Origin of the sequence: Stenotrophomonas indicatrix, assembly GCA_041545745.1 — a bacterium.
Taxonomy (GTDB): Bacteria; Pseudomonadota; Gammaproteobacteria; order Xanthomonadales; family Xanthomonadaceae; genus Stenotrophomonas; species Stenotrophomonas indicatrix_A.
This window is the reverse complement of record CP168152.1, coordinates 1-57,671: the sequence shown is the minus strand read 5'-3', so window position 1 is coordinate 57,671 and position 57,671 is coordinate 1. Positions and strand designations below refer to the sequence as shown.

The window sequence follows — 57,671 nt, the reverse complement described above, 5'->3', positions numbered from 1 at the left end:
TGCCGATATGCCCGGCATCCAGCCGCAGGCAGCCGCCCTTCTGAACGACCGCATCGAACATGCAGCGCCAGACGAACTCCGCCGCCGCGATGAACGGCGTGGCTTCCAGCTGCGCTGCGGCCAGCGAGCGCTGGAAATGCCAAGCCTGCAGGTTCGGCGCTGACGATGCGCACCAGCGGTTGATGGCTTCCAGGGCGATCATCAGCACCTGGTCCGGCCGGCGCGTGCCGATGGCTGGCAAGCCGAGGCGGGCAGCCGCTTCGCGCAGGGTCAGCGTGCTCTGCCGGTAGGTCGGTACGAAGCCGCCGGTCAGGCCGTTGGCGGCAGCGTGGCGGGCGATCGCGTTGGCGAACTCGATCTGGGTCAGCAGGCGCGTGCCGGCGTCAGCCGGCAGCCGCGCGCGGAATGCCTCGACCTGGCCACGCGTGGGCGCCACGTAGGTGTAGCGGCCCGGGCGTGCCTGCAACAGTGCCAGCACCAGATGGCCCTTGCCGGTGCCGGCATAGGCCTGCAGGTCGATCAGCTCATCGGGATTGGCCGCGATCGCGCGCAGCACGCGTGCCTGTTCGGAGGTGAACAGGCCGTTGTGCTGCGTCGCGTGCGTCGTCTGTTCGTCATCGCCGGCGTCTTCGTCATCGCCTTCGGCGAGCGATGTCGCCGGGAAATGGATGGTGTGCTCTTCCAGGGTGATCCTGCAGGCCGCCTGGAAGTCTGCGCCGGGATATGCGTGCGGCGACACGGCCAGCACCGCCTCCATCACTTCGTCCGGTGCCAGCAGCACGTCCTGCGCGGCCAGCACGCCCAGCCAGGCCTCCAGCGCACGCGCGTCCTGTCCAGCAGCGGCCGCCAGCTGCGCCTGCGCAGCATGGCCATCATCCGCAGCGAACAACGCACAGGCATCGTGCAGCACGCGCTGCAGCTGGGCGGCCGGTTGCTTCTGCCGGCGACACAGCATGGCCACCAGCAGGCCGGCCTGCTCCAGCGGGGTGTCCGGCGCCGTGCCGTCGGTCAGGTGCCGCAGCAGGCTCTGCTCGCGCAGCGGAAGGAACACCAGGGAAGACGTCGAGGATGGGGTATCAGACATGCCGGAGCCAGAAGGAATCACTGCGCTGCCTGCATGTTGACGGCCGCCGCGGGGCACGATGCTCGGCCAGTGCACGCGCGCCGTCAAACATCACGGCGCCCCGCTCATTCAAGCTGCGACAACGGCAATGCCTGGAAACCCTTCACCGTGCGCAGCACGAAGCTGGAATTGGCGTCGGCCACGCCACCGGCGTTGAGCAGCCTGTCCAGCAGGAAACGCGAGAAGTGCTCCAGATCGCGCACATAGACATGCAGCAGGTAGTCCATGTCGCCGGTCAGGGCGTGGCAGGCCACCACTTCATCCCAGGCCTGCACGCTGTCGACGAAGTGCCCGATCGCGGCCTGGTCATGCTTTTCCAGCTGCACGCGCACGAAGGCCTGCAGCCCCAAGCCGAGCCGGCGCGGCTCCAGGCGCGCGCCATAGCCGACGATCACCCCTTCGCTTTCCAGCCGCTGCAAGCGACGCAGGCAGGCCGACGGCGACAGGTTCACCCGTGTCGCCAGCTCGGCGTTGGTGGCGCGACCATCACGCTGGATTTCGGCCAGCAGACGTATATCCGTGCGATCGAACTGGACTTCTCCGGCCATTGTTGCCCCGCAACATGGTGAGTACGCAATGATATTGCGCCAAGGCGGCTGATCCGCGCAACTTTTGCAACCCTGTTGCGCGCCCCCTGCCCTAGCATCAACGGTATCCCGTCAAGGAGTCTTCCATGGACCTCGCCCAGCCCCGCCGCGTCGAACACCAGCAGACCGACAAGGGCTACGTGCCGGTGTACACCACCGCGCTCGTCGAGCAGCCGTGGGACACCTATACCGCCGACGATCACGCTACCTGGAGCACGCTGTACCAGCGCCAGCGCGAGCTGCTGGTCGGCCGCGCCTGCCAGGAATTCCTGGATGCACAGGACGAAATGGGCATGAGCGCGCACATGATCCCGCGCTTCGACCAGCTCAACGAAGTGCTCGGTGCGGCCACCGGCTGGACACTGGTGGGCGTGGAAGGCCTGCTGCCGGAGCTGGATTTCTTCGATCACCTGGCCAACCGCCGTTTCCCGGTCACCTGGTGGATCCGCCGCCCCGACCAGATCGACTACATCGCCGAACCGGATCTGTTCCACGACCTGTTCGGCCACGTGCCGCTGCTGATGAACCCGGTGTTCGCCAACTACATGGAGGCGTACGGCCGTGGTGGCGTCAAAGCGCACGCGATCGGCCCCGAGGCGCTGCAGAACCTGACCCGCCTGTACTGGTACACGGTGGAGTTCGGCCTGATCGACACGCCCGAAGGCATGCGCATCTACGGTGCCGGCATCGTCTCGTCGAAGGGCGAATCGCTGTACTCGCTGGAGTCGGCGGCACCGAACCGCATCGGTTTCGACCTGCAGCGGATCATGCGCACGCGCTACCGCATCGACACTTTCCAGAAGACCTACTTCGTCATCGACAGCTTCGAACAGCTGATGCAGGCGACATCGCCGGACTTCACCCCGATCTACGCCGCACTGGCCGGCCAGGCGCACCTGCCGGCGGGCGATGTGCAGGGCGAGGACCGCGTGTTCCAGGCCGGTACGGGCGAAGGCTGGGCTGATGGTGGGGATGTGTGAGTAGGCAGCAGAGGTCCGGCTGAACTTCAAAAGCATCTGCAGCTTTTGAAGTTTAAGGGGCCTGGTTCAGGCCTCCGGTATCCTGCGGGCCATGACCGATGTGTTTACCGACCTGCGGGTTACCGACGTTGCCTTCAACGAAGACTTCGTCCTGTTGACCCTGGCCGATGGCCGCCACACCCGACAGCCATTGCGCTGGGCGCCTGCGTTGTTTGAAGCCACGGCCGAACAACGTGCGCAGTGGGTCACCACCGCCGACGGACTGGGCGTGAACTGGCCGGCGCTGCTGCCGGCGCAGGAGCGCGGCGTGGTCGATGTTCCGAACCAGGTGTGGGATGACCGCTATGAAGCCGCCCTCGCCCGCCTGCAATCGCATGCCTGGTCGCTCGATGCGCTGTCTGACGAAGACCAGCAGCTGGTCGCGCTGTGGCGCATGGAAGCAGACATCAACAACGGCGGCTTCATGCAGTTCCTGTGCAACTGGGGCGACCCCACCTGCCAGCTGGCGCTGCGCGCATTGCAGGCGATGGGCGCAAGACAGACGCACGCGATCCTGGCGGGCATGCGCGGGCTGCTGGATCGTCTGGAAGACGCCCCGGCGATCAGGGAACTGACCGACCTGTACGGCGCGATGAGCGAAGACGAGCAGCAGGCGCTGGAGGCGTTCGAAGACGAGTACTACGCCCGTCCGGAAGATCTTGCCCGGCTGGGTCTGCTGCATTTCGGCGCGGAACCGCTGCAGCCCTGACCTGTAGATTAGATCCGAGCCACGCTCGGCTGGCGTACCCGGCATTCAACGTGGGTAGACCAGCAGCACCACCAGATCCTCTTCGCCCACCTGTTGCAGCGCATGCGCGCTGCCCTTGCGCGTCAGCAGCGCATGACCGGCCCGCACATCATGCTGCTTTCCATCCAGCACATAGCTGCCCTGCCCGCTCACGATGTAATAGATCTCGTCCTTGTGCTGCGGATGCAGGCCGATGCCCGCGCCCTTGTGCAGCACACGCTTGCGCAGCACGAATGGCAGGCCCTGCGCATCGGCGAAGAACGGATACGCCGTGGTCGGCCCGGCGCCGCCGTGCGGGCCCGCTTGCGCGCGCGCCAGCGTGTCTTCGTGCACCACCTGCGAGCGTCGCGCAGGATCGCCGCCCTGCCCTGCATCCATCACATCGCAGTCGATGTCGCGTACCAGCGCCGGTTGCAGCGTCGGTAACACCTGCACCGCCTCGCGCAGCACCAGGCACGCCACCGCAGTGGCACCGGCCGCGCTGAAGTGCGTGCCATCGGCCTTGTTCTGCTCGGGCACGAACAGGAAGTACGGGCGTGCGCCCTGCTCGCCCAGCGCGCGGATCCATCGTGTGCTGCGGTCGTTGAGGTCGATCAGCGCAACGTGCTCGCGCGCGGCCAGCTGCTGCATGGCCAGCGTGTAACGCGCGTGCGTATCCAGCAGCGAACCGAAGTCGTACAGCAGCCGCGCCACCGGCGTGACCAGCACCGGTGTGGCGCCCTTGTCACGCGCCACCTGCACGTAACGCATCAGCAGCTGTGGATAGTCGCTTTCCGGATCGGTGTAGCGCGTGGGATCTTCAAACTTCGCGTCGTTGTGGCCGAACTGGATCAGCAGCACATCGCCACGGCCTAGTTCGGCGGCAATCGCATCCAGGCGCCCTTCGTCGATGAAGCTGCGCGTGCTGCGCCCGCCCTTTGCATGGTTGCGCACTTCGATGCGTGCCGGATCCAGGTAGCTCTGCAGCGCCTGGCCCCAGCCGGCCTGCGGCGCACGCTCGGGCCCGTATTCGGCCGCAGTGGAATCACCGGCGATGAACAGCCGTACCGGTGCCGCATGCGCGGCGGTGCACGACAGCAGCAACAGCAGCAACAGCTTCCGCATGGCCGGGCCCCGGTAGTGCCGGCCGCTGGCCGGCAACTTCATGAACAGTGGAAACATCGCCTGGATGCCGGCCAGCGGCCGGCACTACCCAAGACCGCGCTTTACCGCGCCAGCCAACCGCCATCGACCGGCAGCACTGCGCCGTTGATGTAGTCCGACGCCGACGAAGCCAGGAACACCGCCGCTCCCGCCAGATCTTCCGGGTTGCCCCAGCGGCCGGCCGGAATGCGCTCCAGAATCGCCTTGTTGCGGTCTGCATCGGCGCGCAGCGCGGCGGTGTTGTCGGTGGCCATGTAGCCCGGCGCGATCGCGTTGATGTTCACGCCCTTGCCGGCCCATTCGTTGGCCAGCAAGCGGGTGATGCCGGCGATACCGCTCTTGCTGGCGGTGTACGACGGCACGCGGACGCCGCCCTGGAACGACAGCATCGAGGCGATGTTGATGATCTTGCCGCTGCCCTGTTCGATGAAGTGGCGGCCGGCGGCCTGCGAGATGAAGAAGGCGGACTTGATGTTGACGTTCATCACGTCGTCCCAGTCCTGCTCGCTGAAGTCCACCGCATCGGCACGACGGATCAGGCCGGCGTTGTTGACCAGGATGTCCAGCCTGCCGAGGCCCTCGATGGTTTCGCGCACCACGCGCTCGACCGGCTCGATGCTGATCAGGTTGGCTTCGATGGCCAGGCAGCGGCGGCCCAGCGCGGAGATCTTCTCGATGGTTTCAGTGGGCGGGGCGATGCCGGCCACCGCGACATCGGCGCCGGCGGCAGCCAGTGCCACCGCGATACCCTGGCCCAGGCCGGTATTGCCACCGGTTACCAGAGCGACTTTTCCTTCCAGGCTGAAGGGATTGGTCATTGCGTATGCGTTCCTTGGTAGAGGCGTGCGTGATGCAGGCAAGCGACCACCGCACAGCGTGCGCGGTGGCCTGTCAGTGCTTACTTGAGCTGGCAGATGTCCAGCACGTGCATGTCGGTGTAATCCAGGTTCTCGCCACCCATCGCCCAGATGAAGGCGTAGTTGCTGGTACCGGCACCCATGTGGATCGACCACGGCGGCGATACCACCGCTTCGTTGTTCTGGATGACGATGTGGCGCTGTGCGTCCGGCTCGCCCATGAAGTGGTAGACGCGGTCGCTGTCGCCCAGGTCGAAGTAGAAGTAGACCTCGCTGCGGCGGTCGTGCAGGTGCGGCGGCATGGTGTTCCACACGCTGCCCGGCTTGAGCACGGTCAGGCCCAGCAGCAGCTGCGAGGACTGGCAGGTGGCCGGCACGATGTACTGGTAGATGGTGCGCTCGTTGCTGGTTTCCAGCGCGCCGCGATCGAGTGCAACCGCGTCCTTGATCGACAGCTGCTTGGTTTCAAAGCGCGCATGGGCCGGGGTCGAGGCCAGGTAGAACTGCGCCGGGTTGGCGGCATCCTGCGAAGCGAAGACGACGTCCTTGCTGCCCATCGCCACGTACAGGCCATCCTTCGGCCCCAGCGTGTACACGGTGCCATCGACGGTGACCGTACCGGTGCCGCTGCCGACGTTGATGATGCCCAGCTCGCGGCGCTCCAGGAACGGATGGCCGGCGGCCGAGGCCGGTTCGGTCTGCGCGGGCAGGGCCAGCGGGCCGTTGACCGGCGCGGCGCCACCCAGCACGAAGCGTTCGTAGTGGGTGTACTTCAGGGTCACCGCATCGGCGTTGAACAGGCCATCGAGCAGGTACAGCTCGCGCAGCTGATCGTTGCTGGCGCCCTTGATGGCATCGGGATGGGTGGCGTAATGGGTCTTGCAGTACATGGCTTCTCCAGAGCAGGGGGCGGGCCGATGGTTTGGCCCCGGCACGGTTCACGGTCGATTCTAGCTAGACAGGAAACCGGTGTCATTTTGCGCTGCACGATGGCGGTTGGACGGCATCGGCAGGGTGCGATCGATGGGGGAGGGGCGGGTGGAGTGTCACGACCAACGGTCGTGACCTACAGGACTGATTCCTTCTGGACGCGTCGCAAGCAAGCTGGCGACCTACAGGACTGATTCCTTTGGAATCAGTCCTCCGGCGGTTGGCAGGAATCGCGCACGATCAGGTGCGGACGCACGCTGGCGATCTGCAGCGCGGGCTGGCCTTCGGGCTGGATCAGCATGGCCGCAGCGGTGCGGCCGGTATCGCGGGTATGCCGGCGCACCGAGGTCAACGACGGCCACAGGCGCGAGGCCAGCGGGCTGTCGTCGTAGCCGATGATCGACAACTGGCGCGGTATGTTGATGCCGGCACGCAGCGCGACCTTGTAGACACCGGCCGCCATTTCGTCGTTGCCGGTGAAGATCGCGGTCGGCCGACGCTTGCCCAGCAGCAGTTTCTCGGCGGCGGCCACACCGGATTCGAAGGTGTAGCCGGCCTCGATGATGCGGTCCTTCGGCAGCTCGATGCCACGCTGCGACAGCGCCTCGATGAAGCCGGCGGTGCGTTCGTGCGCCGAGCGGTAGGCACTCGGGCCGGTCACCAGGGCGATATCGCGGTGGCCAAGCGAGAGCAGGTAGTCAGCGGCTTCAGCGGCACCATCGCGGTCGTGGGTGACCACCATCTGCGAGGTTTCATCCAGCGGCAGCGCAGCCACGCGGGTGAAGCGGCAGCCGATCTCGTCCAGCATGTCCGCCAGTGCCTGGTCTTCGGACGCACGCGGCACCAGGATCACCCCATGCAGCTTCTGCTGCTGGGCGAAGCGGCGCACGCCGTCGATGTAGCCCGGGCTGCGGCTGTCGCAGGGGTGCACCACCAGTTCGAAGCTGGAGCCACGCAGCGCATCCAGCGCGCCGTACTGCATGTCCACGATGTACTGCGCGGTGGGGTTGTCGTAGACCATGCCGATCAGGAACGAGCGGCGGAAGGCCAGGCCACGGGCCAGCGGGTCGGGGCTGTAACCGACCTCGCGCATCAACGCTTCCACCTTGTCGCGCGTGTCCTTGCGCACCAGCGGCGAGTTGTTGATGATCCTTGAAACCGTTTTCTTGGATACACCCGACAGTCGCGCGATGTCATTGATCGTGGCTGCCTTGCCCTTTGCCAATGCCGGCGTAGCGGCATCGTTCTTGTTGCGCACTGACATGTAGTGAACCCGATAAGCCTGGGGATTCCAGCGCGCGCTCAGTCCAGCGCGCGATAGCGGAAGCTGCGGAAGGTTACCGCACCGTTGCCGGCCGCATACAGCGCCGGTTTCAGTGCCAGGAACTTGCCGGCCACATTGTGATGGTAACCGGACACTTCCATCTGAACCGGATACTTCTGCCAGGTCTGGCCATCGGCACTGGAATGGATGGTGACGATGTGGCGGTTGTTGGTCACCCGCAGCCAGAGCCGGCCGCCCTTGGCACTGGCCGCCAGCCGGGTGGGGCGCTCCTCGCCGTAGCGGTGCATGACGAACTGCTCGCCGTTACTGCCCACGCCCACGTACAGGCGGTCGCTGTAGAACAGCAGCGCACCGCCGACCGCGCCGGGGGCGATCTCCATCTGCACCTCGAACTGGTAGGCCGGGTCGCCGGCGATGGTGGTCAGCGGCGAGGCATCGCGCGGCGTGCTGCCCTTGCCCTGCAGCACCAGCCCGTCGCCGCTGAAACGCAGGCGCCGGTATTCATCCACCGCCGGGTTGAAGAACGCCCACTGCGGGCCCAGCGTACGGCCGTTGAAATCATCGGACAGGGCCATCCCGTGCGGCGTCAGCGCGCTGCCCGATGGCTTGCGCAGCGGCTGCCCAAGATCACCGCCCTTGGCCACGAACCAGCCATCGGTGGTCCATTCGATCGGCTCCAGCAGCGCCTGCCGGCCCAGCGTCCAGAAGCCGTTTTCGTAGCCGTGGTACATCATCCACCAACGGCCGTCGGTGCCTTCGATCACCGTGGCGTGGCCGCGCGACCACCACGGTTCGGCGGCGGACTGCGTGCGCATGATCGGGTTGTTCGGCGCGTTCACCCACGGGCCGTGGATCGAGCGCGAGCGTGCGGTGATCACCATGTGCCCGGTCGGCGGGCCGGCGGTGCCGCCCACTGCGGTGGTCATGTAGTACCAACCATCGCGGAAGTGGATCTTCGGCCCTTCCTGGGCGTAGGCCTCTACGTCCCAGCTTTCCGGGTAGCGCCAGCCGTCGTACACATGCTTCGGCGTACCCGCCACGCTCAGGCCGTCATCGGCCAGCTGCACATAATCGCCACCACTGAGGAACAGGTAGCGCTTTCCGTCTTCACCCACCGCGTGGCCGGGATCGATGTAGCCGCCCAGGCCGATGTCGATCGGCGCGCTCCAGGGACCCTTGATGTCATCGGCCCAGACCACGAAGTTGCTGCGGCGCTCACCGGTGCGCGCCGGGAAGTAGATGAAGTAGCGGCCCTGGTGCTTGACGATGTCCGGCGCCCAGATCGCGCCCACGTTCTGCGTGATCGCATGGCCGAGCGGCTGCCAGTTCACCAGGTCGCGCGAGTGCCAGATCGGCAGGCCGGGGTAGGCATCGAACGAGGACAGGGTGAGGTAGTAGTCGTCGCCGTCCTTCAGCACCGACGGATCGGGCCTGTCACCGGCCAGCACCGGGTTGAGGAAGGTGCCATTGCCGAGGTCAGCCTGGCGCTGGTGCTCGATGCCGCGCTTCCACTGCGCAGGCACGGGATCGGCAGCCAGTGCGGGCAGCGCAGCCAGCATCAGGCCAAGCAGGGCAGTTGCAGCAGCGCGGCGCAGCATCGGTGTCATGGGATTGCCTCCGGTCATCAGGCGCGCAGCGTGGCGGGCAGCCACAGCGACAGCGCTGGGAAGAAGGTGACGATCAGCAGTACGCCCAGCGCGGCGAACCAGAATGGCCAGATCGTGCGCATGCTCTGCCCGACGCTGATCTTGCCGATGGCAGTGCCGATGAACAGCACCGAGCCCACGGGTGGCGTGACCAGTCCGAGGCCGCCGGCCAGCACCAGCACCAGGCCGAAGTGGATCGGGTCGATGCCATAGGCCCTGGCCACCGGCAGGAAGATCGGCGTGCAGATCAGGATCAACGGTGCGAGGTCCATGAAGGTGCCCAGCAGCAACAGCATCACCACGATCATCAGCAGCACCATGCACTGGCTGTGCGCGAACGACTGCAGGAAGTCCACCGCCACCGCAGGCACCTGCAGGTAGGCCAGCAGCCAGCCGAACACCGCTGCGGTTGCGATCACGAACAGGATCACGCCGGTGCTGCGTGCGGCATGGACGACGGTGTCGAAGAACTCGCGCCAGCGCAGTTGCCGGTACAGCACGGTGGTGACCAGCAGGGCGTAGACCACGGCGATGGCCGCGCTCTCCACTGCAGTGAAGATGCCGGCGCGGATACCGACAAAGATCAGCGCCACCAGACCGAGGCCGGGCAGGGCGGAGACGATGCGCAGCAGTACCGCGCGCCAGCCCGGGAACACTTCCACGCCATACCCCCGGCGACGCGCGACCACATAGCCGGTGATCATCAGCGCCAGCGTCATCAGCAGCGCCGGCACGATGCCTGCGGCGAACAGGTCGGCGATCGACAGGCCACCACCGGCAGCGGCCGAGAACAGGATCAGGTTGTGCGATGGCGGCACCAGCAGCGCCACCAGCGCGGCCGTGATGCTGACGTTCACCGCGAAATCGCGGTCGTAGCCACGCTTGACCATCTGCGGAATCATCGTGCCGCCCACTGCCGACACATCGGCGATGGCCGAGCCGGATACACCACCGAAGAACAGCGAGGACAGGATCGATACCTGGCCCAGGCCGCCGCGCAAGCGCCCGACCAGCGATGACGCCAGGGCGATCAGGCGTTCGGAGATGCCGCCGCGCATCATGATCTCGCCAGCGAAGATGAACAGTGGAATGGCGATCAACGAGGCCGAACCAGTACCGGCGGAGATCTGCTGCACCAGCACGATGCTGGGGATGTCCAGATAGAGCAGGGTGGCCAGCGCAGCGGCGGCCAACGCGTAGGCCACCGGCACGCCCAGCAGCAGCAGCGCAGCGAAAACAGAGAACAGGATGGTGATGCCCATGGATCAACGATCTCCTTCAGCGTCGGCGGCGTCGGCATCGGATGCCGTGGCCTGCAGCGCTTTCCATGCACGGTTCAGCGCGAACAGCAGCATCAGCGCGCCGCCCACGGCCAGAGGCAGGTAGTTGATGCTCTGCGGCAGGTTGGCGCCAGCGGTCTTGATGTCCATGCCATCGAGCAGCAGGTCGGCCGACCAGAACGCGATGAAGCCGCCCAACAGCGCCACCACCAGCTGGGTGAATACATCCACCGCCCGGCGCAGGCCGACACCCATGTAGGCGTGCAGCAGGAAGAAGCCGAAGTGGCGGTTGGTGTGCACGCCGCAGGCCGCGCCCAGGCTCATCGCCGTGGCCAGCAGCAGCAGGGTCACCGGCTCGGTCCAGCTGGGTGAATCGTTGATCACATAGCGGGCGAAGACCTGCCAGCCCTGCACCACCACCAGCCCCAGCAGCGCAGCCACGGCGAAGTAGATGGCGAAGTCGGCGATGCGGTCCAGCAGGCGCTGGCCGGGGCCGGTGGCGGGAATCGTCGTCTCGGTCATGGCAGTGTCCTCAGGCAGCGGCGCGGATGCGTGCGACCAGTGCGGCCAGCTCGGATTGCTGCAGGTACTGCTGCAGCAGCGGCTGGGCGGCGGCGTGGAATGCGGGCAGGTCCACCTCGTTGGCTTTCACGCCAGAGGCCAGCACCGCGCGACGCGCAGCATCTTCGGACGCATCCCATTGCGCGCGCATCACCTTCACCGAGGCGCGCGCGGTCTCCAGCAACAGCTGGCGATCAGCCGGCTGCAGGCGCTCGAAGCTGGCGCGCGACATCAGCAGCACGTCCGGCGCATACGAGTGATCGCTCTGCGACCAGTACTGCGCGGCCTCGAAGTGCCGGCTGGAATGGAAGCTGCGCATGTTGTTCTCGGCGCCATCGATCATGTGCGTTTCCATGCCGGAGAACGTATCGCCCAACGACATCGGCGTGGGGTTGGCGCCGAGCAGGCGCATCAGCTGGATGAAGATGTCCGAGGACGCCACACGCAGTTTCAGCCCGTGCAGATCACCGGGCTGCACGATCGGATGCTTGGTGTTGTAGAAGCAGCGCGCGCCGGAATCATAGATGGCCAGGCCGACCAGGTCGCGGCTCTCGAAACCACGCAGCACCGCATCGGCGATGCCGCCATCCAGTGCGGCGCGCTGGTGCGCGACCGACTCGAACACATACGGCAGGCACAGTGCCTGGGTCAGCGGGAAGGCGTTGTTCAATGCACCGGCATACACGCGGGTGATGTCGATGGCACCGAAACGGGCCATGTCGATCGCTTCCGATTCGCGACCGAGCTGGCCGGAATGGTATTGCCGCAGGCGCAGGCGACCGTTGCTTTCGCGCTGCAGGGTTTCGCCGATCCACTTCACCGCGGTCACGGTGGGGTAGTCGGCCACGTGCACGTCGGTAGCCGTCAGCAGCTGGCCACCATCGATGGCATTGGCGGGCCCGCGGCCACAGGCCGCGAGCATCGGGGTGGCCAGCGCAGCAGCGCCGCCGGCCAGGAAATGTCGTCGTGTGATCATCTGCGCCCTCCCGCGCGTGTTCACCGGGTCGTGCGGCGGTCACCCAGCCGGCACGGCCCTGCAGGCAATTTCGCCGAAGCCGGCAAACCGCACCAGCGCCGTCTGCCCCACGGTGATGTCATGGATGCCGGTGGCGTTGCCGGTGGCGATCAGGTCGCCCCGCTGCAATGGCCGGCCGCGCAGTGCCGAACGGGACAACGCGAACGCATATGCCGCGCGCAGGCCGCCGGGCAGGCGGGTCGCACCGCCGGTGCCGACTACCTCGCCCTCGATCAGGGTTTCGGCACGCAGGTCGGTTTCGTCGCGGGCGGTCCAATCGGCAATCTCCGGCCCCAGCACCAGGCCGTTGTTGTTGCCGAAGTCGGACACCACCACGCGCGGGCCGAGTTCGTTGATCGTCGCCAGCGGGCTGCTGGCCACTTCCACACCGATGTAAAGGCGCGCCGGCAGCGCTTCAGCCTGCTCGGGGGTCCAGTGCAGCTGTCCGGTCGGAGCGTCCTCCAACAACTCCAGCACGTACTCCGCCTCGACCGCGCCAAAGCCGCCGACGAACACCGGAATATCCACTGTTCCACCGGTAGCATTTTTCAGCTGACGCGAGAAAACCGGGCCCAGCAGGCGATCGTCCCCGGACGCATCGCGGCGCTCGGCGGCGATGTAGCCGACCTTCCAGCCCACCACTTGGTCACCCCAGCTGGCAATAGCCAGATCCTGCACCTGGTAGGCAGCCACCAGGTCAGGCGGGACAAGGCCCGGGAAGCCGGGCAGGGCCTGGCCGCTGCGGCGTGCGGTGGTGAAAGCGTGGGCGATCGCGGCCGCATCGTCCGGCGCCGGCGTCTGCCCATGTATGCCGTGTTCGTTGCTCAAGAACGGTCTCCCTCTGGCGTTGTTGCACTGCCCATCGACAGCGTCTGCAGGAGGTGTATATGGTAAACCGGTGTCATCGCGCAAGCCGCAGCGCATCACGAGCGCTTGCCGGTGACCTCGGCCACTCTGTCATCTCCCCGCTGGAGCCCTGCCCACCATGCGTTTTCCCCGTGTGCTGTTGTTGCTGTCAGGTCTGCTGCTGACCGTCCCCGCATCTGCGGCCGATGTGCCGTTGCGCGCAGACGAACGCCTGGGCCAGGAACTTGCTGGCGAGCAGCTGGCACTGTGGCCGGCCGGGCAGGTCCCCGGTGAAACGGGCACTGCGCGGCCGGTCCGCGTGGTCGAGCGCAGCGATGATCCGGCCCACCCCGATCGCTTCATCGACCAGGTCGATGCGCCCTATCTGCTGGTACACACGCCGGCCCGTGCCAACGGCCGCGCGCTGCTGGTGATTCCCGGTGGCGGCTACCAGCGCGTGGTGATCGACAAGGAGGACAGCGCGCTGGTGCCGGAGTGGGTGGACCGTGCCGGCTACACCCTGTTCGTGCTGCGCTACCGCCTGCCGCAGGCCGGTCGCGACCGCCAGGCGGCGCTGGCCGACGCGCAGCGCGCACTGCGCGTGGTGCGCGACCAGGCCGCACGGCGCAGGCTGGATGCCGACAGCGTGTCGGTGATGGGTTTCTCCGCCGGTGGCCACCTGGCCGCACGGCTGGCCATCAGCTTCGATGCGCCGATCTACCCGCCGCGCGATGCCATCGACCGCCTCAGCGCGCGTCCGGCACGCGCGGTGCTGGTGTATCCGGTGATCGATATGGGTCCGCATGCTCACAGCGGCTCACGCAGGCGTCTGCTGGGCGAGCAGGCCGATGCGGCGCTGGCTGCGCAGTATTCGATGCAGCAGCACGTACGCGCGGACATGCCGCCGACACTGCTGATCCACGCCAACGACGACCGCGTGGTCAGCGTGCGCAACAGCGAGGTGATGGCGCACGCGCTGGCCAAGGCGGGTGTCGAACACGAGCTGCATCTGTTCGCCCATGGTGGCCATGGCTTCGGCATGCGCATACCGCCCGATTCGACACTGGCCGTATGGCCGCTGCTGGCACAACGCTGGCTGCAGGCGACGGAGGCCGCGCCTTGAACGCAGGGACGACCGACCTGCAGCGCCGCCGTTTCCTGCTCGACAGTACACGCTGGGCGCTGGCCACCGGTACCCTCGCAGCGCTTCCTGCTTCCGCGATGCCTGGACCACGCGATGACACGCAGATCGTGGCGCGCGTCCGTGGCGGCCGCGTGCGCGGCCAGCGCGAGCAGGGGGTTCACGTGTTCCGCGGCCTGCGATATGGCGCCGACACTGCGGTCTACCGATTCCAGCCGCCGCGCCGCGAGACAGGCTGGCGTGGTATCGCCGACGCCCTGGAATACGCCGCCTCTGCGCCCCAGACCGGGGCGGATGGTCCGGGCAGCGAAGATTGCCTGTTCCTCAACGTATGGACGCCGGCACTGGGCGACAACGGCAAGCGACCGATCCTGGTGTACCTGCATGGCGGCGGCTTCAACAACGGTTCTGGCAGCGACCCGCTGTACGACGGCAGCGCGCTGTGCCGACGCGGCGACGTGGTGGTGGTCACCGTCAATCATCGTCTGAACACCTTCGGCTACCTGTACCTGGGTGCGCTGGGCGATCCGCGTTATGCGGCCTCCGGCAACGTCGGCCAGCTCGACCTGGTGCAGGCGCTGCAGTGGGTGCACGAGCACGCCGCAGTGTTCGGTGGCGATGCCGGCAACATCACCGTGTTCGGGCAATCCGGTGGCGGTGCCAAGATCGCCACGCTGATGGCGATGCCCGCAGCGGAGGGCCTGTTCCAGCGCGCGTGGACGATGAGCGGGCAGCAGGTCACCGCGGCCGGTCCGCGTGCGGCGGCGCAACGGGCTTCGATTGCGATGGATGCGGTGGGCGCGCCCGACCTGCGGGCGCTGCTGCGCTTGCCCGCGGCCGACCTGCTGGCCGCCACCCGCGCACGCGATCCTTCGCGGGTGGAAAGCAGCGCGCTGTACTTCGGCCCGGTGCTGGATGACGTGGTGCTGCCGGTGCATCCGTTCTGGCCACAGGCACCGGCGCAGTCCGCGTCGATTCCGATGGTGATCGGCAACACCCGCGATGAGACGCGCGCCTTCCTTGGCAACGATCCCGCCAACTTCACGCTGACCTGGGAGAGTCTGCCGGCGCAGCTGCAGAAGCAGCAGTTCGTCGATCTTCTGCCCTCGGTGGTGATCGCAGAGTATCGACGCCTGTACCCGCACTACACGCCGTCGGAAGTGTTCTTTGCCGCCACCACGGCCGGCCGTTCCTGGCGCGGCGCGGTGGAAGAGCTGGAAGCACGCGCCCGGCAGACAACCGGTGCCGCACGGACCTGGGCCTACCAGCTCGATTGGCCGTCACCGGTGGAAGAGGGACGTCTGCGCGCGTTCCACACGCTGGATATTCCGCTGGTGTTCGACAACGCCGGCCTGCCCGGTGCCCGCACCGGCGGTGGTGAAGATGCCATTGCACTGGCGGTGACGATGAGCGATGCCCTGATTGCGTTTGCGCGCAACGGCGATCCGAATCACGCAGGAATGCCGCAATGGGCCCCGTATTCATTGCCGCACCGGCAGACGATGCTGTTCGATCGGCACAGCCGCATGGTTGACGATCCACGCGCGGGAGAGCGTGCGCTCTATGCAAAAGTGCCGTTCGTGCAACGTGGCACGCAGTGATGACACCGCGGTGCAAACATTCTGTTAACCCGCCTCGGCTAGAGTCGGTTCATGGAAGCGATGTTCACGCCACCGCCGTTCACCGGCCGCGAGCGCTTGATTGCAGGAATTGATGCCGCCGTCTGCCTGGTCGATCCGCAGGCAATCACCGGTGCGCTGCAACGGGTGCTGCGCGAGGCCATCGTCGATCCACTGATCGACCTGCCACCCTGCGTACGTTGTCCCGTGGATGGCCATTACGCGCGCCGCGAACTGCATCGAAGCCCCACGCTGGGCTACAGCGTGATTGCGATGTGCTGGGGCCCGGGGCAGGGCACGCCGCTGCACGACCACGATGCGATGTGGTGCGTGGAAGGGGTCTGGCAGGGCGAGCTGATCGTGACCCCGTACGCGCTGCTCGAACAGCGTGGCGAGCGTCACCGCTTCGCCGCGCAGGACACGCTGTACGGGCTCCGCGGCAGCGCCGGCAGCCTGATCCCGCCGCACGAATACCACACGCTGCGCAACGCCAGCGATCAGGACATAGCGGTGTCGGTACACGTCTACCAGGGCGTGATGGAGCGCAGCGCGGTGTTCGATCCGCTGGATGACGGCTGGTACCAGCGCCGGGTGAAGGTGATGGAGACCGAGGCGTCCTGATCGCAACCAAGCGTCACCGCGGCACGTCCGCCACATTGTTGAGCCGCGTCACTTCCTCACCGCCATCGGCCAGTGCAACACGCACGCGCAGGCCACTGCGATCACCGGCCGGCAACGGCAACGACACCACTGCGGTCTTCGGCAACAGGTCAGTCGGTGCAGCCATCGCCGGCACGTCGGTGCGTACGATCTCGCGGCCCCGCGCATCTTCCAGCACCGCCACGCCCACGCCGCTGGCCACATGCCCAAGGCCGTGCACGGTCACGTGCACCTGGCGCCCGTCCACACGTACATCACCACGGCCCACGCCCAGATCCGGGCGTGTTTCCACCGGCGTCCCCGCAGACACACGCTCGAATTCGAATACCTCGGTGCGGCCTGGCTGGAACTGCATCGGTATCGACGCACTCGTCTCCAGCTGCACCGTTCGCTCGCGCGGCGTACCGTCGATGCGGCCATCGTCATCGCCATCCGCGCCACTGCGCACCCGCCAGGTTCCGCTGGCCACGTTCCAACCCGTCATGTCGGCGGCAATCACGCGCGCGCCGAGGTTGTGGCTGGTGACCGTGAAGCGCTCGCGCGAGGGCGCATGCACCAGCAGTGCGACCTGTTCCGCCGCGCCTTCACGATCGAAGCGCCAGCTGACGGTGTGCCCGGGCCAGCTCTGGTTGCGCTTCAGGGCGATGCCACCCAGCCGTGCACGCTGCAGGAACTCGCTCGGCGCTTCCACCCGGTCGGACCACCAGTGGCCCTCGGTGTTCATGTACGCACGTTGCACCTTGGCCTGCAGGCCATCGGCATGCAGTGCGTCGATGTACTTGCGTTCCCCGCTGGCCTGCCAGGCCATCAGGCTGGCGAAGCCGGTCTTCCCGGCATCGGCATCGGCGGTCAGCAGCGGGTACCAGTCCTGCTGCCGGCCGAGCGCCTCCACGTAGTTCTCGCCGAGGTTGGCCAGCGCGCCGGGGCCGCCGCGCTGCACGCGATAGTCCAGTGCCTGCAGGTACTTCGCATCACCGGTCCAGCGCCATGCCGCCCAGAAGGTGTGCATCGTGTCGCCGCTGCCGGAGCCGTTGTTGAGTTCGCCGCCACGGGTCTCACCCGTCGCCCAGTTGATCTCGTTGGGCAGGGTGAAGCGGCCCTTGTCGTCGCTGCCGGCATGGGCCAGATAGCCATCGGCCAAGCCGATCACCAGCCGGCGCCCGGTCGGGTCGGCGTTGTACTGGCCCAGCAGGAACGCCGGATGCAGCACCGGGAACGAATACGGCTTCTGCCACTGCCAGTTCGGTTCGCGGTAAATCTTGTTGCCACCGAACCAGTTGCTGGAGAACAGCAGATGACCCTGCGGGTTGCGCAGGATGATGCGCTCGTCGAACGCCTTCACCGTTTCCATCAATCGTTCCAGGGTCAGTGGATCGCCCCAGTTGAGGTAGAGCATCGCGCTGTTGGTGTTGATGCCTTCCTCGTAGGAATGCAGCTCATCGGTCTCGATGGTGCTGAGGCCATTGCTGAACATGCCATTGCGGTACACCGCGTCGGACAAGGCAGTCAGTGAGGCATTCAGTCGGTCCGGCTGCACGCCCATCAGGGCCAGCCCCGGCCATTGCTGGGTCAGGTCGGAATCATCGGAGATGCCGCCACCGAAATCGCCGTAGGCCACCTGGCGCTGATCGATCCACCAGTCGACGAACTGCCGCACCTGGGCCAGGTCCTGCACCTGGTGGAAGGCCCATGCAGGTACCCCCTTGGGCACCTCCGGCGCGGTGTACGGCGGGCGGCCCTGGCTGTTGTAGCTGATGTAGTTCCAGTACAACCGGCCCAGCTCGTGATCCGGGTCGACCCGCAGCAGATCGCTCAGGTCCGCGTAGACGCGCGCATACAGGCGCTGGCGCTTGGAGGTGGTGTGTTCCTCCACCAGGAAGCCCCAGTTGTCGCGCACCTGGTTGAAGCGGTCGGCCACGTGCTCCTTGATCGCATCGGCGCGTGGCTTGAACACCAGCCGCACCTGTGCACCATCCAGCGACGCCGCATCGAAGCCGGGAGCAGCCGAGGCGATGCTCAGCCACAGGCTGTCGGGCGTAAGGATGCGGTCGCGCAGGTCCAGCCACAGCGTGCGCTTCTGCCCGGGCTGCACCGAGACCGAAACATCGATCATGTCGCGCGCCGGCCAGATCGGATCCTTGATGCGGATGTTCAGCGGGATCAGGCCGTCGTGCGTTGCCGGCAGGTCCAGCGTGGGGATGTCGATGGCCACGCCGTCCAGCCCGTCATGCATGTTTTCCCAGCTGTAGGCCCAGCTGCGGATCAACGGCTGGTTGGCCGGCGCATCACCCACGCCGGAGGGAATCAACACGTGCACGATCGGCTTCGGCTGGGCCGGCAGCGTGTCGGCGCTGCGCCGTCGCGAGCCTGCGCCCTTCGGCAGCGCCATCACCGTGCTGCGTTCGGCCGCCGGGTAGCGGCCCTCGATGTAGCGGCGCAGCGTGTCCAGGTTGGTGTAATCGGGCAACGCCTGGCTGTCGATGACATAGGCCTGTTTGACCGTGCCATCGGGCTCGGCGCCTTGGCTCACGTCATATGCCCAGATCTCCTGGATCGGCGTTTCCTGTTCAACGTTGCTGAAGCGCAGCACGCCACCGGTCTGCGCCGGAATATCGTCGACGCTGCGCACCACACCTTTGGGCCGCGTCGCCAGCACCTGCGTGGCGTGCGCCGCATCGCGGCCATGGGCCAGCGTGCCGAACGCCGCGCCGCGGATCTCCACCCGGTTGACGGTCTCGCCGGCGGGCACGGTCAGGTCCAGATGCTGGCCACCTTCCACGTAGGTGTTCCAGTCCGGCAACTGGAAGTAGTCGTTGCGGCCGGGCAGGCGCGAGCGGTTGTAGACACCCGGCCAGGTGGTCTCGGCGATGCCATCGGTGGCCTTCCACATCCACGCCTTGAGGTCGCGGGTATCGGCGAATTCGATCTTGCGGATGCGCGTGCTGGCGGCGGTCAATGCCGGTGGCGGTACTCCGTCCCAGCCGAAGCGATGCAGCCAGGCACGGTCATCCGCAGCGTTGGCAACGGCGCTGGTGACGACCTTGCCACGCGCGAGCGCACTGACGGCCGCAGCGTCAAGCATGCGGTCGTACACGCGGATGTGCTGGAAATCGCTGCCGCGCAGGAAGTTGTAGCGACTCTGCACCTGATAGGGCGCCATTACCCGTCCGGCCAGGCCGAGCTGGTCCAGCGCTGCATCGTAGTCACCGCTGGCCTGCACACGCGCCACCTCGCGACCATCGACGAACAGGCGCACGCCCTGGTCTTCATCCCAGGCGAAGGCCAGGTGCAGCCACTGGTCCGCGCGTGGCGGCGTGTCCATGCGGAACGACACACGCGTGCGTGCCAGGTTCGCATCGGTGACGAACGCATCGAAGCCGTGCCCGTTCCAGTCGATGCGCAGCCAGGCCATGTCCCAGCTGCTGTGGTCGGCATAGCCGACGCGGAAGATCACGAACGGTGCTTCGCCCACCGCATAGCGCGCGCGCCAGTCGAAGGCGAGGGTGCCGCGCTGGGCGAGGATGTTGCCGGGCGCATCCCAGGCCAGCACACCGTCGTCCTGCCACTGGATCGCCTTGCCGCGCGCTCCGTCGTCGACGATGTCGACCTTGTCGCGGAAGTTCGGCACCGCTTCCCCGTGCGCCACCACGGCCTCCAGCCCCTTGCCGGCATCGACGTGGAACAGCAGCGTGGGCGCATCGGTAGCGGCCATCGCGGGGCCGGCAGCCAGGGCCGCTGCGAGCAGCAGGCAGCGGGACAGGGTCGAGCGGTGCGGCATCAGGCGTTTCCTTTCAACGGGCGACGGCCGGCAAGGGCCGCCGGACCGTAGCAAGGCCACGCCGCGACGGCACCTTGCGGCGCAGCAGCGATCGTGGCGAACGACGACGTGCCGGGTGGCACGCCGTCGGCGTTGCTCAGAACTTGTAGCGCAGCCCCAGCAGGTACTGGCGGCCGGTCTCGGTGTACTGCAGCGGCAGGCGACCGGTCAGCGGCGAGTACACCCACTCGTCGGAGGCTTCGTTGGTCAGGTTGATGCCTTCCAGGCTCAGTTCCAGCTGGTCGCTGATCTTGTAGCGGATGGACGCATCGAACACCGTGGTACCGGTCATGCCGTGGTAGCCATCGAGGTTGAAGCCGGTTTCCTGGCCCGGTGCCTGGGTCAGGTAATCATCGCGGTTGGTGGCCGAGATGCGCCCGGCGAACGTCTCGCCTTCATAGAACAGCGTGGCGTTCCACGACGACTTCGACAGGCCGGTCAGGTCGGTCTTCATCACCGGCTGCCCGGCCGCGTTGATGTACTGGATCTTCGATTCCACCCAGGTGTAGTTCAACTGCACGCCCAGGTTGGCCCACTTGCCCGGCAGGAAGGTGAAGGGCTGGGTGTAGTTGGCTTCCACGCCGTGCAGTTCACCGCCCGGGGTGTTGACCGGCTTGGTATAGGTGAAGTCATCGGTGGGTGAGGCACCGGTGCCAGTCAGCAGCGAGGCGGGCAGGCCACTGTCGCTGAACGGGCGCACTTCGCGGGTGGTCTGCACGAAGCTCTCGATGTCCTTGTAGAACAGGCCGATGCCGGCCATCGCGCCTTCGGAGAAGTACCACTCGAAGCCGAGGTCGACATTGGTTGCGCGGATCGGATCCAGCACCGGGTTGCCGCTGGAGATGGTGCGCGCACCACCGGCCACGGCCACCGTTGCGCCCGGCGTCAGGCTGCCCAGCCCCGGGCGGCTCATCACCTTTGCCGCACCCAACCGGATCAGGAAGTCCGGGGTGACTTCGGCCACCAGGTTGAACGAGGGCAGGGTATCGTCGTAAGTGCGGCTGACCGTCGTTTCGACGGTGCCGTTGGCCAACGTCGACTGACCGGTGGACGACTGCTTGGTGCGCACGTAGCGCACGCCGAAGTTGCCCGACAGCGGCAGCGAGCCCAGTTCAGTGGAGAACTCGCCCATCAGGTAGGCGCCACGGTCCTTCTCTTCGACGCTGCGCACGTTGTTGGCACGCGGGGCGACGGCGAAGGTGCCGCTGTTGCTGTAGATGTCCAGCTGTTCGGCGATCGCATCCAAGTCCGGCACGACCCAGTTGGACGGACTGCCGTTGATGCCCTTCAGTCCGGCCTGCTCGGTCAGGTCCGCCGGCACGATCCTGTTGCCGCCGGCGAAGTTGGGCACGGCCAGTTCGCTGGCGCGGCGCAGTTCGACGGTCTTGAACGTGTAGTCCTTGGCCAGCACGCCGCCCTTCAGGCGGAAGCCCGGGCTGATGTTCCAGTTGAAGTCGATCTGGCCGGTGTCGAAGTCGTTGTCCACGTACTGCGGACGCAGGCGGATCTCGGCCAGTTCCCAGCCGTTGGGATTGGTCGGGTCGATGCCGTAGTTGAGGATCGGCGCACGGCTGTTGCCACGGTAGTCGTAGCTGTAACCGTCGACATCGTACTTGTCCATGATGACGGTGGTCTGCACCGGGTTCTCGTGCTTGGAGCGCGAGATGCCGATCTTGCCGGACAGGGTGAAGTCATCGCCGAAGCGGTGCTGGCCGTTCAGCGCGATCTGCTTGAACTCGGTGCTCCACTCGTCGTGGCGGTTCTCGGTGCGGATGTCGACATTGTCGAACTCGCCATAGAGCAGCGCGTTGTCGCGGATCTCTCCGTTCCTGACGATGGTGGCCGGCTTGCCTGACAGGCGCGCATTGGCATTGGCGCCGCGACTGAAGGAGATCGCTTCGATGTAGTGCTCGTCGCGCGTCGCATCGATCTTCGAGTACAGCGCATCCAGCGAGATCTCGGTGGCGTCGTTCGGCTTCCACTGCAGCGAACCGGTTACGCCCAGCCGCTTCTGTTCGTGTTCCATCTGCACGTAGCGCGGGAAGCGCGGATGGAACACGTTGGCGCCACGCGCGGCGGCGAACGGCGAGGACGCGGCGAAGTTGCCGTTGCTCGGGCCGTTGGCCCAGCGCCCGGTGTTGGAACCTTCCTCCAGCGCCTGGCGCTCGGAATAGGCCACCGACAGCAATGCGCCGAAGGTGCCATCGGCGAAGGTGTTGGAGACCAGTGCGGCAATGCGCGGGTCGGCCTTCTCGGCCATCGCGTTGTAGCTGGCCTGGCCACTGGCGGCGAAGGTGAAGCCGTCGTAGTCGAACGGACGCGCGGTGCGCAGATCGACGGTGGCGCCCAGCGAGCCTTCCTCGACGTCGGCCGAAGCAGTCTTGCGCACCAGCAGCTGCGAGAACAGGTCCGAGGCGAACACGTTGAAGTCGAAGCCACGGCCGCGGTTGGTGCCGCCGCTCTGGTCACCGGCGCCGACCGTGGTCAGCGCTTCCATGCCATTGATGCGCACGCGGGTGAATTCCGGGCCGAGGCCACGCACCGAGATGTTGCGGCCTTCGCCGGCCTCGCGGGTGATGACCACGCCCGGGATGCGCTGCAGCGACTCAGCCAGGTTCAGGTCCGGGAACTTGCCGATGTCCTCGGCAACGATGGCATCGACCACGCCGGCTTCGCCGCGCTTGATGTCCAGCGCCTTCTCCACGCTGGCGCGGTAGCCGGTGACGGTGACCGTATCCAGGTCGGTGGCGTTCGGGTTGGCGCTCTGCTGCTGCGCGCCGGCGTTGCCTGCCAGGGCCAGTGCGACGGCCAACGCGAGCAAGGTAACCGGTGTCTTTTTTTCATGGTTCCGAGAATGCATGCCTTTCCCCTCTCCCAAAGGTCTGGTATCGCGGCTGTTTCAGCGTGATGACACCGCTGGTCAGGGCGGACGTTAACAGCACGTTCCCGATCCGGCATCTTGCACCGCAACAGATCTGAAATGTCTCCAAGACGCTTGCAGGACAATGCTTCCAACAGTTTGGTAGGCTTAGGCCAAGGCCAGGCGGGATCGAAATGACACCGCTAGCCAATTCCACGCCCCACGCGTGGTCCACTACCACGCCGCCCAGTGTCACATGCGGGCGGCACGCGTGAAGGAGCAGAAAATGGGTCGTATCGTGTGTTTCGGGGAATTGCTGCTGCGCCTGGGTGCACCCGGTCGCGAACTGCTGCTGCAGTCGCCGCAGCTGCAGGTGCACGTCGGTGGCGCCGAGGCGAACGTGGCTGTCTCGCTGTCCCGTTTTGGACATGACGTGGCCATGGTCAGTACCGTCGCCGGCAACGCGCTTGGCGCGCATGCGCTGGCCGAACTGCGCCGGCATGGGGTCGATACGCGCAGCGTGCGCGAAGATGCCGACGGCCGCATGGGCCTGTATTTCCTGACCACCGGCGCGGTGCAACGGGCCAGTGAAGTGGTCTACGACCGTGCCGATTCGGCATTCGCCAACAGCACCGCCACCGACTACGACTGGCCGGCACTGCTGCAGGGCGCGCAGTGGCTGCACCTGTCCGGGGTCAGCCCGGCGCTGGGCCCGGACGTGGCGCAGGCCACGCTGGCCGCAGCGCGCGCCGCGCGTGCGCTGGGCGTGCGTGTGTCCTTCGACGGCAACTTCCGGCCGAAGCTGTGGCAGCGCTGGGGCGGCGATGCGCAGGCGATCCTGCACGAACTGTTCGCGCAGGCCGACATCGTCTTTGCCGATTACCGCGATATCGAAGTCATCCTCGGCCAGCGCTTCGAACAAGCCGACTTAGTCGCGCGCGTGGAAGCGGCGGCGGCGGCGGCGTTCGAAGCGTTCCCGCAGCTGCAATGGCTGGCCTGCACCCAGCGGCAAACGCTGAGCGTGGACCACCATGCGCTGGGCGCGCTGCTGCTTGGCCGCGATGGCACCCGCGCACAGGCCCCGGTACGCCAGCTGCAGGGCATCGTCGACCGCATCGGCGGTGGTGATGCCTTCGCGGCAGGCATCCTGCATGGCATCCTGTCCGCCTTCGATGCCGACGCCACCGTGCGCTTCGGCCTGGCCGCCGGGGGCCTGAAGCACTCCATTCCCGGCGATTTCAATCCCGTCAGCGAAGCTGATGTGTTGGCCCTGATGGGCGAGGAGCGATTCGATGTCCGGCGCTGATCCACGCGTTCGTGCGGTACTGAAACTGGCACCGGTGATTCCGGTGTTCACCCCCGATGACATCGACGATGCGGTGCAGGTCGCGCAGGCGCTGTTCCGTGGTGGCCTGCCGGTGATCGAGGTGACCCTGCGCACGCCGCGTGCGCTGGAAGCCATCAAGGCGATGGTCGACGCCGTGCCGGATGCGGTGATTGGTGCCGGCACCGTGCTCGATGCCGCGCAGATGCAGGCGGTGAAACAGGCCGGCGGCCGCTTCGCGGTGTCGCCCGGGGCGACCCCACGGCTGTATGCCGCCGCACGCGATGCCGATCTGCCCTACCTGCCGGGTGTGGCCACCGGTTCGGAGCTGATCGTCGGCCTGGAACATGGCCTGGATACCTTCAAGTTCTTCCCCGCGGTGCAGGCCGGTGGTGCCGCGATGCTGTCGGCGTGGCACGGTCCGTTCGGCGATGTGCGCTTCTGCCCGACCGGTGGCATCAGTGCGCAGACCGCCAGCCAGTTCCTGCATCTGCCCAACGTGCTGTGCGTGGGCGGCTCTTGGCTGACCACCGCCGCACTGATGCAGACCCGAGACTGGGACAGCGTCGAGCGCCTGGCGCGCGAGGCTGCGGTGCTGGCGGGCTGATCCCTCGGCCCCTGCTGGAGCCGGGCACAGACCCGGCGCCAGCGCATCCGCTCAGCCGCGTGGCGTACCCAGCCGCCGGTACAGGGTGCTGCGGTTGATCCCCAGCCGCTTGGCGGCCGCGCTGACGTTGCCCAGGCATTCGGCCAGCGTCTGGCGCATGGCCGCCTCGGCGATCTCCTCCAATGCCCCGCTGGCAGGCACTGCTGGCGCGGTGGACGTGCCAGCACGCACGTCCGCGGGCAGCAGCTGCGCGCCCACCGGTTGACCCGGCTCAGCCAGTGCGGCCAGCGTGCGCAGGCAGGCACTCAGCTGGCGCAGGTTGCCGGGCCAGGCATGGGCGGCCAGCGTCGCGCGCGTCTGCGCCGACAACGCATGGCCCTGTCCCAGCTGCTGCCACAGGGCATCCACCACGGCAGCGCGATCGGGGTGCTGCCGCAACGGCGCCAGGGTCACCACGTGGTCGGCGATGCGGTAGTACAGATCCGCACGGAAGCGACCGGCATCCACCGCCTGCGGCAGTTCGCAGTGGCTGGCGCAGACCAGTGCGAAATCCAGTTTCACCGGCTTGCCGCCGCCCAGCGGTGACAGCTCGCGTTCCTGCAGCACGCGCAGCAGGCGCGGTTGCAGCGCCAGCGGCATGTCGCCGATCTCATCGAGGAACAACGTACCGCCCTCGGCCTGCCGCAGCAGGCCCGGGCTGCCCTGCCGGCGCGCACCGGTAAAGGCACCCTCCTCGTAGCCGAACAGCTCTGCTTCGATCAGGCCTTCCGGTAGCGCCGCGCAGTTCACCGCGACGAAGGGCTTTCCCGCACGCGTGCTGCGTGCGTGCACTTCCCGCGCGAAGACTTCCTTGCCGGTGCCGGTCTCACCCTGCAGCAGCACCGGCAGCCCGGCCTGCAGCACGCGTCCTGCGGTGGCCAGCTGCTGTTGCTGCCCGGTATCGAACAGTGGTCCCTGTGCACGGACCGGCAACGGCGAGGTCGGCCCAGGCGTAGCCACACTGCGTCGCGACGCACGGGCCTCGTGCACGCCGTACAGACGACGGCCCTGGCGATCAAGCAGCACGCCGTCATCGGCCAGGCGCGACAGCGGCTGTTCGAACAATGCTTCGTATGGCGTGCGGCCGATGTCCTGGCGATCCAGCCCGAACAAGGCAAGGCCGGCACGATTGGCCGCGACCAGGCGACCGCCGCGGAAGCCGAGCACGCCTTCGCGCGCACTGCCCAGCAGCGCGGGCTGATGATGCAGGCGCAGCAGCTCGCAGTCGGCCAGGCCGTCGGCGAAACCGCGGTGCTCGATCTGCGCTACCGCCTGCCGCACCAGCGCCAGCGCGTGCACGTGTGGCAACCGCGCGTCGCCGGACACATCGAGCACACCCAGGCATTGCCCGTAGGGGTCCAGGATCGGCACGGCCGAACAGGTGAGGATGCCGTGCGGGGCGAAGTAGTGCTCGCCGCCACGCACCTGCAGCGCACGCCCGTCGACCAGCGCGGTGCCGATCGCGTTGGTGCCGACCGTGCCTTCGTCCCAGCGCATGCCCGGCATCAGCGCGACACGGCCCGCCTTGTCGAGGAAACCGGCACTGCCTTCGGCGTCGAGGATCCAGCCGTCTTCATCGGTCAGCAGCACGATGCTGCCGCTCTGGGTCATTTCCGCAGCCAGTCCATCCAGCTCCGGGCGCGCTTGTCGCCACAGGCGCTCGCGGCGCTGGCGCAGTTCGCGCAGGCGGTTGTCGGTCAGTGGTTCGGCGGCCGGCTGCGCATCCACCAGCAGGCCGTGCCGTTGGCAGCGTTGCCAGGAATGCAGGATCGCCTCGGGCACCGCGCCGACGGGAGCAGCGCCGCGCTCGAAGAAACTGCGCCGGGCACTTCCCAGGCGGGGATCGGGAGCAAGCGGGGACACCGACAGCCTCCTGTGTCGCACATTGCGACAGTTGTTGCGGAACCTGTCCCGATTAACAGCACACCCCGCGTCGGCCTGCAACGGCCGCGCCTGCTGCGCTGCCGCAGGGTGCGCGACAGGATGACCGACGGCCGGGCGATGAAGGCGTGATGCAGCGCAGCAGGCCAGAGTTGGCATCGTCTTTGCGCCTGTGGATGCACCATGCTCACCACAGGAGCCGCCATGAACGCCGTACCGTCCACCCGCCCGCATGCCACCGATCCGCGCTCCCTGTTCAAGCCGCGCTATGGCAACTACATCGGTGGCGAATGGACCGCCCCGCGCAGCGGCCAGTACTTCGACAACATCTCGCCGGTGAACGGCCAGGTGTTCACTGAAGTTGCCCGCTCCAACGCCGAGGACATCGACGCCGCACTCGATGCCGCGCACGCCGCCAAGGACGCCTGGGGCCGCACATCGGCCGCACACCGTGCGCTGCTGCTCAACCGCATCGCCGATCGCATCGAACAGAACCTGGAACTGCTGGCCCACGCCGAGACCTGGGACAACGGCAAGCCGATCCGCGAGACGCTCAACGCCGACGTACCGCTGATGGCCGACCACTTCCGCTACTTCGCCGGTTGCCTGCGCGCGCAGGAAGGCAGCTTGTCGCAGATCGACGACGACACCGTGGCCTACCATTTCCACGAACCGCTGGGCGTGGTCGGGCAGATCATTCCGTGGAACTTCCCGCTGCTGATGGCCGCCTGGAAGCTGGCGCCGGCACTGGCCGCCGGCAACTGCGTGGTGCTGAAGCCTGCCGAGCAGACCCCGGCGTCGATCCTGGTGCTGATGGAGGTGATTGGCGACCTGCTGCCGCCGGGTGTGCTCAACGTGGTCAACGGCTTCGGCCTGGAGGCGGGCAAGCCGCTGGCCAGCAGCCCGCGCATCGCCAAGATCGCCTTCACCGGCGAAACCTCCACCGGCCGCCTGATCATGCAGTACGCCAGCCAGAACCTGATTCCGGTGACGCTGGAACTGGGCGGCAAATCACCGAACCTGTTCTTCGCCGACGTGATGGCCGAGGACGATGATTTCCTCGACAAGGCGGTGGAAGGCTTCGTCATGTTCGCCTTCAACCAGGGCGAGGTGTGCACCTGCCCGTCGCGCGCGCTGGTACAGGAATCGATCTACGAACGCTTCATGGAACGCGTACTCGAACGCGTGGCAGCGATCCGGCAGGGCAATCCACTGGACCCGAACACCATGGTGGGTGCGCAGGCATCGTGCGAACAGTTGGAGAAGATCCTGTCCTACATCGCCATCGGCCGCGAGGAAGGCGCCGAGGTGCTGATTGGTGGCGACAAGGCCGCTCTCGGTGGCGACCTGGCCGGCGGCTTCTATGTGCAGCCCACCGTGTTCAAGGGCCACAACGGCATGCGCGTGTTCCAGGAGGAAATCTTCGGGCCGGTGGTGTCGGTGACCACCTTCAAGACCGAAGAAGAAGCGCTGCAGATCGCCAACGACACGCTGTACGGGCTGGGTGCCGGCATCTGGAGCCGCGATGCCGCGCGACTGTACCGGGTGGGCCGCGCGATCCAGGCCGGGCGGGTATGGACCAACTGCTATCACGCCTACCCGGCGCACGCCGCGTTCGGTGGCTACAAGCAGTCGGGCATCGGCCGCGAGAACCACCGGATGATGCTCGACCACTACCAGCAGACCAAGAACCTGCTGGTCAGCTACGCACCGAAGAAGCTCGGCTTCTTCTGAGGATTGATCGGGATCAAGGCGCGGGCATGGGGCCGGCGCCATCCTGTCTGCAAGCGCACTACGGAGAAGCACGCATGAACAGAACCATGAAGGCCGCCGTCGTCCGTGAGTTCGGCAAGCCGCTGGTCATCGAGGAAGTCGTGGTACCGCGCCCGGGGGCGGGCGAGGTGCTGGTCAAGATCGAGGCCTGTGGCGTCTGCCACACCGACCTGCACGCCGCCGAGGGCGACTGGCCGGTGAGACCGAACCCGCCGTTCATCCCCGGTCACGAGGGCGTGGGGCACGTCGTGGCCGTGGGAGGCGGGGTAGGGCACATCAAGGAAGGTGACAGGGTCGGCATCCCCTGGTTGTACTCGGCGTGTGGCCATTGCGAACACTGCCTGGGGGGCTGGGAAACGCTGTGCGAAACGCAGCGCAATACCGGCTACTCGGTCAACGGCGGCTTCGCCGAGTACGCATTGGCCGATGCCAACTATGTCGGCCTGCTTCCGAAGGAAGTGGGCTTCGTGGAGATCGCGCCGGTGCTGTGCGCGGGCGTCACCGTATACAAGGGCCTGAAGGTCACCGACACCAAGCCCGGTGATTGGGTGGCCATTTCCGGCATCGGCGGGCTCGGCCATATGGCCGTGCAGTACGCCCGCGCGATGGGCCTGAACGTTGCAGCGGTGGACGTGGACGACGCCAAGCTGGCGCTGGCCAAGCGCCTGGGCGCGCAGGTCACCGTCAACGCGCGCACCACCGATCCGGCCGCGTTCCTGAAGAAGGAAATCGGCGGCGCGCATGGTGCACTGGTCACCGCGGTTTCGCCCAAGGCTTTTGAACAGGCGCTGGGGATGGTCCGTCGCGGCGGCACGGTCTCGCTCAACGGCCTGCCTCCGGGCAACTTCCCGCTGGACATCTTCGGCATGGTGCTCAACGGCGTCACCGTGCGCGGTTCGATCGTCGGCACCCGCCTGGACCTGCAGGAATCGCTGCAGTTCGCCGCCGAAGGCAAAGTCGCCGCGACGGTCAGCACCGACCGCCTGGAGAACGTCAACGAGGTGTTCGCGCGCATGCACGCCGGCACCATCGAAGGCCGCGTGGTGATCGACTTCGCTGCCTGACCCCCTGTGCATGGCTGCCGTGCCCGTTTCCCTCTCCCACGGGCACGGCGGCCATGCCGATCTGCCGGCAGCGCCGGGCAGCCTGGCGGCCGTACAATGCTCGCATGCCCGGCACGCTCAAGACCGTCTTTCTCTCCCTGCTCGCCCTGATCGGCGCGCTGCTCGCGCTGACCCTGGTCAGCAGTGCGGCTGGCTGGCTGCCATCGCTGCTGGGCATGACACCAGGAAGCGAGGCGCAGCTCGGCTGGGACCTGGCATTCACCGTGCTCGGCGGCATCGCCGCCATTGCCTTTGCCACCTACTACGCACCGTGCTGGCCACGTGCGCATGGCACCTCGATCTGGTCGTTGCTGGTGCTCGGCGCGGGTTATGGCCTGTGGATGATGGGGGGCGATTTCCCACACTGGTTCGTCATCGGCCTGCTGGTTTCACTGCCGGTGCAGTTGTTGTTGGGCTGGTGGTTCGGTCGCCGCGCGTCGCGCGATCCGCGCTGACCGGATACAGGTAGTGCCGGCCGCTGGCCGGCAACCTGGGCGATCCTGCAGTTGCCGGCCGGCGGCTGGCATTACCGCTTCAGCGTCGGCAGCGTCTGCTTCAACGCGTCGATTCCCTGCCACGGATTCGCCTTCAAACGCTTCGCCCGTGCCAACGCCTTGTCCATCGGAAACGCATCGGCAGCACTCACCCGCGCCAGTTCCTCCCAGCGCAACGGCACCGCCACACCCGCGTTCTCGCGCGCACGCAGCGACCACGAACACACGCTGGTCGCGCCGCGTGTATTGCGCAGCCAGTCGATGAAGATCACGCCGCTGCGCTTGGCCTTGCTCATCGTCGCCACGTAGCGGTCCGGCGCCTGTTCGGCCATCGCCTGCGCGAACGCTTCGCAGAACGCTTTCGCGTCCTCCCAGTCCGCCGCAGGTTGCAGTGGCACCACCACATGCACGCCCTTGCCGCCGGACAACCGCACAAAGCTCTGCAGCCCGGTCTCCTGCAGTCGATCGCGCACATCGCGCGCACCGCGCTTGACGTCGGCCCAGCTCACGCCCTCACCCGGATCAAGATCGAACACCAGCCGGTCGGGATGCTCCGGATCGGCCACCGTCGCCCCCCACGGATGCAGTTCCAGGGTGTTCATCTGCACCAGCTGCAGCAGGCCGCGCTCGTCATCGACATAGACGTAGTCCTCGCGCCCGCTCTTCTGCTGCAGTGGCACCGCATGCACCGCATCACCCAGGCCCTGGCCATGGTGCTTCTGGAAGAAGCAGGCCTTGCCGACGCCATCGGGACAGCGCAGTAGCGACAGCGGTCGTCCACTGATTTCCGGCAGGATCCAGCGCGCCATCTGCCGGTAGTAGTCGGCAACGTCACCCTTGCTGAGCTTCTTCTTCGCAAACACCACGCGCTCGGGATGGGTGATGGCCACATCGTCGCCGTCGTCGACCGGTGTTGCACTCATCGCCAGGTCCTCCTTCTTCTTGTCACTGCGCAGTCGCTTGAAACTGGCCTGGCGCAGCAATCCTTCCTTGCCCCAGCCGCGGAACGCGACCTCGGCCACCGCCACCGGCTTCACCCAGCGCACGCTGGCCGCACGGAACGGTACGTGCGACGGCAGCTGCAGCACCGCTGTCTTCACCGCCAGCGGCACGAGCGTCGCCGACAGCGCGTGCAGACTCTCGTCGTCGAAGCCGGTACCGACCCGGCCGACATAGCGCAGGCCGCCCTTGTCCGGCGTGGCCAGCAGCAGCGAACCGAATCCCACCCGCGAGCCTTTTGGCGCGGTGTGGCCGATGATCAGGAACTCATCGGTGTCCTCGTGCTTCACTTTCGCCCAGCTGCGTGCGCGGGTATTCACGTAGGGCGCATCGACCTGCTTGCTGACGATGCCTTCGAAACCCGCCTTGCCGCTGGCCTCGAACACGGCGGGGCCATGGTCGATGACGTGCTCGCTGAAGGCCAGCGTGCCCGGCTTGTCGCCGATCAGCTCCTTCAGCAGTGCCTTGCGTTCCAGCAGCGGTGCGCGGCTGATGTCGACCCCCGCCACGCCCGGCAGGTCGAACACGATGTAACGCAGCGGTTGTTTCGAGCTTCCGTCGATCACTCTCTGCAGCGCGGCGAAGTCGCTGCGGCCGTTGTCGTCCAGCACTACCAGTTCCCCATCCAGGCGCGCATCGCGTACCGGCAGCGCCTGTACGGCCTGCACCACTTCGGGAAAATCCGCCGTCCAGTCCAGGCCATTGCGCGAGCGCAGCGCCACGTCGCCCTCGTGCAGATCGGCCAGCAGCCGGTACCCATCCCACTTGATCTCGTGCAGCCAGCGCTCGCCGTCCGGTGCGCTGTCGCGATGATCAGTGAGCTGTGGTTTGAACTGGCGCGGGTAGTCTTTGTCGCGCGCCCCGTCCAGCTTCAGCGCGCGCGCATGCCAGCGTGCATCGGCCTTGCGGGGTGGCGCGGAACGCGGCGCACGGGGTGGCGCTGGCGCCGTCTTCTTCGCTGAAACCCGGGACGTCTTCGCGGATGTTCGCGCTGGCGTGTGCAGCAGATCGTCCGCCTCCGCATCGCGTGCCTGCGCGTCGTCGCGCTTGATCAGCAGCCACTGCACCTGGCGGCCCTTCATCGCCGTGCGCACCAGCTTCCAGCCACCGGACAGACGCTGTCCATGCAACACGAAGTCGATCTTGCCGGCCGCCAGTGCTTGCAGCGGATCGCCTTCGCAGGCCCAGCTGCCGTGGTCGAACACGTCGACGTGGCCGGCGCCGTAATGGCCTTCCGGAATATCACCTTCGAAGCCGGCATAGGACAGCGGGTGATCTTCCACCTCCACCGCCAGGCGCTTCTCGCCCACCCGTAGCGACGGCCCTTTCGGCACCGCCCAGCTTTTCAGCACGCCATCCATTTCCAGGCGGAAATCGTAGTGACGGCTGCTGGCGTGGTGCAATTGGACCACGAAGATCGGCCGCCGCTTCGGGTTGCCCCGTGCAGGTGCGTCATCCGGCTCGGGGGTCTGCCCGCTGCCTCCGCCCAGCCGACGCTTGCGCCGGTACTGATGCAACGACATGGCTCAACCTGCCTTGCGTCGCGCGGCAGTTTTCTTTGCGGCCTTCTTGGCCGCCTTCTTGGCCGCCTTCTTTGCCGGTGCCTTCTTCGCCGCGGTCTTCCTGGCCGCTGCCTTGCCCGCTGTCGCCTTCTTTGCCGGCGTGCGCTTGTTGGCATCCAGGCTCTTCTGCAGCAACGACATGAAGTCCACCACGTTGGTGGTGGCATCTTCGCGCGGTGCCGGCTCGTCTTCTACCTTCGTCGTGCCGCCCTTGGACTTGATGCGCTTGTTCAGCACCTGCTGCAGGCGTTCGCGGAACTCATCGTGGTACTGCGACGGATCCCAATCCCCGGCCATCGACTCGATCAGCTGCTCGGCCATCGCCGTCTCCTTGCTGGTGATGCGGTAATCGGCGAGCTTTCCACTGGGCAGCTTGTAGTCATCAGGCTCGACCAGTTCCTGTGGATAACGCAGGATCATCAGCACCAGTGCGTCGTCGTTGGGCATCACCGCGCACAGATACTCGCGCGTGCGCACCACCACCCGTGCGATACCAACCTTGCCGGTGTTTCGCAGTGTTTCCCGCAGCAGCACGTAACCTTTCTCGGCCTTTTTACCTGGCACCAGCAGATAGGGTTTTTCGTAGTAGCGTGGATCGATCTGCGTGGCGTCGACGAAGGTCTCCACCTCCACCGTTTCATGGCTCTCCGGCGCCGCCGAACGGATATCATCTTCCTCCAGCACGACGTAGCTGCCCTTGTCGTACTCGAAGGCTTTGACGATGTCCTTCCACGGCACTTCCTCGCCGGTGTCCGCGTTGACCCGTTCGAAGCGGATCGGTTTGCGGTCGCGCGAATCCAGCATGCGGAAGTGCAGGTCGACCTTGCGTTCACCGGACATCAGCGAGACCGGTACGTTGAGCAGACCGAAGGAAAGCGTACCGGTCCAGATCGGACGGGCCATGATGCGCACCTGGGTTTCGGCAGGGGTAGCCAGCTTCAGCCGGCCACCGTGAAACAACCGTGTGGGCAACGTGCAGGCCGTGCGGGTAGTGCCGACCGCTGGCCGGCATCCCCAGGTTTCATGGCGTTGTCGGCCAGCGGCCGACGCTACTGCAGCAGTGGCCTCACCGCGGCGGCAGGGATGTGGTCCAGCGCGCGCCAGGCATCTTCCACCACCGGCTGCGCCTGTGCCCAGTTCAGGCGCGACTGGCCGCGCATCTGGTCCCAGTGCTCGGCCAGTTCCTCGCAGGTCTCGGCACCACCGCCACGCGGCCAGTCGGCGGCGTGCGTGGTCAGCGCGAAGGCATACACCGGGCACAGATCCCGCCAGTTGCGATGCCCCTGTCCGCGGCGTTCTTCGTAGTCGCTCAGCATGTACTGCAGGTAATCCTGCGCCACCGCCTGGGGATCCTCCATGCGGCGCGTCCGGCGCTGCGTGCCGCGTTGGCCGAGCGGATCCAGCAGGGCGTTGAACACGGACGGGGCGGGGCGTTCAAGGCGGGGCATGACCGGCTCCTGCATCAGGGCGGGTGGGCAGAATTACGCGTGGTGCCGTTATCCAGTCGTGACAAAGATGTTCATGACGCCAGGTTCGCAGCGGCTTTACTTGGTCCGCGCTGTAGTGGAGGCCTACCGGAGGAACGATCAATGACCAGCAACCGTGACCCCCTGCGTGAAAACCACACCCCCGAGCCGGGCGAGCAGCGCGGCAAACACGACCTGGCCGACGCCGAGAACCGCGGTGCGGGCATGTCGGTGCCGGACGAGGGCGCATTGCCCGTCGTGCGCCAGCCTGAACAGGCCGCCCAGGACCGCAAGGACTGCGGTGACCGCAATCGCGGTGGCCAGGAAAGTCCACTGAAGCGGCGCGAGCGCAAGCAGCACGCCAGCGACAACCAGGACGAGGCGCTGGAAGAGACCTTCCCGGCCAGCGATCCAACCTCGCCGTTCGTGCCAGCCAAGGCCCCGGATTGATCGCCACGCCGGCCAAGGCCACCGATTTACGGGGAGTGCCGGCCGCTGGCCGGCAACCTCCTGAAGTCCTGCACGGAGCGATGCCGGCCAGTAGCCGGCACTACCGCTTCAGCGCCATGACCACTGCAGGCCCACGCTGGCGCGGCGGTCCGGCCCCGGTTCGAAGAACCGGCCGTTGCCATCGTTGACGATCACCGAGCCGATGTAGCGCTGGTCCAGCGCGTTGTCGATACGCGCGAATGCACGCAGCTCACCGGCCTGCAGCCCCCAGCTGCGCCCGGCCTCCAGGTTCAGCAGCGCGTATCCCGGGGCGCGCTCGGTGGCGATGTCGTTCACCACCACGTCGCTGCTGGCGGCAGCTTCCAGCGCCCACTGCCAGTCCCCCGGCGACCATTGCAGGCGCGCATACGCCTGCTGCCGGGGCACGCCGGGGAGGCGGCTGCCGGCGGCAACCACGGTGTCGGGCACGGCACAGTTGCTGGCCGCACAGGCCAGGTAGGACGAGCGCACTTGCGCCTGCAGCCAGGTCCAGGCCAGCTGCAGCTCCAGCTGTTCGGCCAACGGCTGCCGGTACTGCAGCTCCACACCTTGGCGGCGGGTGCGGCCGATGTTGCGGTAAGTGCTGCGGCCGTTGGTATTGCTGGCAACGGCCAACTCATCGTCGGTATCTGCACGGAACAGGCTGATATCCAGCTGTCTTCCATCCTGCGCGTGCCACTTGCTGCCCACTTCCAGGCTGCGGCTGCGGGCGGCCGCAAGATCCAGCGCCAGCCCGGCCTGACCGTCGGTGCGGTAGCCCAGCTCGTTGAATGTCGGCGTTTCAAAGCCACGCCCGATCGCCGCGTGCAGGCGCCACTGCGGGCTTGCCTCGAAGCTGACACCCGCCACCGGCGTGGTGGCCTGGTAGCGACGGCGACCACTGTCGTCCGGGTTGCGCCCGACGATGTAGCGATCACCCGATTCGAAGCGCACCGCGCTGTGGCGCACCCCGGCCAGCAGCGACCAGCGCGGGCTCCATTGCCACCACGCCTGGGCGAACTGGTCCACGTTCTGCACGATGTCGATCTGGTCGCGACGCAGGCGGCCGCGTACCCCCACGGTGGTGCCGACGAAGTTCTCATAGCCGGTGCGGTGCTGGCGCTGGCGATCGGCATTCACGCCCACTACCAGATCCAGCGGGCGGCCCCACAGATCGCCGTTCCAGCCCCAGCGCGCGTCCAGCCCGCCGTAGCCGCTATCCAGGTCGATCACGCCACCGGCGTGCAATGGGTTGGCCTGCGGTCCCGGCGGAATCGGCAGGTACTGGATCACCGCGCGCTGCCCGGCATAGCCCATCAGCTGCCAGCGCTGCGCACCGGCTTCACGGGCCCAACGCAGGCCGGCCTGCTGCTGGCGCACTGATTTGCGGGTGTTGTACTGGTGGGCCACCGCCGTGGCCTGGCGCGGATCGGCCGCCACCTGCGCGCGGGTCAGGCCCAGCGGGTCCTGCGCGTTGGGCGCGTGCAGCGCGTTGTGCAGCAGTTCCAGGCGGCCGCCAGCGAACTCGGTGCCCAGGCGCGCGTTCAACGACTCGCGGCGCGCACGGCTGTGGTCACGCCAACCGTCGGTGCTGAAATGGTTGGCGGCCACGTTGTAGTCGATGCCCTTTCCCGCCCCGCGCAGCTGCCCGCCGACGCTGAGCGTGTTGTCGGCGCCGGCATTCACCCGCACCCGCCACGGGTCACCGGCCTGGCCCTGCGCGCTCCACACCTGCAGCACGCCCCCGGACGAATTGCCGTACAGCGCCGAGAACGGCCCGCGCAGCACCTCGATGCGCTCGGCACCGAGCAGGCTGGCGTGCGACAGTTGGCCCTGCCCATCGGGCATGGTCGCCGGTACGCCGTCGATCAGCACCCGCACCCCGCGCACGCCGAAGGTCGAGCGGGCGCCGAAGCCACGGATCGACAGCTGGGTGTCCTGCGCGAAGTTCTGCCGGTCACGGGCCAGCAGGCCCGGCACCCCGCCCAGCGCCTCGGACAGCTGCGCGTTGGGGCCGGTACGGTCGGCGTCGATCCACACCGTATCCAGGCTGGCGGGCAGGGCAAAGGGATCCACGCCCGGCACCCGCGCAGCCTGCACCTGCACAGCCGGCAGGGCGGCCGGCGAGGGCGCGGCCGCCACCGCCAAGGGCGACAGCAGCAGGGCGGACAGCGGCAGGCAATGACGTCGTGCGGCGGGATTCATGATTCAGGTTGATGGATCGGGCGGCAACGCACGCCATGGTACGGGCAGGCGGATGACGATGGCGGCGGCCAGCCCCGGCTGGCTTTGTTACGATGGGTCGGTTTCGGCCGACAGGCCGCAAGCCGCGTGGCGCAATTCCTCCCCCTTTCCGTCTACCGAACGAGTACCGCCGTGTCCTTCTTTGCAAACGTGGAACTGGTCCCAGGCGACCCGATCCTGGGCCTGACCGAGGCGTACAACGCCGACAGCCGCCCGACCAAGGTCAACCTGGGTGTGGGCATCTACTACGACGAGAGCGGCCGCATTCCGCTGCTGCGCGCCGTCAAGCAGATCGAGCAGCAGCTCGCCAACGAAGCCAAACCGCGCGGCTACCTGCCGATCGATGGCCTGCCGGCATACACCCAGGCTACCCGTGAGCTGGTGTTCGGCAAGGATTCGCCGCTGCTGGCTGCCGGCCGCGTCACCACCGCACAGACCGTCGGTGGCAGCGGTGCGCTGCGCGTCGGCGCCGACGTGCTGAAGAAGCTGCTGCCGCACGCCACCGTCGCGCTGAGCAACCCGAGCTGGGAAAACCACCGCGCGGTGTTCAGCGCCGCTGGTTTCGAGGTGGTGGATTACACCTACTTCGACCCGACCACCCATGGCGTCAACTTCGACGGCCTGCTGGCCGACCTGGGCAAGCTGGAAGCGGGCACCGTGGTGCTGCTGCACGCCTGCTGCCACAACCCCACCGGCGCCGACCTCACCGTCAGCCAGTGGAAGCAGGTCGCACAGCTGCTGAAGGACCGCCAGCTGTTCCCCTTCATCGACATGGCCTACCAGGGCTTCGACAAGGGCATCGAGCAGGACGGCGCCGCGGTGCGCATCATCGCCGAGGCCGGCATCGACAGCTTCATCGTCGCCAACTCGTACTCCAAGTCGTTCTCGCTGTATGGCGAGCGCGTGGGTGCGCTGTCGATGGTGGCGCCGACCGCCGCTGACGCCAAGGCCGTGCAGTCGCAGGTCAAGCGCGTGATCCGCACGATCTACTCCAGCCCGTCCACCCACGGTGCTGCACTGGTTGCCGGTGTGCTGACCAACCCGGAACTGCGCGCGATGTGGGAGCAGGAACTGACCGAGATGCGCGAGCGCATCCACGCCCTGCGCCAGGGCCTGGTCGAGAAGCTGGCCGCCGCCGGCGCCCCGCAGTTCGGCTTCATCAACGAGCAGGCGGGCATGTTCTCGTACTCCGGCCTGAGCCGCGAACAGGTCGAGCGCCTGCGCGACGAGTTCGGCATCTACGCCGTCGGCACCGGCCGCATCTGCGTGGCCGCGCTGAACCAGAACAACCTGGAATACGTCGCCAAGGCCGTGGCCACCGTCGCCAAGGGCTGAAGCACCACTCCAGTGGTTTGAAAACAAAGGCGCCGCAAGGCGCCTTTGTTTTTGCACCTGCCTTGCCACACCCACCGCGCTCGCGGCACACCCTGAAGCGCGCGGGAGGGGGAGGCAATGCAGGACCGTTGGCGCCATGGATGGCGCCATCGAGCTTACATGGACGTACTTGCAGCGTGTCCTGCATTGTCTCCCCCTCCCCCGCGCCTCGACGAAGGGAAGGCGCCACGACCGCAACGCCTCTGGAAACGATTACGCCTTCCCCCGCTCACCCACGCGCAAGTCAGACCAGCGACAATAGGCGTTTCCCCGTTGCCGAGACCTGCCCGCCCATGTCCCGTACCTCGTTGACCCGCTTCCTGATCCAGCAGCAGCACGCCGGCCGCATCAACGCCGACCTGCGCCAGCTGATCGCGGTCGTCGCCCGCGCCTGCACCAGCATCTCCATCGCCGTCAGCAAGGGCGCCCTCGGTGGCGTGCTCGGCGAGGCCGGCACCGGCAACGTGCAGGGCGAAGCGCAGAAGAAGCTGGATGTCATCAGCAACGAGATCCTGCTGGAAGCCAACGCCTGGGGCGGTCACCTCGCTGCCTGTGCGTCGGAGGAAATGGACCACAGCCAGCCGGTGCCGGACATCTACCCGCGTGGCGATTTCCTGCTGCTGTTCGATCCCCTTGATGGCAGCTCCAACATCGACGTCAACGTCTCCGTCGGCACCATCTTCTCGGTGCTGCGTTGCCCGACCAACGTCGAACTGCCTGGCGATGACGCCTTCCTGCAGCCGGGCAGCAAGCAGATCGCCGCCGGCTACTGCATCTACGGGCCCAGCACGCAGCTGGTGCTGACTGTCGGCCACGGTACCCACGCTTTCACCCTCGACCGCGAAACCGGCGAGTTCCTGCTGACCACCGAGAACATGCAGATCCCGGCGGCCACCCAGGAGTTCGCCATCAACATGTCCAACCAGCGGCACTGGGAAGCGCCGATGCAGGCCTATGTGGAAGATCTGCTGGCCGGCAAGGACGGCCCGCGCGGCAAGAACTTCAACATGCGCTGGATCGCCAGCATGGTCGCCGACGTGCATCGCATCCTGACCCGCGGCGGCATCTTCATCTACCCGTGGGACAAGAAGGAACCGGGCAAGGCTGGCAAGCTGCGCCTGATGTACGAAGCCAACCCGATGGGCCTGCTGGTGGAGCAGGCGGGCGGCGCTGCCTGGACCGGTCGCGAGCGCATCATCGACGTGCAACCCGACCAGCTGCACCAGCGCGTGCCGGTGTTCCTCGGTTCGCGCGAAGAGGTCGCCGAGGCCGTGCGTTATCACCAGGAGCATGACGCGAAGAGCGTCTGACAGCGGCCATCCCTATAGCGGTCATGGCAGATTGATGACATGACCGCAGGGTGACAGCTGCAGCTGCAAACGGCACCATCAAGCCCTTGCCGTCGAAGGAATGCACGCATGCACGAGCCGGGCCCTGTCGATTTCATCGAGGTCATCCACAACGCCGTCCCCAGCGACGTGTGCGCTGCGATCGTCGCGCGCATGCGTGCAAGCCAGGGCCTGAAACCCGGCGCAGTGGGCAGCGGTGTGTTCCCGGAACTCAAGCACAGCAAGGATCTGCGGATCAGCGGCGTGGATGGCTGGCAGGATGTGGACCAGCAGCTGCAGCAGGCGGTTTTTGCCGGTCTGCAGACTTATCTACGCCGTTATCCACAGGCATTGATCGCGCCGCTGATGTTGCAGATCCAGGACAGCAACGGCCAGCCGCGACGTCTGTCGGCCGAGGATTTTCCCGACATGGCGCCGGAGCAGCTCGCGGATCTGGCGCGCACCTGCCTGCGCCCCGGCGCGATCAACCTGCAGTGGTACGCAGCGGGCGAGGGCGGTTACCCATACTGGCACTGCGAGCTGTACCCGAAGGACGCGCAGGCCGAGACGCTGCACCGCCACCTGCTGTGGACGTTGTATCTCAACGACGACTTCGACGAAGGCGAAACCGAGTTCCTGTTCCAGGGCCGGAAGATCGCGCCGCGTACCGGCAGTCTGTTGATCGCGCCGACGGCGTTTACTCATACCCATCGTGGGAATCGGCCGCAGGGGGGCGACAAGTTCATCGCCACCAGCTGGATCCTGTTCCAGAGTGCGCAGAAGTTGTTCGGTGGCGGCTGACCAGTTGCACCGCGCTGTGACCGCCGCTACCTAGAACAGACTGCCCTGCGGCGTATCCACCTTCGGCGGCAACGGCTTCTCGAACCGGCTGCAATCCAGCTTCGGCCAGTGGCTGTTCTGCGCGTTGAAGCCCAGCCGCTTGCGCGCCAGCTTGAAGCGGTTGTTCAACAGCTCCGCATACACGCCCTGCCCGCGCATGCGCGTGCCGAACTGACTGTCGTAATCCTTGCCGCCGCGCAGCTGCTGGATGGTGCTCATCACGTGCGCGGCGCGATCCGGATGATGAGTATCGAGCCAGTCGCGGAACAACGGCGCCACTTCCAGCGGCAAGCGCAGCAGCACGTAGCCTGCAGTACTGGCACCGGCATCGTGCGCAGCCTCCAGAACAGCTTCCAGTTCGCTGTCATTGATCCACGGAATCACCGGCGCCACCATCACACCGACGGGAATGCCCGCTTCATGCAGGCGCTTCATCGCACGTAGGCGCGCATGGGGTGCCGAGGCACGCGGCTCCAGTTTCGCCGACAGGTGCGGATCCAACGAGGTCACCGAGAAATGCACGCTGACCAGGTTCTCCGCCGCCAGCGGTGCAAGCAGATCGATATCGCGCTCGACCAGCGCGTTCTTGGTGATCAGCGAGAACGGATGCTTCGTCTCCAGCATCACTTCGATCAGCTGACGGGTCAGCTTGAACTTGCGTTCAATCGGCTGGTACGCGTCGGTGTTGATGCCCAGCGCGATCGGTTGCGGCACGTAGCCCGGCTTCGACAGTTCCTTGCGCAGCAGTTGCGGCGCGTTGGTCTTGGCAAACAGCTTGGTCTCGAAGTCCAAGCCAGGCGACAGGTTCAGATAGGCATGCGAGGGGCGCGCGAAGCAGTAGGAACAGCCATGCTCGCAGCCGCGATACGGATTCACCGACTGGCTGAAGCCGACGTCCGGCGAGTTGTTGCGGCTGATGATGCTGCGCGCGGTCTCCGCACGCACTTCGGTGCGCAGGCGCGGGGCGAGGAACTCCTCGCTTTCGTCCACTGCCCAGCCATCGTCCACTGCCTCGCTGACGGTGCTTTCGAAGCGCCCGGCAAGGTGGGACGTGGAACCCCGGCCCTTGATGGCGGCCTGGGCGTTGCGAGGGGGGTGCTGCATGTTGCCCTCCGGCCGTTACGGAATATTAGTATTATTGCTAACCACAGGCAGCGCAAGCGGCCAGGATTCACGTAGCTGTAGGCGCGCAGGCCCATAGGACCGCATGTTGACCCCAGACTTGTCCACAGGGCTGCGGCTTGCGACCCGTGGCTTGCGACCGGGCACGCGCTATCGCCGCGGCGGGCCCAGCATGGGCCACGGGTGTCTCAGCAACTGCGATGGGAAGATCGGTTACAGGGGCGAATGCCAGGCCGGAATACGGCGACCTGCCGCACGTCTTCGGGGTTCAGTCCCATGCACTGCTACAGCAGTGCCAGGTAACCCTTCACCGTGGCATCCAGGCCGTCGTACAGGGCTTCGCCGATCAGGGCGTGGCCGATCGAGACCTCCAGCACCTCGGGCACAACGGACAGGAAGTCACGCAGGTTGTCCTGCGACAGATCGTGCCCGGCATTCACCCCCAGGCCGACGGCCTGTGCACGGCGCGCGGCGGTGGCGAACAGTTCCAGCATGGCCCGGGCGTCGCCGGCAGCATGGGCCTCGGCATACGGGCCGGTGTACAGCTCGATGCGGTCGGCGCCGACATCGGCGGCCTGTTCCAGCAGCGGGTTGCCGGCATCCACGAACAGGCTCACCCGGCAGCCCATTGTCTTCAGCTCGGCCACCAGCGGGCGCAGTCGCTGCGCATCGCGCTCGAAGTCGAAACCATGGTCGGAGGTGATCTGGCCGTCGCCATCGGGAACCAGCGTGGCCTGTTCCGGGCGCGTCTGCGCGCACAGCGGCAACAGGCCGGGGTAGCCTTCACGCGGCGGCGCGAACGGGTTGCCTTCGATGTTGAATTCGACGCCCCGCGCGCGGGTCAGCGCCGACAGTGCCAGCACGTCCTCGGCGGTGATGTGGCGGCGATCCGGCCGCGGGTGCACGGTGATGCCATGCGCCCCTGCATCCAGACAGGCCTGGGCGGCACGCACCACGTCCGGTTCGGCACCGCCACGCGAGTTGCGCAGAACGGCGATCTTGTTGACGTTGACGCTGAGCTGGGTCATGGAACGGGACTACGGGGAGTAAGAGGGAGGGTCGCTGCCATCGGCCGGAGCCACCTTGGCCTGTTCGCGCAGACGCCGCAGTTCATCGCTGTCCACCAGTGTCGCCGGATCACGCTGAAGGTCGCCAAAGCGTGCGACGTAACGGCCGCGCACCCACGCCAGCAGGAAGGCGAGGGCGCCCAGCAGGGCCAGTGACATCAGCCCCATGTTCGGTGTTTTCAACGCAAAGGCGAAGCAGCCCAGCGCCAGCAGCAGGTACAGCCAGTACATTGTCAGTCTCCCCGGGCCACCGCCGCAGTGTAGCGCTGCCTCACAGCAGCGGCGAGGCCAATCGCGCAAAGGCTTCGGGCAACCGATGCAGCCACAGCGAGCGTCCTGCCTGGTCGTGTACGCGGGTGGCGCGCTCGAACTCGGACTGCAGCAACGTAGACAGTTCTGCTACCCGGCCACGGTCGCTGATCATCATCGACAGCTCGAAATTCAGGCGGAAGCTGCGGTGATCGAAGTTGGCGCTGCCGACGATACAGACATCGTCGTCGGCGATGAACGCCTTGGTATGCAGCATGCGCGGACCGTACTCATAGATCTTCACTCCCGCATGCAGCAGTTCGTCGAAGTAGGAGCGTGCGGCCTGGGTGACGAACCAGGAGTCGCTCATCTTCGGCACCAGCAGGCGTACGTCCAAGCCACCGAGCGCTGCTGATGTCAGCGCCATCCGCGCCGCTTCGCCGGGTACGAAGTAGGGGGTCACCAGCCAGACCCGCTCACGTGCTTCCTGGATGGCGGCCACATGCAGTCTGTGGATCGTCTCCCATCCCGAATCCGGGCCGGAGACCAGCACCTGCGCGTCGATCGCGCCGTCGCCGCGCAGGGCCATGTCGCTCGGCCACAGCCGGGCGATATCGAACCGCGAGTGGTCCTGGCCACTGGCGTACAGCCAGTCCTCGGCAAACACCAGCTGCAGGCTGCGCACCACGTGCCCGCGCAGGCGCATGTGCAGATCGCGATATGCATTCGGGTTGCGGCTTTCGTCTTCGTCGTCGGTGATGTTGATTCCGCCGGTGAAGGCCAGGCGGCCGTCGACGATCACCAGCTTGCGGTGCGTGCGCAGGTTCAACCAGGGTCGCTTGAATGGCTTCAGCAGTTGCCGCGGATGGAACCAGACCACTTCCGCACCGGCATCCAGCAGGGGCTGCAGGAAGCGCTGGCGCACGGCGGAGGAGCCTACCGCGTCCAGCAGCAGCCGCACCTGCACACCGACGCTGGCCCGTTCCAGCAAGGCATCCCGCAACGCGGTGCCGGCGTAGTCGGGATTGAAGATGTAGTACTCCAGATGCACGTGATCACGCGCCTGCGCAACCGCTTCCAGCAGCGCGGCATAGGTGGCCGCGCCGTCGACCAGCCAGGTCACTTCGGTGGCGGTGCTTGGCGCCAACCCGGTGGTCGCCTGCGCGATCTTGGCAAGCTCGGTGCAGTCGGCATCAGGCGGGCAGACATCGCTGTAGTGCTCCATGCCCGAACGCGCACGCCCGCGCCGCAGCCGTTGCCGCTTCACCTTCTGCGGCCCCAGCAGGTAGTAGATGAAGAGGCCGAGGTAGGGCAGCAGCGCCAGCGACAGGATCCAGCTCAGCGTGGCCACCGGCTCGCGCTTCTGCAGCATGATCCAGCCCGTCAACGCCAGCAGATACAGCAGATAGGCCACCGCCAGGATCGTTCCCAGGTGGGCGATGCCATCAAGCCAATGGCGCACGGAATCGAAGAGGGCGAGCATCCGCCGATCATAGCGGGGACAGGCACCGGCCAGAGGCATTCATTGCCAACGTCGTTGCTGGGAAGACGCCAGCACGCAAAAAAAGACGCCCCTGTTTCCAGGGGCGCCTGCAGTCGCGTCATGACTGATGTATTGCGGTGTAGCGATTTACTGCTGCACGAAGCCGATCTTCTTCATCTGAGCATTCTTCGCGGCGGCCAGAACCTTGGCCATCACGTCGTACTCCGAATCCGGGCTGGCATCGATCCGCAGTTCCGGTTGGTTGGTCGGGTCACGCTGGACCTCCTGCTCCATCCGCTGCTGCAGTTCATGCGTACCGATCGGGCTGTTGTTCCACGAGACCTGGTTGCTGGCGTCGATCTTCAACTCGATCGGCGGCGGCGGTTCGACCAGCTGCGGCGGTGGGTTGAGCACGCGCTGCGGCAGGTCCACGGCGATCGGGTACGTCATGATCGGCGCGGTGACGATGAAGATGATCAGCAGCACCAACATCACGTCCACGAGGGGCGTGACGTTGATGTCTGCCATGGGGCCTTTGCCACCACCACTACTGAATGCCATGGCTTATTGCCCCTTCTCTTTGGTCGCCACGAAGCCGACGTCCAGCATGCCCTGTTCCTGCGCGACCTTGGTCATCTCATTGATGACACGCATCTTGGTGGTGCGGTCACCACGCAGGTTCAACGGCGGCTGCGGGGTCTGCTGGGCGGCGGTCGCCAAGCGCGACTCGAGAGTCTGCTTGTTGATCTCTTCGTCGTTCCAGTAGATCGAACCGTCTTCCTTGACTGCCAGGGTGATGGGACCCTTGCGGTCGTTGGTGTCGTCCGGCTTCTGGACCAGGTTGGCCTCCGGCAGATCCACCTTGACCTTGTGGGACATCAGCGGCGCCGTGATGATGAAGATGATCAGCAGCACCAGCATCACGTCCACGAGGGGCGTAACGTTGATGTCGGCCATGGGGCCGCCGCTGTTACCACTACTGAAAGCCATAACGGGCTCCGTCTAGATCTTGGTGACTACGTTCTCGCGGGTACAGCGCGTCGCAATTAGCGGACGCGCGAACCGGTGGCGAAGAAGTCGTGCAGGTCGTGCGCGAAGGTATCGAACTTGCTGATGGTCGCGCTGTTGATCTTGCTGAAGAAGTTGAAGGCGAACACGGCCGGGATCGCGACGAACAGACCGATGGCGGTCATGATCAGTGCTTCACCCACCGGGCCGGCAACGGCGTCGATCGAAGCGGAGCCGGTGGCACCGATCTTGATCAGCGCGCCGTAGATGCCCCACACGGTACCCAGCAGACCGACGAACGGAGCGGTTGCACCGACGGTAGCCAGCAGGGTCATGCCCGACTGCAGCTTGTTGCTTTCGCGGGTCACGGCCTGGCGCAGAGCGCGGTCGACGAACTCCGAACGGCTCAGGTTCTCACCCACGCCGCCGACAGCGCCGCCTTCAGCACGCTGGTGGTGCGCAGCAGCCTGGGCAGCGTCCAGTGCGATCTTCGAGAACGGCTCCGACGCCGGCTGCTCTTCCATTGCACGGATGGCGTCCTGCGCGTTCGGGGTATCCCAGAACAGGCTGACGACGCGATCGGCGGCGCTCTTCAGGCGGGTAGCACGGAAGATGTTGATGACGGTCCAGTACCAGGACATGGCCGACATGATGACAAGGGTCAGCAGCACGACCCAGGAAACCGCGAAATCACCCGGCTTGGTGGTCATTTCGTGGATCAGGTGCTCGAAGCCCATCTGCGACAGGGCGTTGGACGGATTGCCCCCGGCAGCAGCGGCGATGAAAATTTCCTGCAGCATGACGCTTACCTTTGTTGTGTGTGGTGATAAAGGGTGTAGCTAAGCTAAACAATCGAACTGGAGGCGAGGGTGGCCAGGCGGCCACCCGGGCACATCAGTTCAGCGCAAAGTTGACCGGGACGCGAACGCGGCCAGCAGCCTTCTTACCGCCAGCTTCGGCGGCGTTGAAACGCCACTTGCGGGCGGCTTCCATCGCAGCACGGTCCAGATCGCGGTTACGGCTGGACTTTTCCACCGTGACATTGGTGACGTTGCCGCTGGCATCGACATCAATGATCAGGATCACTTCGCCCTGGATACCAGCGCGGAAGGCGGCCGGCGGATAGCGCGGCGGATTCATGGCCTTCGACGAGATGTCCACGCTGGCCTCGATCGAGGTCGGCGGTGCCGGTGGTGCCGGCGGCGACGGCGGGGTGACGATATCGTTCGGGCGCGGTTCCGGCACGTCGACGACCGGCGCCTGCGGCGGCGGCGGGACGGGCGACGGCTTCGGCGGCGACAGATTCTTCACCGGCGGCGGCGGGGTGTCCTGCGGCGGCGGCGGCGGCGGTGGTGGCGGCGGCGGCGGCGGTGCGTCGACGATGGTCACCATGACGTTGCGCTCCTTCTCCGCCACGGCCTTGGGAGCCACGGCAGGAATCAGAAGCATCATGAAGGCGGCCAGATGCAGGGCGATTACAAACGCGATACCGACGATGCGAGGCCAGCTCAGCCCCGAGTCATCGGGTTGTTCGTACCGGTGAACGACTAGTTGTTCCGTCATGCGCCAAGAGCTCAATAGTGGGGCCGGAATCCCGGGGGCGGGATCCCTGATCAGCGGTGCATGACACCGCAGGAACCTCCAAGCTTATACCAATCCTGAGCGCTTGCGCATCAACTGGGCAGGCGTTCAGGCGTTATTCCCACTTACTTCAGGTTGATGATTTTCTTGGCATCAGCCTGGTTCTTCACGCCCTTCGCCAGCGCCTGCTGGGCGGCCTGCTTGGCCTCCGGGACACGACCTTCACTGTGCAAAACGCGTGCCAGATTCAGGTAGGTCTCACCGTCCTTGGAGAGCGGGGCGGCCTTCTGCCACGCGTCGATCGCCTGCGGCACCTGGTCGGAGTAGTAGTAGGACTGGGCCAGTGCCAGGTAGACCTGGTAATCCGGCTTCAGGATGCCCTTCTGCAACCCTTCGTTGATGACCGCGATGACGTCCTTTTCCTTGTTCTCGGTGTTGGCATAGATCGAGTACAGCTGCTTGTACTCGCGCTCTTCGGTGAGCTGACCGCTGCTGCGCAGCTTGTCCATCACCGCGGCGGCCTTCGGCATCTGGTCGGCCTGCATGTACATGTTGGCCAGGTTCAGCTGCGCTTTCTTGTCATTCGGGTTTTTGGCAGCCAGCGCTTCGGCGGCCTGCACGGCCTCACCGGTCTGGCCAGCTTCGGACAGCGCGGCCATCAGCAGCTGGTTCCAGTTGTCCTTCGGCTCGGCGGCGCCGGCGATGGCCTGCTTCAGCACCGGGATCGCTTCCTGGTAGCGCTCCAGCTGGTACAGCGCCTGGCCCTTGATGATCAGCTCTTCCGGCTTGGTCGACTTGCTCTCGGCGAAGTACTTGTCCAAGGTCGCCAAGCCTTCGGCGGTCTGGTCTTCCTGGATCTGCAGCTGGCCCAGCATCAGCATCGACTGGAAGTGCCCGTTGTTGTCCAGGCCGTTGAACTGCAGCACCTGCTTCAGATACGCGATAGCGGCGGCGGTGTCGTCGGTCTGGTAGGCGGCCTGGGAGGCGAGCTGCGCGGCCAGCGACTTGTCGTACTCGTTGGCGCCCTCGGCGGCCAGGATCTCGTCGGCCTGCGTGCGGGTCTCCGGGAACTTTTCCTTGTTGTAGCTGTCAATCATCTTCTGCAGCTTGCTGCCCAGCTTGGCCGACGACTTCGCTGCCGGTTCCTGGCGGGTCGCGTTCGGGAACAGCACTTCGGCCTTCGCCTGCTTGCCGCCGCGGTTGCCACGCTCGGACGAACGCGAGGACTGCGCGAACGCGTCAGTGACCACCGCGCCGGTCAGGGCAGTGGCGATGAGGACGGAAAGCACAGCTTTGTGGTTACGGAAAATCATCGTTCACCTCGATCGAACCGCCGGTAGCGGCAAAGTCGGACTGTCAGAAAAATCTGAGCCGCCAAACGTATCAGAAACAGATGGCGTGAGAAATCGTTTTATGTGCTGCAATACAGCATGAATCTGCGCACTCAGCCACACTTTGGACGGCGTCCGGCGGCTTGGGCCTGCTGGTAGACGGGGCCGAGCGCCGGTACATCACGCTGCAACTCCCTGATCCGATTGGCTGGATCGGGATGCGTGGACAACCATTGCGGGCTGCGACCGCCACTGGCGGCCATCATGTTCTGCCACAGATCGACTGCCTGGGCAGGGTTGAATCCGGCCTCTGCCATCAACCGCTGACCGATTACGTCAGCCTCGCTCTCCTGGGTCCGTGAGCCGGGCAACAGGAACGCCGTCTGCGCCCCCATCCCGCCGAGCTGGTTGACCGTGCTGGCCGCGCCTTCGCCGCCATACGCGCCGGCCAACGCCCCCAGCACCGCCAATCCGGTCTGCGCACCCATCTGCCGGGTGATGCGCTCTTCGTGGTGGCGGGCGATCACATGGCCGATTTCATGGCCGATCACCGCGGCCAGCTGATCCTGGTTCTTGGCGACACTGAAGATGCCGGTGTTGACCCCGACCTTGCCGCCGGGCAGGGCGAAGGCATTGGGTTCCTTGTCGACGAACACCGCCGTCTCCCACCGTACGCCACGGTACTGAGGCGGCAACTGTGCGACCAGCGCGTTGACCACGCATTGCACGTAGCCGTTCTGGCGGCCGTCGCTGCTGATCTTCTCCTTCTGCTTGGTTTCGGCGAACGCCTGCGCACCCAGCTGATCCAGCTGTGCCTGCGACACACCGCCCACCATCTGCCGACGGCCGGTGGGTGAAGTGGTGGTCGCGCAGGCGCTGACCAGAGTGGTGATGACGATAGCCAACAGCAGTTGTTTCATGGACCCACCCCCGTGTTCAGAAGCCCAGTGTGTAACGGGTCGGCTTAATCTTTCGTCAAGCGGACAGAGCCTTACGTTGCCCCGAAAAACACCAAGGCTGCAAGCGCCACGGCATTGTTCAGTGCATGTGCGGCGATCGCCGCCCACAAGGTGCCGGTGCGGCGGTACAGCCAACAGAACGCAGCGCCCATGCCGCCATAGACCAGCCATAGCTGGGCAGTACCGAGCAGGGAGTTCTTGCTGACTCCGGGCACTTCATGGACCAGGGCAAAGGCCAGGCTGCTGAGGACAATGCCAAGCCATGGACGCCCGGCCTGCCAGAGGCGCCCGAACAGAACGCGACGGAACAGCAGTTCCTCGTAGGCGGGTGCCAGCACGATTGCAAACAGCGCCAGGAATACAGGGAAGCGCGCGATCGCGTTCTGCATCAGTTCCAGATTGGTGGGAACCGGCTCGATGCCCATCTGCTTGGCAAGGAAGGCAATGCCGTTGCTTCCCAGCACGATCAGCAATGCGACCAGCAGAGTCCAGCCCCAGGTGGAAGGTCGCTGCAGAGCCTGGCGCGAATGTTGGCGCTCGGCGGCATTGGCAGGGCGTCGCCAGAAGTAGACCAGCAGGGCCGCACCACCGGTGGCGATCAATGCCATCAGAATCTGCCCCAGCGCACCGGGTTGGCCAACAGAGGCGGTAGCACCGGCGGCAGCGCCTTGCGCATTGGCCGCGCTGATCTGCAGGCTGCGGTAGAGCCCCCATATCGCCCCGCAGACGACACTCAGACCGAACAAGGCGACTGTCGCGATTCCCAGATCGATGAAGAAGCCCGCCAGCGGCGAGGACGCGCGGGGCGTGGCAGTAGCCGGTGGGACCGGCGGCGGAGCGGAAACCGGGGCGGAAGCGGACATCGATTACCTGCGATCAAGGGACAAAAGCCGGCGCGCCTCCCCGCGCGCCGACCGCCATCCGATTGTGTCAGATATCCAGGTTGGCGACCTTCAACGCGTTGTCTTCAATGAAGTCACGACGAGGTTCGACCACATCACCCATCAGGGTGCTGAAGATCTGGTCAGCGGCGACCGCATCTTCGATACGCACCTGCAGCAGGCGACGGGTCTCGGGATTCACGGTGGTATCCCATAGCTGCTCCGGATTCATTTCGCCCAGACCCTTGAATCGCTGGATCTGACGGCCGCGCTTGGCCTCGTCAAGCAGCCAGTTGCGGGCCTGCGCGAACGATTCGACCTCGATCGACTTGGCGCCACGGGTGATGACCGCGCCTTCGCGGACCAGACCGTGCAGCAGCTGCGCTGCCTGGTGGATGCCGCGTAGTTCGCCGCTTTCCAGCGCGGACAGCGGCAGCACCTGGATGTGCTGTTCGCCCATGTGGCTGCGCGTGACCAGCACTGCAGCCGGACGCTGCTCGTTGGGTTCCTGCAGTTCCAGGGTGAAACGGGCGCTGCCGAGGTTGCCCTGGTTGAGGTGCTTGGCCAGCGTGTCCAGGCCTTCACCAGGACCTGCATTGCGCAGGTTTTCCAGCTCCAGCGGCATGAAGTCGACCAGCGCTTCGAGCAGGTTGCGATCGTAACGGTGAGTATTGCGGTTGATCGTGTCCTGCGCGGCAGCATAGGCGAGCAGCAGCTTTTCCAGCGCCACGCCATCGATCGGCGGCTCGCCGCTGGCCGGCACCAGCCCAGCGTTCTCCACCGCGCTGCTGGCCAGATAACTGTCCAGTGCCGGATCGTCCTTCAGGTACAGCTCCTGCTTGCCCTGCTTGATCTTGTACAGCGGCGGCAGGCCGATATAGACATAACCGCGCTCGATCAGCTCCGGCATCTGACGGTAGAAGAACGTCAGCAGCAGGGTGCGGATGTGTGCGCCGTCGACGTCGGCGTCGGTCATGATGATGATCTTGTGGTACCGCAGCTTGTCCGGGTTGTACTCGTCGCGACCAATGCCAGTGCCCAGCGCAGTGATCAGCGTACCCACCTGGTCGGACGCCAGCATGCGGTCGAAGCGTGCACGTTCCACGTTGAGGATCTTGCCGCGCAGCGGCAGCACCGCCTGGTTCTTGCGGTTGCGGCCCTGCTTGGCCGAACCACCTGCCGAGTCACCCTCGACGATGAACAGTTCGGACAGCGCCGGATCCTTTTCCTGGCAGTCGGCCAGCTTGCCCGGCAGGCCGGCGATATCCAGCGCACCCTTGCGGCGGGTCAGGTCACGCGCCTTGCGCGCCGCTTCGCGGGCACGGGCAGCGTCGACGATCTTGCCGGCGATGGCCTTGGCTTCGTTCGGGTTTTCCTGCAGGAACTCTTCCAGGCGCTGGCCGAATGCGCTTTCCACGGCCGGGCGCACATCCGAGCTGACCAGCTTTTCCTTGGTCTGGCTGGAGAAGCTCGGGTCCGGCACCTTGACCGACAGCACCGCGATCATGCCTTCGCGCATGTCATCGCCGGTCAGGTTGATCTTGGCCTGTTTGGCGATGCCGTTCTGCTCGATGTAGTTGTTGAGCACGCGGGTCAACGCGCCACGGAAACCGGCCAGGTGGGTACCGCCGTCCTTCTGCGGAATGTTGTTGGTGAAGCAGTACATCGTCTCCTGGTAGGAGTCGGTCCACTGCAACGCCACTTCCACGGTGATGCCGTTGGATTCGCCGCTTACCGAGATCACGTTCGGATGCAACGGCGTCTTCAGCTGCGCCAGATGCTCCACGAAGCTGCGGATGCCGCCCTCGTAATGGAAGTCGTCGCGGCGGCCATCACCACGCTCGTCCACCAGCACAATCTTGACGCCGGAGTTGAGGAAGGACAGTTCGCGCAGGCGACGGGCCAGGATGTCGTAGTGGAATTCCACGTTGTCGTGGAAAGCCTTTACCGAGGGCCAGAAGCGCAGGGTGGTGCCGCGCTTGGTGCTGGGCCCGACCTGCTTGAGCGGATGCAGTGCTGCGCCATCGGCGTATTCCTGCTGGTAGTGGAAACCGCCCTGGTAGATATCCAGGACCAGCTTCTGCGACAGCGCGTTGACCACGCTGACGCCCACGCCATGCAGGCCGCCGGAAACCTTGTAGCTGTTGTCGTCGAACTTGCCGCCTGCGTGCAGGACCGTCATCACGACTTCGGCGGCAGACACGTCGCGGTCGAGCTTCTTGCTCATCTGCTCGTGCTTGCCCGTCGGAATGCCGCGACCGTTGTCGGACACTCCAACCGAGCCGTCGGCATGGATCGTCACCGAAACGTGGTCGGCATGGCCGGCGAGGGCTTCGTCGATCGAGTTGTCGACGACCTCGAACACCATGTGATGCAGGCCGGTGCCGTCATGTACATCGCCGATGTACATGCCTGGGCGCTTGCGGACAGCCTCCAGGCCTTCCAGGGCCGTAATGCTGTTGGCGTCGTAGTTGCCGTTGTTTGCCGGGGTGTTCTGTTCGTCGGTCATTGCGCTTGCCGTAGGCTCCGCAGGTCGGACACCGCTTTGAGCGATGTGCCGAGAATGAAGGGATAGCAGCCTGAATTATACCAGCCGGGGCTGAGCGGCCTTGCCGTGCTCACTATGGCACAGCCACGATCTGTGCATGTTCCACGTGGAACCGGGTGATGTTGCTCAACGTCTCCAGTGCCGCAGGCGTTTCTGTTGCGGTGATGAATATCTGCGCCGGCGCCACCAACAAGCGGTGCAGTACCCGGGCCTGGTGGGTGCGATCCAGCTCCGAAGCCAGGTCGTCGAGCGCGATGACGGGCCACTCGCCGCGCTGCTCAGCGTAATCCTCCGCCTGAGCCAGCAGACAGGCGAGGGCGGTGAGCTTGGCCTGGCCGCGCGAGAGCGCATCGCGGCCTGGAATGCTGTGAAACGCCACGCTCCAGTCTGCGCGGTGCGGGCCCAGCGAGGTGTAACCCGCCTGACGGTCGCGTTCGCGCGCCAGCAACAGTGCATCGGCCAGTGGAACCTCGCTTCGACGCCAGCCGGGGCTCAGGTTCATGCCCACAATTCCCAGCTGAGGAGCCAACGCCTCGGCCAATGCGATCGTCCGGGACTGCAGCCGCTCCAGGTAGTGTTGCCGACGACTGGTCAGCGGCTCTCCCGCCTCGGCCAGCTCGTGATCCCACGTATCGAGCATCCGCGACGGCCCACCTTGCTTGAGCAGGGCATTGCGCTGCTTCAGAGCTCGCGAATAGCGCCGCCACAGGGAAAGGAAGTCTGGTTCCACGTGGAACAGGCCCCAATCGAGGAAACGTCGGCGCGGTTCACCACCACCGCTCACCAAGGCGTGGCTACCTGGTTCAAAGGTGACCACCGCCAGAGCGGCACACAGGTTGCCGAGCTGAGCGACGTCTTCGCCGTCCAGGCGCCCCTTCCACTCCTGTCCACTGTGCCGCAGGCCCGCTTTTCGCCGCTGCGCGGGCAGATCACCGCGTTGTTCGTCCCATTCCACGAAGACTTCCAACGCTTCATGGCCCTGACGCACCAGGCCGTCGCGTACCCGCCCGCGGAAACTCCGCCCATAGGCCATCAGATGTAGCGCTTCAAGGACGCTGGTCTTGCCAGCGCCATTGTCACCGGTCAGCAGATTCACCCCTGGCTGGGGCGACAGCTCCACCGCATCGAATCGACGCAATTGATGGAGGGCAAGACGACGAATCTGCATGGGATGCGACAGACCATCCGCACATGGCGGTAGAGGGGCGGGGAATCACCCAGCTTACTGCATTGGTCAAGCCAGCCGTCATGGCTGGACGTGGCCCGCGATCAGTGAGCCCTGGCGGTGCCGGAGAACACATGTTTCACGTGATCGGGAGTGTGACTGCCAGCGACTGACGATGGGACAGCGGCCGAAATCGTTCAAATCCAGCAGCCTGCCCAAGCTCACGGGGCCCAGATTTCAGCAATCCGGCGGCCCTTGCACGCGCGCCAGGCTTGGCGATGCGCCGCAGTGGCCGTCAGTACTCCGAAAATTCTTTGAAATCTGCTGACAGCGGCCCTGCCAGGTTCCACAGATTTCAAGAAATTCGAAGCACCCGTTCCACGCCATCCACAGAGGGACTGTATGACTTATACACAAGGTGTGGGCGAACTGTGGATAAAAAAGGCACTTTTCCCTCGCGTAAAAACTATCCACAGGTTCCCCCCCAGGCTTGATGGCCTATATACAGGGGGTTTCAGCCCTATAAACTTCTTTTAACTCAAAAACATAGCCTACTTTTACATGAAATCTGGCCCTACCATCACCACCAAGCTTTTGATTTATACCCAGATTTAGAAGCTAGGGAGGCCCAGACTTTCCGCGAACGAGGCCTGTGGACAGAGAGGTCGGCATGCGGGGCAAGTCGCCTGATTCAAAGACCGCTCTCTGATCGCATCCAAGCGGTCTCAGCATTCCTGCAGGGCTGGAACTACTCGGCTGGATCCACGACAGCGCGAATCCCACGCGAGAGCGGGGAAGCCTGGAACTTCTCATCAACCACAAGCCCGAAGGTGCCAGAAAGATCCGGCACCGATGCTCCACGTGGAACAAAAAAAAGACGCCCGGGGAATCCCGAGCGTCCATGTGTTCCACGTGGAACTACGCGAAGGTCAGAGACGCAACGGCATCACCACATGACGCGACTTCTCGCTGCTCGATTCACGTACCAGCGCCGAGGAGTTGGAGTCGCGCAGCTGGATGATCACTTCTTCGTCGCGCAGCGCGGAGAGGGCATCCAGCAGATAGTTCACGTTGAAGCCGATAGCCAGATCGCTGACCGTGGTGTCGGCTTCGATTTCTTCCTGGGCTTCTTCCTGCTCCGGGTTGTGCGCGCTGATCTTCAGGTTGCCCGGCGAGACTTCCACGCGGATGCCGCGGTACTTCTCGTTGGACAGGATCGCGGCACGCTGCAGCGAGGCGCGCAGTGCTTCACGGTCGACCTTCACTTCACGGTCGGCACCGATCGGAATCACTGCCTCGTAATCCGGGAAGCGACCATCGATCAGCTTCGAGGTGAAGGTGACATCGTCGCGCTTGACGCGAACGTGGCTGCGGCCGACTTCCAGCTCGATCTCGCGATCGCCGCTTTCCAGCAGACGCTGCAGTTCGGTCACGCCCTTGCGCGGCACGATGATCTGGCGCTTGGAACCGCTGGGCTTGGCCAGATCGGTTTCGCACAGTGCCAGGCGATGACCGTCGGTCGCGACGGTGCGCAGGGCATCGCCGCGCAGGTCGAACAGCAGGCCGTTGAGGTAGTAGCGCACGTCCTGCTGGGCCATCGCGAACGCCGTGCGCTCGATCAGTTCCTTCAGGGTGGCTTCGCCGATGGCAACGCGCTCGGTGGCTTCCACCTCGTCTACCGACGGGAAGTCGTTGGAGGGCAGGGTGGCCAGGGTGAAACGGCTGCGTCCTGCCTGCACGGTGATCTTGTCACCGGTCTGCGAGACGGTGATCCGGCTGCCATCGGGCAGGGCCCGGATGATCTCGAACAGCTTGCGGGCGGGAATGGTGGTTTCGCCGTCCTGGGCATCTTCAACCGCGATCCGCGACACCATCTCCACTTCCAGGTCGGTACCGGTCAGCGACAGCTGGCCGTTCTGCACCTGCACCAGGAAATTGGCCAGAACCGGAAGGGTCTGGCGGCGTTCGACCACGTTGACGACCTGTGCCAACGGCTTGAGAAAGGCTTCGCGCTGCAGTGTGAAACGCATGTGGTTCCGTGCCCCTATGCTTTAAAAAAATGTGGAATAAATCAAAAGCTTGGTGGTGCTGGTAGAGCCAGAATCGCTGGAAAACACAGCTAAGTCTTTGTAAACAAAAGGGTTTCAGGCTTCGAAACCCTCTGCATTACCAGCCCCCAAGGGGTGGGGAAAGCTGTGGATAAATCTTCCGCGAAATCCAACGGCATTTTTATCCACACCCTGTCCCGCGCTTGCTACCGGATTCTGCACCGTTTTATGCGGTGACGCCTCATCGGCGTACGTGCATCATTCGCTCAGCTTCCGGATCAGCTTGTCCCAGTCCTCGCGGAGCTTGCCGTCGGCTTCCATCAGGGTGCGGATCTGCCGGCAGGCATGCAGCACCGTGGTGTGATCGCGACCGGCAAAGGCGTCGCCGATTTCGGGCAGGCTGTGTTCGGTCAGTTCCTTGGTCAGCGCCATGGCAACCTGGCGCGGACGGGCCAGCGACCGGGTCCGACGCTTGGACAGCAGATCCTTGATCTGCAGCCCGTAGTAGTCGGCAACGGTTTTCTGGATGTTGGGAATGCTGATCGCCTGCTGCTGGGCGCGCAACAGGTCGCGCAGGGTTTCCTGGGCGAATTCGGTGGTGATCGCACGGCCAGTGAAATTGGCGCGGGCGGTCAAGGTATTCAGCGCGCCCTCGAGGTCGCGCACATTGGAGCGCATCTTCTTGGCAATCAGGAACGCAACGTCATCGGGAATCTCGGCACCACGTTCGCGGGCTTTGGCCAGCACGATCGCAGCGCGGGTCTCGAAGTCCGGCGGCTCGATCGCGACCGACAGGCCCCAGGCAAGACGCGACTTCAGGCGCGCTTCCAGGCCTTCGACTTCGCGCGGATAGCGGTCGCAGGTCAGGATGATCTGCTGCTTGCCATCGAACAACGCGTTGAAGGTGTGGAAGAACTCTTCCTGGGTGCGGTCCTTGCCTGCGAAGAACTGGATGTCATCGATCAGCAGGGCGTCGACCTGCTGGAACTGGCGCTTGAACTGATCCATGGTCTTTTCCTGCAAGGCCCGGATCATGGCGCTGAAGAACTGTTCCGAACGCAGGTACAACACCTTGGCGCCCGGATTGGCCTGACGCATCGCGTTGCCAGCGGCGAACATCAGGTGGGTCTTGCCAAGGCCGGTGCCCCCGTACAACAGCAGCGGATTGTGCGCGCGGTCGCCCGGCTTCTGCGCCGCTTGGAATGCTGCGGCCAGGCCCAGCTGGTTGCTGCGGCCTTCGACGAAGTTGGCGAAGGTGTAGTGGTTGTCCAGGTTGCCGGCGAACGGGACCTGCGGCTGCACCGGGGCCTGCGCCGAATGGCTGGAAACCGGCGCGATCTGCGCGTCCACGGGCCTCGGGCGCGAGCCGATTTCAAGAAAAACGTCGCCGAAACCGGCAAAGTGGGTGACCAGCTCGCGGATCCGCGGCAGGTACAGTTCGCGCACCTGATCGACAATGAAGGCATTCGGTGCATACAGCACCAGGCTGTCAGCGCGCAGGTCGGCCTGCAGCGGCTTCAACCAGGTGTGAACATCCTCGGGCGGGAACTCCGCCTCAAGTCGTTCGAGACTACGTGACCAGGCATCCAT

General features: G+C 65.8%; 47 protein-coding genes (1 of these 47 running past the window's edge). 14 read left to right on the top strand and 33 right to left on the bottom strand.

Features of this window, described 5'->3' with window-relative positions; translation table 11 throughout:
• Window positions 1–1,084, bottom strand: partial view of a hypothetical protein gene (locus ACEF39_RS00235; protein ID WP_500286534.1) — the 5' portion only. It extends 920 nt beyond the left edge of the window; 1,084 of the gene's 2,004 nt are visible here — the first part of the coding sequence; the start codon lies at window positions 1,082–1,084; its stop codon lies beyond the left edge, outside the window.
• Window positions 1,085–1,188: 104 nt separating this feature from the next.
• A complete protein-coding gene (locus tag ACEF39_RS00230) occupies window positions 1,189–1,671 on the bottom strand; it encodes an Lrp/AsnC family transcriptional regulator (protein ID WP_025875473.1) in 483 nt (160 codons plus the stop codon).
• Window positions 1,672–1,796: 125 nt separating this feature from the next.
• On the opposite strand from ACEF39_RS00230, the gene phhA reads away from it, so the two are divergent.
• A complete protein-coding gene (gene phhA, locus ACEF39_RS00225) occupies window positions 1,797–2,690 on the top strand; it encodes a phenylalanine 4-monooxygenase (protein WP_500286533.1) in 894 nt (297 codons plus the stop codon).
• A 91-nt stretch (window positions 2,691–2,781) separates the two neighbouring features.
• Window positions 2,782–3,438, top strand: coding sequence for a DMP19 family protein (locus ACEF39_RS00220; protein WP_500286532.1), 657 nt, complete (start codon window positions 2,782–2,784; stop codon window positions 3,436–3,438).
• A 45-nt stretch (window positions 3,439–3,483) separates the two neighbouring features.
• Here ACEF39_RS00220 and ACEF39_RS00215 read toward each other — a convergent pair whose 3' ends face one another.
• The 9 genes from ACEF39_RS00215 to ACEF39_RS00175 form a co-directional block, all read right to left on the bottom strand.
• Window positions 3,484–4,581: a GDSL-type esterase/lipase family protein gene (locus tag ACEF39_RS00215; protein ID WP_500286531.1), complete on the bottom strand. Its 1,098-nt coding sequence runs from the start codon at window positions 4,579–4,581 to the stop codon at window positions 3,484–3,486.
• 101 nt (window positions 4,582–4,682) lie between these two features.
• The gene (kduD, locus tag ACEF39_RS00210; RefSeq protein ID WP_500286530.1) at window positions 4,683–5,438 is read right to left on the bottom strand and encodes a 2-dehydro-3-deoxy-D-gluconate 5-dehydrogenase KduD; all 756 of its coding nucleotides are present in this window, start codon (window positions 5,436–5,438) and stop codon (window positions 4,683–4,685) included.
• An 80-nt stretch (window positions 5,439–5,518) separates the two neighbouring features.
• Window positions 5,519–6,367 (bottom strand): 5-dehydro-4-deoxy-D-glucuronate isomerase, encoded by an 849-nt coding sequence (gene kduI, locus ACEF39_RS00205; protein ID WP_089241851.1) that lies wholly within the window; start codon window positions 6,365–6,367, stop codon window positions 5,519–5,521.
• 245 nt (window positions 6,368–6,612) lie between these two features.
• Entirely contained in the window at window positions 6,613–7,671 is a 1,059-nt protein-coding gene (locus tag ACEF39_RS00200) for a LacI family DNA-binding transcriptional regulator (RefSeq protein WP_500286529.1), read from the bottom strand.
• Between the two features lie 38 nt (window positions 7,672–7,709).
• Window positions 7,710–9,251, bottom strand: a complete 1,542-nt coding sequence (locus tag ACEF39_RS00195; protein ID WP_500288064.1) for a family 43 glycosylhydrolase — start codon at window positions 9,249–9,251, stop codon at window positions 7,710–7,712.
• Between the two features lie 65 nt (window positions 9,252–9,316).
• Complete coding sequence (locus ACEF39_RS00190) at window positions 9,317–10,600, bottom strand: TRAP transporter large permease (RefSeq protein WP_500286528.1); 1,284 nt, start codon at window positions 10,598–10,600, stop codon at window positions 9,317–9,319.
• A gap of 3 nt (window positions 10,601–10,603) precedes the next feature.
• The gene (locus tag ACEF39_RS00185; protein ID WP_500286527.1) at window positions 10,604–11,140 is read right to left on the bottom strand and encodes a TRAP transporter small permease; all 537 of its coding nucleotides are present in this window, start codon (window positions 11,138–11,140) and stop codon (window positions 10,604–10,606) included.
• Between the two features lie 10 nt (window positions 11,141–11,150).
• Window positions 11,151–12,155, bottom strand: a complete 1,005-nt coding sequence (locus ACEF39_RS00180; protein WP_500286526.1) for a TRAP transporter substrate-binding protein — start codon at window positions 12,153–12,155, stop codon at window positions 11,151–11,153.
• Window positions 12,156–12,194: 39 nt separating this feature from the next.
• Window positions 12,195–13,022: a 2-keto-4-pentenoate hydratase gene (locus ACEF39_RS00175; RefSeq protein WP_500286525.1), complete on the bottom strand. Its 828-nt coding sequence runs from the start codon at window positions 13,020–13,022 to the stop codon at window positions 12,195–12,197.
• Between the two features lie 157 nt (window positions 13,023–13,179).
• Between ACEF39_RS00175 and ACEF39_RS00170 the strand changes: the two genes are divergently transcribed.
• The 3 genes from ACEF39_RS00170 to ACEF39_RS00160 are packed head-to-tail and all read left to right on the top strand — an operon-like array spanning window position 13,180 to window position 16,421.
• Window positions 13,180–14,163 (top strand): alpha/beta hydrolase, encoded by a 984-nt coding sequence (locus ACEF39_RS00170; protein ID WP_500286524.1) that lies wholly within the window; start codon window positions 13,180–13,182, stop codon window positions 14,161–14,163.
• Window positions 14,160–15,782 carry a carboxylesterase/lipase family protein gene (locus ACEF39_RS00165; protein ID WP_500286523.1) on the top strand — a complete coding sequence of 541 codons (1,623 nt, stop codon included), beginning with the start codon at window positions 14,160–14,162 and terminating at the stop codon, window positions 15,780–15,782. Before ACEF39_RS00170 ends, ACEF39_RS00165 begins: the two co-directional genes overlap by 4 nt.
• Window positions 15,783–15,833: 51 nt before the next feature.
• A complete protein-coding gene (locus tag ACEF39_RS00160) occupies window positions 15,834–16,421 on the top strand; it encodes a cysteine dioxygenase family protein (protein ID WP_500286522.1) in 588 nt (195 codons plus the stop codon).
• A 13-nt stretch (window positions 16,422–16,434) separates the two neighbouring features.
• On the opposite strand, the gene ACEF39_RS00155 is transcribed toward ACEF39_RS00160, so the two are convergent.
• Window positions 16,435–20,238 (bottom strand): LamG-like jellyroll fold domain-containing protein, encoded by a 3,804-nt coding sequence (locus ACEF39_RS00155; protein WP_500286521.1) that lies wholly within the window; start codon window positions 20,236–20,238, stop codon window positions 16,435–16,437.
• Between the two features lie 136 nt (window positions 20,239–20,374).
• Window positions 20,375–23,137, bottom strand: a complete 2,763-nt coding sequence (locus ACEF39_RS00150) for a TonB-dependent receptor (RefSeq protein ID WP_500286520.1) — start codon at window positions 23,135–23,137, stop codon at window positions 20,375–20,377.
• Between the two features lie 286 nt (window positions 23,138–23,423).
• Here ACEF39_RS00150 and ACEF39_RS00145 point away from each other — a divergent pair, with 286 nt between their 5' ends.
• Window positions 23,424–24,443 (top strand): sugar kinase, encoded by a 1,020-nt coding sequence (locus ACEF39_RS00145; RefSeq protein WP_500286519.1) that lies wholly within the window; start codon window positions 23,424–23,426, stop codon window positions 24,441–24,443.
• Entirely contained in the window at window positions 24,430–25,068 is a 639-nt protein-coding gene (gene eda, locus ACEF39_RS00140) for a bifunctional 4-hydroxy-2-oxoglutarate aldolase/2-dehydro-3-deoxy-phosphogluconate aldolase (RefSeq protein ID WP_033832654.1), read from the top strand. Before ACEF39_RS00145 ends, eda begins: the two co-directional genes overlap by 14 nt.
• A gap of 51 nt (window positions 25,069–25,119) precedes the next feature.
• On the opposite strand, the gene ACEF39_RS00135 is transcribed toward eda, so the two are convergent.
• The gene (locus tag ACEF39_RS00135; protein WP_500286518.1) at window positions 25,120–26,970 is read right to left on the bottom strand and encodes a sigma-54-dependent Fis family transcriptional regulator; all 1,851 of its coding nucleotides are present in this window, start codon (window positions 26,968–26,970) and stop codon (window positions 25,120–25,122) included.
• A gap of 222 nt (window positions 26,971–27,192) precedes the next feature.
• Between ACEF39_RS00135 and adh the strand changes: the two genes are divergently transcribed.
• The 3 genes from adh to ACEF39_RS00120 all read left to right on the top strand — a co-directional run bounded on the left by adh (window position 27,193) and on the right by ACEF39_RS00120 (window position 30,319).
• Entirely contained in the window at window positions 27,193–28,722 is a 1,530-nt protein-coding gene (gene adh, locus ACEF39_RS00130; RefSeq protein WP_500286517.1) for an aldehyde dehydrogenase, read from the top strand.
• Between the two features lie 74 nt (window positions 28,723–28,796).
• Window positions 28,797–29,825 (top strand): alcohol dehydrogenase AdhP, encoded by a 1,029-nt coding sequence (gene adhP, locus ACEF39_RS00125; protein WP_180164743.1) that lies wholly within the window; start codon window positions 28,797–28,799, stop codon window positions 29,823–29,825.
• 104 nt (window positions 29,826–29,929) lie between these two features.
• Window positions 29,930–30,319, top strand: coding sequence for a hypothetical protein (locus tag ACEF39_RS00120; RefSeq protein ID WP_500286516.1), 390 nt, complete (start codon window positions 29,930–29,932; stop codon window positions 30,317–30,319).
• Between the two features lie 71 nt (window positions 30,320–30,390).
• Here the strand turns inward: ACEF39_RS00120 and ligD are convergent, their stop codons facing one another.
• From ligD to ACEF39_RS00105, 3 genes are all read right to left on the bottom strand, one after another.
• The gene (gene ligD / locus ACEF39_RS00115) at window positions 30,391–32,880 is read right to left on the bottom strand and encodes a DNA ligase D (RefSeq protein WP_500286515.1); all 2,490 of its coding nucleotides are present in this window, start codon (window positions 32,878–32,880) and stop codon (window positions 30,391–30,393) included.
• Between the two features lie 3 nt (window positions 32,881–32,883).
• Window positions 32,884–33,822 (bottom strand): non-homologous end joining protein Ku, encoded by a 939-nt coding sequence (gene ku / locus ACEF39_RS00110; protein WP_500286514.1) that lies wholly within the window; start codon window positions 33,820–33,822, stop codon window positions 32,884–32,886.
• 146 nt (window positions 33,823–33,968) lie between these two features.
• Window positions 33,969–34,367: a hypothetical protein gene (locus tag ACEF39_RS00105; protein ID WP_500286513.1), complete on the bottom strand. Its 399-nt coding sequence runs from the start codon at window positions 34,365–34,367 to the stop codon at window positions 33,969–33,971.
• 141 nt (window positions 34,368–34,508) lie between these two features.
• On the opposite strand from ACEF39_RS00105, the gene ACEF39_RS00100 reads away from it, so the two are divergent.
• Window positions 34,509–34,835 carry a hypothetical protein gene (locus ACEF39_RS00100; protein WP_500286512.1) on the top strand — a complete coding sequence of 109 codons (327 nt, stop codon included), beginning with the start codon at window positions 34,509–34,511 and terminating at the stop codon, window positions 34,833–34,835.
• 108 nt (window positions 34,836–34,943) lie between these two features.
• Here ACEF39_RS00100 and ACEF39_RS00095 read toward each other — a convergent pair whose 3' ends face one another.
• Window positions 34,944–37,058, bottom strand: coding sequence for a TonB-dependent receptor family protein (locus ACEF39_RS00095; RefSeq protein WP_500286511.1), 2,115 nt, complete (start codon window positions 37,056–37,058; stop codon window positions 34,944–34,946).
• Between the two features lie 171 nt (window positions 37,059–37,229).
• Between ACEF39_RS00095 and ACEF39_RS00090 the strand changes: the two genes are divergently transcribed.
• From ACEF39_RS00090 to ACEF39_RS00080, 3 genes are all read left to right on the top strand, one after another.
• Window positions 37,230–38,432 carry an amino acid aminotransferase gene (locus tag ACEF39_RS00090; RefSeq protein ID WP_025875527.1) on the top strand — a complete coding sequence of 401 codons (1,203 nt, stop codon included), beginning with the start codon at window positions 37,230–37,232 and terminating at the stop codon, window positions 38,430–38,432.
• A gap of 332 nt (window positions 38,433–38,764) precedes the next feature.
• The gene (locus ACEF39_RS00085) at window positions 38,765–39,781 is read left to right on the top strand and encodes a class 1 fructose-bisphosphatase (protein WP_500286510.1); all 1,017 of its coding nucleotides are present in this window, start codon (window positions 38,765–38,767) and stop codon (window positions 39,779–39,781) included.
• Window positions 39,782–39,889: 108 nt separating this feature from the next.
• Window positions 39,890–40,600 (top strand): 2OG-Fe(II) oxygenase, encoded by a 711-nt coding sequence (locus ACEF39_RS00080; protein ID WP_500286509.1) that lies wholly within the window; start codon window positions 39,890–39,892, stop codon window positions 40,598–40,600.
• A 30-nt stretch (window positions 40,601–40,630) separates the two neighbouring features.
• Here ACEF39_RS00080 and ACEF39_RS00075 read toward each other — a convergent pair whose 3' ends face one another.
• The 15 genes from ACEF39_RS00075 to dnaA form a co-directional block, all read right to left on the bottom strand.
• Window positions 40,631–41,743 (bottom strand): PA0069 family radical SAM protein, encoded by a 1,113-nt coding sequence (locus ACEF39_RS00075; protein WP_099819427.1) that lies wholly within the window; start codon window positions 41,741–41,743, stop codon window positions 40,631–40,633.
• A gap of 302 nt (window positions 41,744–42,045) precedes the next feature.
• On the bottom strand, window positions 42,046–42,789 hold the full coding sequence (locus ACEF39_RS00070) for a pyridoxine 5'-phosphate synthase (RefSeq protein ID WP_500286508.1): 744 nt from the start codon (window positions 42,787–42,789) through the stop codon (window positions 42,046–42,048).
• Window positions 42,790–42,798: 9 nt separating this feature from the next.
• Complete coding sequence (locus tag ACEF39_RS00065; RefSeq protein WP_500286507.1) at window positions 42,799–43,059, bottom strand: hypothetical protein; 261 nt, start codon at window positions 43,057–43,059, stop codon at window positions 42,799–42,801.
• 40 nt (window positions 43,060–43,099) lie between these two features.
• On the bottom strand, window positions 43,100–44,560 hold the full coding sequence (gene cls, locus ACEF39_RS00060) for a cardiolipin synthase (RefSeq protein ID WP_500286506.1): 1,461 nt from the start codon (window positions 44,558–44,560) through the stop codon (window positions 43,100–43,102).
• Window positions 44,561–44,707: 147 nt separating this feature from the next.
• Window positions 44,708–45,121: an ExbD/TolR family protein gene (locus ACEF39_RS00055; protein WP_025875547.1), complete on the bottom strand. Its 414-nt coding sequence runs from the start codon at window positions 45,119–45,121 to the stop codon at window positions 44,708–44,710.
• A gap of 3 nt (window positions 45,122–45,124) precedes the next feature.
• A complete protein-coding gene (locus ACEF39_RS00050; RefSeq protein WP_500286505.1) occupies window positions 45,125–45,550 on the bottom strand; it encodes an ExbD/TolR family protein in 426 nt (141 codons plus the stop codon).
• Window positions 45,551–45,606: 56 nt separating this feature from the next.
• Entirely contained in the window at window positions 45,607–46,368 is a 762-nt protein-coding gene (exbB, locus tag ACEF39_RS00045) for a TonB-system energizer ExbB (RefSeq protein ID WP_164280584.1), read from the bottom strand.
• 94 nt (window positions 46,369–46,462) lie between these two features.
• Window positions 46,463–47,131: an energy transducer TonB gene (locus ACEF39_RS00040; RefSeq protein ID WP_500286504.1), complete on the bottom strand. Its 669-nt coding sequence runs from the start codon at window positions 47,129–47,131 to the stop codon at window positions 46,463–46,465.
• Between the two features lie 143 nt (window positions 47,132–47,274).
• Window positions 47,275–48,462 carry a tetratricopeptide repeat protein gene (locus tag ACEF39_RS00035; RefSeq protein WP_500286503.1) on the bottom strand — a complete coding sequence of 396 codons (1,188 nt, stop codon included), beginning with the start codon at window positions 48,460–48,462 and terminating at the stop codon, window positions 47,275–47,277.
• A 131-nt stretch (window positions 48,463–48,593) separates the two neighbouring features.
• Complete coding sequence (locus ACEF39_RS00030; protein ID WP_025875555.1) at window positions 48,594–49,400, bottom strand: M48 family metallopeptidase; 807 nt, start codon at window positions 49,398–49,400, stop codon at window positions 48,594–48,596.
• Window positions 49,401–49,471: 71 nt separating this feature from the next.
• The gene (locus ACEF39_RS00025) at window positions 49,472–50,302 is read right to left on the bottom strand and encodes a CPBP family intramembrane glutamic endopeptidase (protein WP_500286502.1); all 831 of its coding nucleotides are present in this window, start codon (window positions 50,300–50,302) and stop codon (window positions 49,472–49,474) included.
• Window positions 50,303–50,369: 67 nt separating this feature from the next.
• Entirely contained in the window at window positions 50,370–52,829 is a 2,460-nt protein-coding gene (gene gyrB / locus ACEF39_RS00020; RefSeq protein ID WP_500286501.1) for a DNA topoisomerase (ATP-hydrolyzing) subunit B, read from the bottom strand.
• A 112-nt stretch (window positions 52,830–52,941) separates the two neighbouring features.
• Entirely contained in the window at window positions 52,942–54,036 is a 1,095-nt protein-coding gene (gene recF / locus ACEF39_RS00015; RefSeq protein ID WP_500286500.1) for a DNA replication/repair protein RecF, read from the bottom strand.
• A 926-nt stretch (window positions 54,037–54,962) separates the two neighbouring features.
• Window positions 54,963–56,063 carry a DNA polymerase III subunit beta gene (gene dnaN / locus ACEF39_RS00010; protein WP_005411731.1) on the bottom strand — a complete coding sequence of 367 codons (1,101 nt, stop codon included), beginning with the start codon at window positions 56,061–56,063 and terminating at the stop codon, window positions 54,963–54,965.
• Window positions 56,064–56,339: 276 nt separating this feature from the next.
• Window positions 56,340–57,671, bottom strand: a complete 1,332-nt coding sequence (gene dnaA / locus ACEF39_RS00005) for a chromosomal replication initiator protein DnaA (protein ID WP_089241915.1) — start codon at window positions 57,669–57,671, stop codon at window positions 56,340–56,342.

Excerpts from the sequence above, each read along its gene's own strand:
- ACEF39_RS00145 (WP_500286519.1), top strand. The coding sequence starts at position 23,424 with ATGGGTCGTATCGTGTGTTTCGGGGAATTGCTGCTGCGCCTGGGTGCA.
- phhA (WP_500286533.1), top strand. The coding sequence starts at position 1,797 with ATGGACCTCGCCCAGCCCCGCCGCGTCGAACACCAGCAGACCGACAAG.
- ACEF39_RS00180 (WP_500286526.1), bottom strand. The coding sequence starts at position 12,155 with ATGATCACACGACGACATTTCCTGGCCGGCGGCGCTGCTGCGCTGGCC.
- ACEF39_RS00160 (WP_500286522.1), top strand. The coding sequence starts at position 15,834 with ATGGAAGCGATGTTCACGCCACCGCCGTTCACCGGCCGCGAGCGCTTG.
- ACEF39_RS00185 (WP_500286527.1), bottom strand. The coding sequence starts at position 11,140 with ATGACCGAGACGACGATTCCCGCCACCGGCCCCGGCCAGCGCCTGCTG.
- ACEF39_RS00150 (WP_500286520.1), bottom strand. The coding sequence starts at position 23,137 with ATGCATTCTCGGAACCATGAAAAAAAGACACCGGTTACCTTGCTCGCG.
- ACEF39_RS00035 (WP_500286503.1), bottom strand. The coding sequence starts at position 48,462 with ATGATTTTCCGTAACCACAAAGCTGTGCTTTCCGTCCTCATCGCCACT.
- exbB (WP_164280584.1), bottom strand. The coding sequence starts at position 46,368 with ATGCTGCAGGAAATTTTCATCGCCGCTGCTGCCGGGGGCAATCCGTCC.
- kduI (WP_089241851.1), bottom strand. The coding sequence starts at position 6,367 with ATGTACTGCAAGACCCATTACGCCACCCATCCCGATGCCATCAAGGGC.
- dnaA (WP_089241915.1), bottom strand. The coding sequence starts at position 57,671 with ATGGATGCCTGGTCACGTAGTCTCGAACGACTTGAGGCGGAGTTCCCG.
- dnaN (WP_005411731.1), bottom strand. The coding sequence starts at position 56,063 with ATGCGTTTCACACTGCAGCGCGAAGCCTTTCTCAAGCCGTTGGCACAG.
- ACEF39_RS00095 (WP_500286511.1), bottom strand. The coding sequence starts at position 37,058 with ATGAATCCCGCCGCACGACGTCATTGCCTGCCGCTGTCCGCCCTGCTG.
- ACEF39_RS00220 (WP_500286532.1), top strand. The coding sequence starts at position 2,782 with ATGACCGATGTGTTTACCGACCTGCGGGTTACCGACGTTGCCTTCAAC.
- kduD (WP_500286530.1), bottom strand. The coding sequence starts at position 5,438 with ATGACCAATCCCTTCAGCCTGGAAGGAAAAGTCGCTCTGGTAACCGGT.
- ACEF39_RS00075 (WP_099819427.1), bottom strand. The coding sequence starts at position 41,743 with ATGCAGCACCCCCCTCGCAACGCCCAGGCCGCCATCAAGGGCCGGGGT.
- ACEF39_RS00065 (WP_500286507.1), bottom strand. The coding sequence starts at position 43,059 with ATGTACTGGCTGTACCTGCTGCTGGCGCTGGGCTGCTTCGCCTTTGCG.
- ACEF39_RS00055 (WP_025875547.1), bottom strand. The coding sequence starts at position 45,121 with ATGGCATTCAGTAGTGGTGGTGGCAAAGGCCCCATGGCAGACATCAAC.
- ACEF39_RS00070 (WP_500286508.1), bottom strand. The coding sequence starts at position 42,789 with ATGACCCAGCTCAGCGTCAACGTCAACAAGATCGCCGTTCTGCGCAAC.
- ACEF39_RS00200 (WP_500286529.1), bottom strand. The coding sequence starts at position 7,671 with ATGTCAGTGCGCAACAAGAACGATGCCGCTACGCCGGCATTGGCAAAG.
- ACEF39_RS00215 (WP_500286531.1), bottom strand. The coding sequence starts at position 4,581 with ATGCGGAAGCTGTTGCTGCTGTTGCTGCTGTCGTGCACCGCCGCGCAT.
- ACEF39_RS00050 (WP_500286505.1), bottom strand. The coding sequence starts at position 45,550 with ATGGCTTTCAGTAGTGGTAACAGCGGCGGCCCCATGGCCGACATCAAC.
- adhP (WP_180164743.1), top strand. The coding sequence starts at position 28,797 with ATGAACAGAACCATGAAGGCCGCCGTCGTCCGTGAGTTCGGCAAGCCG.
- cls (WP_500286506.1), bottom strand. The coding sequence starts at position 44,560 with ATGCTCGCCCTCTTCGATTCCGTGCGCCATTGGCTTGATGGCATCGCC.
- eda (WP_033832654.1), top strand. The coding sequence starts at position 24,430 with ATGTCCGGCGCTGATCCACGCGTTCGTGCGGTACTGAAACTGGCACCG.
- ACEF39_RS00170 (WP_500286524.1), top strand. The coding sequence starts at position 13,180 with ATGCGTTTTCCCCGTGTGCTGTTGTTGCTGTCAGGTCTGCTGCTGACC.
- ACEF39_RS00195 (WP_500288064.1), bottom strand. The coding sequence starts at position 9,251 with ATGCTGGCTGCGCTGCCCGCACTGGCTGCCGATCCCGTGCCTGCGCAG.
- ku (WP_500286514.1), bottom strand. The coding sequence starts at position 33,822 with ATGGCCCGTCCGATCTGGACCGGTACGCTTTCCTTCGGTCTGCTCAAC.
- ACEF39_RS00230 (WP_025875473.1), bottom strand. The coding sequence starts at position 1,671 with ATGGCCGGAGAAGTCCAGTTCGATCGCACGGATATACGTCTGCTGGCC.
- recF (WP_500286500.1), bottom strand. The coding sequence starts at position 54,036 with ATGCAGATTCGTCGTCTTGCCCTCCATCAATTGCGTCGATTCGATGCG.
- ACEF39_RS00155 (WP_500286521.1), bottom strand. The coding sequence starts at position 20,238 with ATGCCGCACCGCTCGACCCTGTCCCGCTGCCTGCTGCTCGCAGCGGCC.
- ACEF39_RS00085 (WP_500286510.1), top strand. The coding sequence starts at position 38,765 with ATGTCCCGTACCTCGTTGACCCGCTTCCTGATCCAGCAGCAGCACGCC.
- ACEF39_RS00100 (WP_500286512.1), top strand. The coding sequence starts at position 34,509 with ATGACCAGCAACCGTGACCCCCTGCGTGAAAACCACACCCCCGAGCCG.
- ACEF39_RS00190 (WP_500286528.1), bottom strand. The coding sequence starts at position 10,600 with ATGGGCATCACCATCCTGTTCTCTGTTTTCGCTGCGCTGCTGCTGCTG.
- ACEF39_RS00030 (WP_025875555.1), bottom strand. The coding sequence starts at position 49,400 with ATGAAACAACTGCTGTTGGCTATCGTCATCACCACTCTGGTCAGCGCC.
- ACEF39_RS00120 (WP_500286516.1), top strand. The coding sequence starts at position 29,930 with ATGCCCGGCACGCTCAAGACCGTCTTTCTCTCCCTGCTCGCCCTGATC.
- ACEF39_RS00080 (WP_500286509.1), top strand. The coding sequence starts at position 39,890 with ATGCACGAGCCGGGCCCTGTCGATTTCATCGAGGTCATCCACAACGCC.
- ACEF39_RS00025 (WP_500286502.1), bottom strand. The coding sequence starts at position 50,302 with ATGTCCGCTTCCGCCCCGGTTTCCGCTCCGCCGCCGGTCCCACCGGCT.
- ligD (WP_500286515.1), bottom strand. The coding sequence starts at position 32,880 with ATGTCGTTGCATCAGTACCGGCGCAAGCGTCGGCTGGGCGGAGGCAGC.
- gyrB (WP_500286501.1), bottom strand. The coding sequence starts at position 52,829 with ATGACCGACGAACAGAACACCCCGGCAAACAACGGCAACTACGACGCC.
- adh (WP_500286517.1), top strand. The coding sequence starts at position 27,193 with ATGAACGCCGTACCGTCCACCCGCCCGCATGCCACCGATCCGCGCTCC.
- ACEF39_RS00105 (WP_500286513.1), bottom strand. The coding sequence starts at position 34,367 with ATGCCCCGCCTTGAACGCCCCGCCCCGTCCGTGTTCAACGCCCTGCTG.
- ACEF39_RS00040 (WP_500286504.1), bottom strand. The coding sequence starts at position 47,131 with ATGACGGAACAACTAGTCGTTCACCGGTACGAACAACCCGATGACTCG.